This is a genomic window from Nocardiopsis moroccensis (assembly GCF_055763695.1).
This window is the reverse complement of the sequence record NZ_CP199747.1, coordinates 1,986,517-2,042,791: the sequence shown is the minus strand read 5'-3', so window position 1 is coordinate 2,042,791 and position 56,275 is coordinate 1,986,517. Positions and strand designations below refer to the sequence as shown.

The following is a 56,275-nucleotide window of genomic DNA, read 5'->3' as shown; positions in this document are numbered from 1 at the left end:
CCCCGGCGCAGCTCGTCCAGGGAGTCCGGATCGGGCGCCCGATCCGGTTCGGCGACGGCCAGGGCCATCCGGTCGGCGAACTCCGCAGCCTCTTCGGGCAGCGCCGTGGGCCGGGCCATGCACACCTGGGTCGCGGCCAGGTGGATGTCGGAGACCCAGCGCAGCAGGGCGCGCAGCCGGGCCGCCTCGGCGGTGGTGCGGTAACCGCGGGTCTGTCCCAGCAGCACGATCCGCCACGCCTCGGCGACGGCCACCGACGCCCTGTGCTGGGCGTGGTCGAGTTCGGGGCTGCCCACGGCCCGGAGCAGTGTGGCCAGGGCACGGTAGGCCCCGGCCACCGCCCGGTACTCGGGATGCCGGGCGCGCACCGGGGCGCCCGACATCGACACCGCCCACCCCACCGCCGCGCCCGTGGCGGCGACCAGCGCGTGCAGGGGCACGTCGGCCAGGCCTCCGGGGGCGATCGTGGAGATACTGGCGACCAGGACGAAGAACATCGTCCCGGGCTTGTCCACCCGCCAGGCCGCACAGACCCATGTGGCCAGCCCGGCGGTCAGACCGATGGAGACCACCGCTGCCCACGGGGAGAACGACGCGGCCAGGGAGTTGACGGCCACCGCGGCGACGAAGCCCGACCCCACCAGGGCCAGGGCCGCCGCACGGTAGGAGTAGGGGGTCTTCTTCTCGTACAGGACGGTCATGGACCCCAACGCGGCGAGAGTGCCGACCTGGGGGCCGAAGGCCAGCGCCGCCAGGGCGAAGGAGACCGTCATCGCGACGGTCGCCTGCACGGCGGTCGTCCAGGCCCAGGCGCCCGCCTCCAGACCGAACACGGCCCTGAGGTCGACGCGCGGCCGTGGCCGCTCACCCACGGTGACGCGTTCCGGGCCCTTGGCGGAGTCGTCCTCGCCCAGGTTCATCGGGCCGGTCTCACCAGTGGTTCCCAGATCTCGCACGGGCCCCATCCTAAGCCGAACGGGACGAACAGGACGTCGGCCCCCGTGCGGGTGCGGCAGTCTCCGGTCAGGACTCCCCGGTGGCCGCCCGTGCGGATGTCTCCTCCAGTGCTGCCTCCGCCCGTGCGGCCCGCTCCAGAGCCCGGTCCCGGGTCTCCTCGGCCACCGACAGGCGTGCGGCCGCGGCTTCGCGGGCCTCCGCCAGGGTGAGTTCCGCGTTGCGGCGCTGGGTGTCGAGTTCGGCGGTCAGGCGTTCGCGGTCCGCCGTCAGACGCTCCAGTTCCGCGGTGAGGCGGGCGCGTTCGGACTCGGCGGCCGCCCGGTCGGACTCCAGGCGCTGGTGGGCGCGCTCCAGTTCGGTACCCAGACGGGAGCGCTCGGACTCCAGGGCCGCGGCGTCGCGGCGGCTCTGCTCCTCGGCGCGCTCGGCTCGGGCCAGAGCGTCGCGTTCGGCCAGCTCCGCCTCGTCCCGCCGGCGGGACTGCTCGGCCAGTTCCGTGCGCAGGCGCTCGGTCTGCGTCCGGGCCAGCTCCAGACGCCGCTCGGCCTCGGCCCGCTCGCGTTCCAGCTCCGCGCGGGCGCGGTCAGCGGTCTCGGTGATCCTGCGTTCGGCCGCGGCCAGTCCGGCGTTGGCCTCGGCGGTGGCCGCGTCGCGCTCCTCGGCCGCGATCCGGGCCAGTTCCGCCTGCCGGTCGCGTTCGGCCTCGGCCGCCTCGCGGCGGTGCAGGGCCTCCTCGGCCATGCGCTCGGCGTCCTGGGTCGCGGTCACGGCGGCGGCGGTGGTCTCCTCCGCCGCACGGCGGGCCGCCTCGGCCTCTCGGCGGCGGTTCTCCGCCTCCAAACGGGCGGAGTCGGCCTCCGAGACCTGGCGGGAGGCGGCGAGCCGGGCCGCCTCGACCTGGGACTCGGCGGCTGCCGGGTCGGTCATGGTGGTGAAGGCCTCGGTGGCCGAGTTCAGGGTCGCGCTGAGTTGTTCCGCCTGGACGGCGAACCGGGTGAGCAGGTCGTCCGCGCGCAGCCGGGCGGTGGTGACGGGTTCGGCCTCCCGGCCGGTCGTCGCGGAGGGCGTGTTCTCGTTCCTGTCGGCGCGGACCGCCTCCTCGGCGTGCTCCGCCTCCTGGGCCAGCCGCTGGCGTTCCTTCCATGCCCGCCACCGTGTGTGCTCGGGCAGGTCGCAGTACTGGGGAGGCCGCCCGGGGGAGGAGCCGCGGGGCACGGGTCGGGTACAGCCGGGGAAGATGCAGGTGCTGGAGTCGGAGGAGGCCACGGGCCGAGCGTAGCGTCTCGGGCCCGTCGCCGCCGGGGTGTGTCGCCCGGGGGGCGGGCAGCGGGAAGCCCCCGTGCGGGACGTGGGTATGACCGCACGGGGGCTGGTTCCTGGTCGAGCTCCAGCCGGTTTCCGGCCGGGGGCAGCCGTCAGTCGTGGGCGCCGAAGCCGTCGACGCGGCAGACCATGGTGGTGACGAAGGGGCGGAAGCCCTCCTGCTCCAGGAAGCTGATGTCCTCGGAGGCGGTGGCCAGCGCGGAGAACTCGATGTCCCGGATGCCCATGGCGGCGAGCTGGCGGCGCACCTCCTCCAGGAGCTTGGAGCCGACACCGGAGCCGGTGTACTCCGGGTCGATGGCGAAGGTCTGCACGACGGCGACCCGTTCGCCGCGGTCCCAGCTGCCCTGGGCGTTCTTGCGGATGGTGACCATCGCGTACCCGGCCAGGTCGCCCTCGTGCTCGGCGAGGATGGCCATGGTGTCGGGGTCGGCGAGCCACTCCAGGTACTGGGCGCGGCGTCGGCGCCAGGACTCGTCCAGGCTCACCGCGCTGATGATCTCCTCAAGGTGCGGGGCGGTCACCGTGTGCTGCTGGTGCAGCGCGCCCCACAGGTCGGCGAGCTCCTCCACCTCGTGTGCTCCGAGGTAGCGGAAGCCAAGGACGCCGACGTTCGTTGAACGAGGTTTGGTCATCAGCGAAGTTTGCATTTTCTTCTCACCCGTTCCACCAGCATTGGGTGCTGATCCCCTGCGGTCCGCACTCTGCGGGCCCGTGGTTGAGCTGTGGGTCTGACTGTACGTGCCGGTATCGGCGGGAACAGGCCCGACACGAGGAAAAACCACACACGACATCTCTTGGTGGAAAAAACTTCGAATGTTTCTCCCGCGGGTTCTCCCGAGGGGGTGGTAGGGGACTGGACGGTGTGCACGGAATCACGCACAAAGAGTGGGTGATCCGACCGAAACCATCTAGAAACCTGGGCGTTCTGCCATAAATTGGGATCCATGATCGACGTTCGGCGGTTGCAGCTCCTTCAGGCCCTTGACCACCACCGCACGGTGGCAGCCACCGCGGAGGCGCTCAACGTCACCCCGTCGGCGGTCTCCCAACAGCTCGCCGCCCTGGCCAGGGAAGCCGGGGTCCCCCTCGTCGAACGCCAGGGCCGCCGATTCCTGCTGACCGGCGCCGCCCGGGTCCTGCTCAAGCGCGCGCACGTCATCTTCGCGGAGATGGAACGCGCCACCGCGGACCTGGCCGAGTACGTGGACGGCGACCGGGGGGTGGTCCGGGTCGGTTCCTTCTCCACCGGCATCAGCGACCTCCTCGCCCCGGCCCTGGCCCGCCTGCGCACCAGCCACCCCGGCTGGACCTTCGAGGTCGTGCAGGCCGAGCCCGAGGAGAGCGCCGAGATGGTGCGCTCGGGCCACCTGGACGTGGCCCTGACCATGTCCACCGCGCACATGCCCGCCACCGGGGACCCCGACTTCCGCACGGACCCGGTCATGGTCGAGCTGTTCGACGCGATCCTGCCCTACCAGCACCCCCTGGCCACCCGTACGAGCCTGCACCTGGCCGACGACCTGGCCGCGCAGGACTGGATCATGTCCGCCCCGGGCACGGCCTGGCACTCCTGTGTGACCGCCGCCGCCAGCCAGGCGGGGTTCCAGCCCCGGGTGGTGCACACCGTCGACGACTTCAGCGCCGTCTTCGCCATGGTCCAGGCGGGGCTGGGGGTCGCCCTGATGCCGAGGCTGGCCTGGACCGGGCTGAACAAGCCCCAGATCGTGGTCCGCGGGGTACGGGAGACCGCCCGGCGCCACATCATCACCCTGTCCCGGGCAGGTTCGACACCCGAGCCCCTGCTCACCGCCGTTCGCGAGGCCGCCAGCAAGGTCCCGGTCCCCTCCGTCGGCCCCTTCGCGGTCGCGGGCTGACCCCGGCACCGAGCCGGGGGCGGCCCCGGTCGAGGACGGCCCCTCCCGCCACCGTCGCGGTCGCCGTTCAGAACGGGGACGGCGGGACGTCGTCGAGTACCTCCGAAGCGGCCTGGTGCAGGTAGGCGGCGGCCAGCCGGATCGGCCGCCAGGCCCAGCCACCGGTGCGTCCGGCCAGGTAGACCCGGCGGACCCCGCCCAGTTCGCCCAGCGGGGCGTGGGCGACCCCGCGCCGTGTGGTGGTCGACAGGCGCGGCACCACGCCCACCCCGACCCCGGTGGCCACCAGTTCCTCGAACAGGTCCAGCGTGTCGATGCGGTGCGTGATCCGGGGGGTGAATCCGGCGTCGGCGCACATCCGTTGCAGCAGGGCCTCCTCGTCGCCCCGGTAGGGGCTGGCGATCCAGGAGGCTTCGGACAGTTCGCGCAGGCGGCGCCGGGTCAGCGTCCTGCTGTCCGCGCCCTCGGAGGGCTGGGAGAGCAGCAGTGCCTCGCTTCCCACCGGGTGGACCGTGAGCGTCCCCGGGAATTTCCGGGGGAGAAGGCTGTACTGGTAGACCACCCCCAGATCCGCGCCCCCGTCCTGGAGGAGATCCAGCGCCTGGTCCGACTCGTACTCGGTCAGGCGGATGTCCATCCCTGGGTGGTCGCGCCTCAGGCGGCGCACCGCAGGGAGCACGATCGGCGCCGCTGACGTGTACATCACCAGGTCGACACGGCCCGCGGGGGCCGTCTCGCCGTCGAACTCCGCCTGGGCCGCCTCCACCCGGGCGAGGATGTCCACGGCGTGTTCGGCGAGCCGCCGTCCTGCCGGGGTGAGCCGTACCCGTCGCCCGTCCGGGACGATCAGTGGAACACCCGCCTCCTTCTCCAGGACGGCGAAGTGTTTGGACACCGCGGAGGTACTCATGCCTGTGACCTCGGACACAGCGGACATCGTGCCGAGTCGCTCCAGTTCCACGAGTAGGCGGAGCCGAGTGAAATCCATCCACCAAAACTACATGGTCCATCAACCATGAGTCCGTGGACAGAAACGAACCATGTAGATCCAATGGTCGGGTGATCCGCTCTTTCTTTCCCTCGCTCCGCCGTGCCCAGACCCCGATTCCGGCTCCGTTGATGCTGCTCGTCGGCATGTTCACGCTGCACACGGGCAGCGCTCTGGCCGTGACCGCCTTCGAACAGGCCAGCCCGGCCACGGTTACCTGGCTCCGGCTGAGCTGGGCCGCGCTGCTCCTCCTGGCGCTCGGCGGTCGCTCCCTGTGGCGGGCCGTGCGTGCGGCGAAACCGCGTGAGCTGGGAGCCGTGGTGATCCTGGGCACAGCGAGTGCGGGGATGATGCTGTTCTACTCCGAGGCGACGGCTCGAATCGAACTCGGTACCGCCACCTCCATCGAGTTCCTCGGCACCCTGGTGGTCGCCGTCGCCGCCATGCGCCGCCGCCGCGAACTGGTGTGGATCGTCGCGGCCGTGGTCGGCGTGGTCTGCCTGACCCGTCCCTGGCAGGGCGAGCTCGACCTGGTGGGGATCGGCTTCGCCCTGGCCGGGGCGGTCTGCGTGGTCGGCTACATCGTGCTGACCCAGCGGGTCGGCGCCGGGTTCAACGCCGTGCACGGCCTCGCCCTGGCGATGACCGTCGCGGCCCTGGTCACCGCGCCGCTGGGCGCCCCGGCCGCGATCGCCGACCCCGACCCCGGGCTCATCATGTTCACGCTGCTCATCGCGCTGCTCTTCCCGATGGTGCCGTTCCTGCTGGAGATGATCGCCCTGCAGCGGATGAGCCGGACCGCCTACAGCACCTTCTCCAGTCTGGAACCCGCCGTCGCCCTGGTGATGGGGCTGGTCGTCATCGGCCAGGCCCCGGCCGCCGTACAGCTGGTCGGAATGGGGCTGGTGGTGATCGCCGGGATCGGCGCCGCCCGAGGGGACCGGGGCGCCGGGCCCGCGGTCCCCAGGGCCGTGCGCAGGCAGCGCGGCCGTCTCGCGCCGGCGCAGGCCGCCTGAACCGGCCCTTCGGTGCGGCCCCCGGGGGGCGGACGCACGCGCCGAAGGGTCCTCGGGCCCGTTCCGTCGCCCTTCGGGGCGGCGGAACGGGACCCAGGCCGCGTACGCGAGTGCGCGGCCGTACTCGTTCCCTGCCGCCGATGGTTCGTCGGCCGAGACCGTCCCGGACCTCCTCCTGGACGTGTCGCAGCCGCGTGCGGGAGGAGCCCGGAGCGATCGGTGACCGCAGGAGGGTCAGTCGGGGTCGGACGGGTGCGGGCCGACGCCGGAGGCGATGTCGCGCAGGGCTCGTACGTGCTGCTCGAAGGCCCTGCGTCCCTCCGGGCTGAGCAGGAGGGAGGTGCGGGTGCGCCGCCCCACGCGGAACTTGTTCACGACCACGTATCCGGCCTCCTCCAGGGTCGCGATCTGCTTGGACAGCGCGGAGTCGCTGACCTCCACGGTGTCCCGCAGGACCCGGAACTCGATCTGGTCGGCCGAGGCCAGCGCCGCGACGATGGAGAACCGGACCGGGGAATGGATGACCTCGTCCAGGCGGCTGCGGGGGTGGCTCACTGCTCACCCCGGCTGCGGCGCAGGACGACGATGCCCGCCACGGACGTGGGGACCGCGCTCAGCACCGCCATCGTTACCCACCAGGCCGGCTCTCCCCGGAAGAAGACGCTTCCGACCCCGACGGCCGTGACGTAGACGGCGGCCCACACGCCCATGCCCCAGTGGTGCAGCTTGGTGTAGCCGAGGGGCTGCACCGGCTGGCGGCGGCTGTAGACGATGAGCGCGGTGAGCATGACCAGATAGAACGCCAGGCCCACGAACACGCCCGTGACGGTGCCGGTGATCCCGATGGTCAGCAGGAGCACCGTGCTGACCAGGCCGAACCCGAAACCGTAGACCGCGTACCAGCGCCCCCTCGGGCCTACCTTCGCCTGCATCACCCGGGCCCGCTCCAGGGCGTCCCGGGCCTCTTCCTTGTGCATACGAGACTTCCTCTCTGTCAATGTTTTTCCATGATTGCACTCACTTTCCATTTTGGCAAGTAATTGCGATCCGAGGTTCCCGGGCCGGGCGGCGACCGGCATGACAGGGCCCACTCCGACCGCGGCCCCTTCCAGGCACGGCACCGTCCCCGCATGCACTAACTTGGTCCGAATCATGGCGGCCAAATCTGACCTCGAACTCCTGCGCGCCCACGAACCGGTGCTCATGTGCACCAAGGGGGAACTCTTCTTCCCCGCCGACGTGGACGCCTACGTACGCAACTGCAGCCTCTGGATCGAGGAGCCCGGCGGACGCGAGAGCGTCATCGTTCCCGTCGGCGAGCTCACCCTCGACAGGCTCGCCCGGGCCGAGGAGGAGTGGCCCGGGAGGCACAAGCACCTGCGCTTCGTGCAGGAGGAGACGCTGCGCGAGGAGGCCCGCCGGTTCAAGGGCATCGCCCGCTCGGTGATCCCCAAGAGCGGCCGCCTGGCCGCCGTGGGCGTGCTCGGCCGCGTCCTCGACATCCTGATGAAGCTCTCACTGCTCATCCGCGGAGCGGTCCCCGGAGGTGTCACCTTCGCCGCGGTGACCCGCTACCGGGAGCGCGTCGACAACGGCGGCGCCACCTACTACGGGCGCGTCACCCGCGAGGGCGGCTACATCATCCTCCAGTACTGGTTCTTCTACGCGATGAACGACTGGCGCACCATCTACGGCGGGGTCAACGACCACGAGGCCGACTGGGAGCGCGTCACCGTCTACGCGGTGGAGAACCCCGACGGCAGCACCCGCCCGGTATGGGTCGGCGCCTCCTCGCACGAGTACCAGGGCGACGACCTGCGCCGATCCTGGGCCGACCCCGAGCTGCGCCGGGACGGACCCCACCCGGTGGTCTACGTCGGTGCGGGATCGCACTCGCACCAGATGCTCGCCGGCGACTACCTCATCCAGGTCGACCCCGCGGTACTGCGCGGACTCGTCCGCTTCTGGCGACGGATCACCCAGCGCCTCTTCCGGGCCGACAGTGCCATCAACCGGCACGGCATCGGCGTCCCCTTCGTCGACTACGCGCGCGGCGACGGCGAACGGCTCGGCCCCGGCGGCGACCGGGAGTGGAACGCCGTCCTCATCGACGACGACACCCCCTGGGTGCACGGCTTCCGCGGACTGTGGGGGCGCGACACCCGCGACTTCTTCGACGGCGAGCGTGCTCCCAGTGGCCCCCGCTACGAACGCGACGGCACCATCCGCCGCTCCTGGGCGGATCCGCTGACCTGGGCCGGACTGCAGAAGGTGGCGCCCAGCGAGCGCGCGGCCCGCGCCGAACTGGGCTCCCACCTGCGCGGCCTGGACACGCGGGTGCGCGACATGGACGCGGAGATCGTCAGACGCCGCGACCGGCTCCGCCAACTCGACTCGGCCCGTATCGTCCTCGAACGCGAGGCCCAGTCACGGCCCCGCGCCCGCGAGTACTCCCAGCAGGTCGAGGAACTGGAGAAGGAACTCGCCGAGGTGTACGAGAAGCGGGTCCTGATCGCCGACGAGCGCGAGACGCTCCAACGCTCCCTGGACAGCGACACCCCGCTGGTGCCCTCGCCCACGGGCCACCTCAAGGCACCGCACCTGCCCTACGCCTCCGGCGAGCAGCGCACCAATCGCTTCCTGCACCTGTGGGTCGCGTTGAGCACGCCCCTGCTGCTCATCTCCCTGGCGCTCCCCCTGTTCCTGCTGGACGGGCACATGACCCTGTGGGCCATGCTCGGGGTCGTCCTGGGCTTCGCGGCGATCGACGCCGTCGCCCGCCGCAAGTTCGTCCAGTACCTCACCGGACTGGCGATCGCCGCCGTCGTCACAGGCCTGATCGTGGGGGTGGTGGCGGCCTTCATCGCCGACTGGCGGATCGCCGTCACCGTCCCCATCGTGCTCATCGTGGTCGTGCTCCTGGTGGTCAACGTCCGCGACCTCATGCGCCGCTGATCCGGGTCCCCTGCCCGCCCGCGCCCCGCGCGGTTCTGTCACCCGCGCGGGGCACCATGGGGGCATGGACGAAGCACTGTTCGGCTCACCACCGGTCACCGTCGCTCCGGGCGCCGTCCACCTGCCCGGCTGGCTGTCCCCGCAGACCCGGGCCGAGCTGGTCCGGCGCTGCCGGGAGTGGGCGCGCGGGCCTGCGGGGATGCGTCGGCACCCGATGCCGCGCGGTGGGCGGATGAGCGTCTCGATGGTCTCGCTCGGCTGGCACTGGCAGCCCTACTCCTACGCCCGCGAGCTGCCCGACGGCACCCCGGTCCAGCCCTTCCCCGACCTGCTGGGCGACCTGGCGGACCGCGCCGTCGAGGCCGCCTACGGGGCCCCGCACCGGGGGGACCCCTACGACGTGGCCCTGGTCAACTTCTACGACGCCGACGCCCGGATGGGTATGCACCAGGACCGGGACGAGCGCTCCCGTGCCCCGGTGGTCTCGTTCAGCCTCGGCGACACCTGCGTCTTCCGGTTCGGCAACACCGAGACCCGGAACCGGCCCTACACCGACGTCGAGCTGCGCGGCGGTGACCTGTTCGTCTTCGGTGGCCCCTCCCGGATGGCCTACCACGGGGTACCGCGCACCCGCCCGGGCAGCGCGGACCCCGGCCTGGGCCTGACCGGAAGGCTCAACATCACGGTCCGCGCCTGCGGCCTGCAGGACTGAACCGCCCGCCGACCACGCCCCGCCCCTGCGGGCGTGCTGGACGGGAATCGCCGCCGCGGCCCGGGCCCCGTGGCGTGTCGGCGCGCGCCCGTGCCCGCACCGGGTCAGGATCGGGCAGGGCAGGCCGCACACGGGAGGGCAGACCATGACCGAATCCGCGCCCGAGCGCACCATGGCCCTGGGCGGTGGGGGAGGCGTCCCGCCCGCCGACACCCCACCCGGCGAGGTCCGGATCGGCCTCTACCGGGACGGGCGCCGCCAGCGCGAGACCCGCTCGCTCGCCGAGGCGGGCGAGGCCGTCCACACCGGTTCGGGGCTGATGGCGTGGGTCAGCATGAGCGCCCCCAACCGGGAACAACTGCTGGACGCCGCCCACCACTTCGACCTGCCCCGGCTGGCCCTGGAGGACGCGATCGTCGCCCATCAGCGGCCCAAGGTCGAGACCTACGGCGACGTGCTGTTCGTGGTGCTGCGACCGGCCCGCTACGACCAGGAGAGGGAGCTCGTGGAGGTCGGGGAGGTCCACGTCTTCGGTGCCCACGACTTCGTGATCACCATCCGGCACACCGAGCAGGTCGACTTCGAGGCGGTCCGCTCCCGCCTGGAAGCCGAACCGGGGATGCTCGCCCACGGCACGCCGGCCGTGGTCTACGGGGTCCTGGACCAGGTCGTGGATGCCTACGCCCCGGCCATCGCCGGGCTTCAGGACGACATCGACGAGGTGGAGAACCAGGTCTTCGCCGGTGACCGGGACGCCTCCCGGCGCACCTACCGTCTGGCGCGCCAGGCGATCCGCCTCCAACGAGCCATCGATCCCCTGGACGAACTCCTCGACCACCTCATGGCCCCGTTGGAGCGTCCCGAGCGGGCCGGTTCCCATCCGCTGCCCCGCCCGGGCCCGGAACACCGCACCGAGCTGTACCACTACCTGCGCGACGTCGCCGACCACGTCCGCGCGACCCGTGAACACGCCGACAGTTTCCGCCAGCTGCTGGAGAACATCACCGAGGTCCACAGCGCCCTCATCAGCCAGGCACAGAACGAGGCGATGAAGAAGATCTCCTCCTGGGGCGGCATTCTGGTCGTCCCGACACTGATCTCCTCGGTCTTCGGGATGAACATCTCCCCCCAGCCCGGATTCCACTGGGTCTTCAGCTGGCCGCTCGTGCTCTCCCTCATGTTCCTGTCCGCGCTGCTGCTCTACGTGCTCTTCAGACGCAACGGCTGGTTGTAGCGGCTGGGGTCGGCGGGTCCGCGCGGGGTGTCCTCCGTGCCGGGCCCCGCCGTGCGGCTCAGGGGTCGAGCAGGCTCCGGATGCGGTCCAGGTCGCTCCTGGCCGCGGAGGCGAGCTCCTCGCTCTCCGTCCTGGCGCGGCGCAGCTTCTCCACGGCCCGGGCGACCTGCTGTTCCAATCCACGCGTCTGCGAGCTGAGGACGGCGTCGCCGTCCTCCCTGGCCCGCTCGGAGGAGGTGTAGGCGATCCCGGTGGTGACCGCGGCCCCCAGGGTCAGGATCCACAGGAAGGCGTTCGCCGTCAGCAGGGACAGGACGAGCAGGACCACCGCCGTGGCCAGGCTCATCCAGAGGAAACCGTGGCGGCCGCGGTCGGCGCTGTGGCGTTCCCGCAGCCCGCGGCGGGCGCGCTCGACCTGTCGTTGGTCGGCGCCGGACTCGGTGACGGTGATGGACAGGCCCTGGAAGGTCGTGTCCGCGGTCTCGGGGACCCGGGTGGTGGCCCGTGCCGCCAGCTCCTCCGCCGTGTCCAGGACGGCGGCGCGCTGGAGGACGAGTGCGAAGGTGCGGCGCTGCGGTGGTACGTCCTCGCGGGTCAGGTCCTGTCGGAGGAGGGCCTCGACACTGTCGACGGTGTCGCCCCAGGCGGGCAGGGCCCCCTCCCGGCCGCCGTTCTCGATCACCGCTCGGAGCCGGTTGGACTCGGCCAGCAGGGGCGCCTCCTCGGGGCTGCCCTCCTCCACGAGCAGGTGCAGCGTCTCCCGGAGGAAGCCGGAGCTGGCCTCGTCGGGCGCCATGGCCTCCGAAGAGGTGTCCTCCACGCCCAGCGCGGTGACCTCGGTGACCCGTTCGCGCAGGCGGACCAGGGCCCGGGCGGCCTGGAGCTGGGAGGCGGCGGAGGCTGTGGCGCCCCGTCCCCGGCCGGACACCGCCGGAACGGCGACCCAGTCGTGGACCCGGGAGAGCCGGACGTCCTCGGCGGTCCACCGGCGCAGCGTGGACAGCAACAGGTGTTCCCGGGCGTCGTCGCCGAAGGAGCCGTCGGCGGTCAGCAGCCACAGGGCGCGCCGGCCGCGGGTCAGCTGGACGCGCGGTCCGGGCAGGTGGGGCAGAAGGTCGTCGTCGAGCAGCGCGTGCAGCCCCCGGGCGGCGGGGGCCAGCCAGTACCCGGGCACGTCCTCGATTCCGGGGGCGGCCGGGGCGGTGCCGGCCAGCATCTGGAGGGTGCGGTGGCGCGTGATCGCGGCGTCGTCGAACATCGCCAGGGTGGCGCGGACGTCGCTGAGTTCGATGAAGGCGTCCAGGGTCGCGGAGACCCGGTCGAGTCTCTGTTCCAGGGTTTCCCGGATCCGGCCCACTTCGGAGCGCATGCGCCTGCGTTCCCGCGCCATCTGCGAGTACGTGTCGCTCAGGTCCTCCTGGAGTTCCCTGATCCGCGCGTTCTGCGAGTAGTCGATCCAACTCAAGCTTGTCTTCCTTTCCCGCGCCTGTGGGGCGGTGGCGCACCGGAGGTTGTGACGGCGGTGGAGCAGCTCCGGTTCGGGGGTTGCGCGGGCGGTGTTTCCTGAACCAGACTGGGAGCGCTCCCAGAGGAAGGCTCCCCATGAACGAACCGAAGCTCCCGCCGGGCCTGCTGTTCGGTACCGCCACCGCCGCCTACCAGGTGGAGGGCGCTGCCGGTGAGGACGGGCGGGGCCCCTCGATCTGGGACACCTACTGCCGCACCCCCGGGCGCGTGGCCCGCGGTGAGAGCGGGGACGTGGCCTGCGACCACTACCACCGCTACGCCGAGGACGTCGCCCTGCTCGCCGAGCTCGGAGTGGACCTGTACCGCTTCTCCGTCTCCTGGCCCCGGATCCAGCCCACCGGCCGGGGGCGGCCCAACCCCGCCGGGCTGGCCTTCTACGACCGCCTGGTCGACACGGTCCTCGCGGCCGGAGTCGAGCCGGTCCTCACCCTCTACCACTGGGACCTGCCCCAGGCCCTGGAGGACGAGGGTGGCTGGCGCGTCCGCGACACCGCCCGCCGTTTCGGCGATTACGCACGGATCGTGGCCGAGCACCTCGGCGACCGGGTGAACCACTGGATCACCCTCAACGAACCCTTCTGCTCCGCCTTCGTCGGACACGCCGTCGGCCGCCACGCCCCCGGGACCCGGGAGGGGACCCCCGCCCTGGCCGCGGCGCACCACCTGCTCCTCGCCCACGGCGCCGCGGTCGGCGAGCTCCGTGCCTGCGACGCGGGACGGGTCGGCATCACGCTCAACCCCGACCACCTGCTGCCCGCCACCGAATCCGAGGCGGACCGGGCCGCAGTGGAGCGCGCCCGCACCCTGCACAACCGCACCTGGTTCGACCCCCTCTTCGCCGGCGCCTACCCCGACAACGAGCAGGAGGTCTGGGGCGAGCTGGCCGACGGTTCCTACCGGCGGGAGGGCGACCTGGAAACCATCGGCCAACCACTGGACTTCCTCGGGGTCAACTTCTACCGGCCCATCATGCTCCGCGCCGTCCCGCACGAGCAGGCGGATCCGCGGCTGCGCACGGCCGTCGACATCGGGGCCGAACGTGCCCCCTACCCGGGGGTCCGGCACACCACCATGGACTGGCCCGTGGTCCCCGAGAGCTTCGCGGACCTGCTCGTGGACCTGGACCTCCGGTACCCCGGACTGCCACCGATCCTCATCACGGAGAACGGCTCCGCCGAGGCGGACGAACCCGACGAGGACGGCCGGGTCCACGACGAGGACCGCATCGCCTACCTGCGCGACCACCTGTCCGCGCTGGCGCGCGCGATCGACGCCGGGGTGGACGTGCGCGGGTACTTCGTGTGGTCGCTGCTGGACAACTTCGAGTGGGCCTACGGCTACGACCGCAGGTTCGGCCTGGTGCGGGTGGACTACGAGACCCTGGAGCGCCACCCCAAGGACAGCTACCACTGGTACCGGGACTACCTGACCTCGCACAGGCTCCGTCGGGCGCCGGGCGCGCCCTCCTGACCCACAGGGGTCCCTGGACGCCCAACGTCGTGTTGGCATCCGCTCCGATCTGGGGCAGGGTGGAGGACGACAGGCACACGAGGGCCGTGAGGGCTCATGACGGATGGATCGGGTATGACAGCGCCGCCGGATTCGGGTTCGGGTACCAGCGGAAGCCTCCGGGCCGCGCAGCGGATGCTCCAGCTGCAGAACAGCCTGGTGGAGCTGTTGCGGACCAAGCCCTTCAGCCAGATCACCTACAAGGAGATCACCGAGGGCGTCGACATCGACCGGTCCACCGTCTACCGCTACTACAACCACAAGAACCAGGTGCTCCAGGCCGCCGTCGACGTCCGGCTCACCGCCTTCGCCTCCCGGGTGGACCTGACGTTCGGCCGGATGGAGACGATCGACGGGTACATGGGCCGTCTGGTGGACGCCTGGATGGGGCTGTGGCTGGAGTCGGGCGGGCTGCTCGCAGCGGCCTCGGGGCTGGGGACGGAACCGGGCCCGCAACGCGACTGGTGGCGCGAGCGCACCGGACCGTGGACCGAGGCGGTCCGCGAGGCGATCGAGGTGGCCCGCTTCGTGGAGGAGCTGCCCGGGGACGGGCGCCCCGCGCTGCCGCTGGCGGAGATGACGGTGGGGCTGTGCCAGTCGACCTTCAACAACGAGTTGACGGTCGGGCACAGTGAGGAGCACCGCACAATGGTCCGTGACCTGCTGCTCGACGCGATCCTGCGCATGATGGGGCGGAGGTAGCCGACCGGCCCCCGAACGCCGGGGACGCGGGTCAGACCCTCTGCCGGGCCACGCTGCCGAAGGCTCCGACGACCGCCCCGAGAGCGAACATGGCGGCCTCGTCCTCGTCCATGTGGACGATCCCGGCGGGGACGCGCACACGGTAGGGCTTGTTCTCGGCCGGCAGGATCTCCAGGCCGTCAATGATCCGTTGGCCCTCCAACATCAGGAGGGCCTCCCCGACCCTTCCGGTGCGGTCGGCCCGCGCCCATATCGACATGCGTTTACCCTAACTACGGCCCAGGGCCGTCAGCGGAGCCGACCCGCAACCGGGGGGAGCGGCCCGGCGGGAACCCGGGAGGTTCCGTGACGGGCGCACCCGGCCCGGAACCTCCGCCTCGCCAGTTCCCCTGTTCCCCGGACGGGGTGAGGGACTGCGTACCCAGTGATATCACCGACGGTGCACCTGCACGTGCACTCACCTCGGCGCCTGGCCGGATCCGGCCAGGGGAGCGGTCGCGGCCTCAGCGCCCGAGGACGGTCATCTCCTCGCCCCGCACGTCGACGGCGGTCAGGGTGACCTCCTCCGAGGGACGGTCCTGCGAACGCGGACCGGCCACTGCCAGAACACCCTCGCCGCCCTCGTCGGCCCCCTCGACCACGCCCTCCACGGTGATCGAGGCGACCTCGCGGGAAGCGGCCGCCAGATAGTGCCAGCGGTTCCCGGAATCCTGCCACCAGGTGCCCGCGGCCACGTGACGGTTGAGGTTGCTGCAGTCCCAACCGTTCTCGCTCTCCCCGGCCAGGACGGTCTCGGTGCCGTCGTCGGTCTCCGTGACCAACACGGCTCGGGCCAGCCCGCCGCCGTCGTGCCCGCCGAACCGCACGCACGTCCACCGGCCGTCTCCGCCACCGGGCAGTTCCTGGACGGCGAACTCCCAGGCCGTGGCGGTGCGCACGGGACCTTCGGGCAGGTCCCCGGCGCAGGCCAGCTCGCCCCACAGGTCGAAGCCCTGTTCGGGACCGAGCACCTCGTGCGGCCCCAACCTGCGGATCTCGGCGGGAGGCGGAGGCATGTACCCCAGGTGGGCGGTGTCCGGGCCGCCCAGGTCGATCGCCGTGTACGGCTGACCGTGCGCCACCTCGGGGGCGCGCAGCCGCAGGACGGGGCCCGCCCCACAGTGGTCCCCGGCGGGTACGGCCCCGGTCACCCCGTCCCGGTGTTCGACGTCGGACCAGTCGGCGCCGCCTCGGCCGAGCGGGGCGCCGGCTGCCTCGGTCACCCAGGGCGGCAGCAGGTAGTGGATGCCGTCGTCGGTGTCGGCCAGGCGGAGGGCGGGCCAGTTGGCCACACCGTTGCCGGGTTCGGCGAACACCTCGACCAGTTCCTCGGAGCCCGCACGCGTGTAGCGGGCGAGCCGGGGCCCGTCGTGCAGGAGCACGACCTCGCGGTCGGCCACCTCGCCGGCGAACAGGAGGGAGGGCGAGACGGGGGCGCCGTCACCGTTCTCCTGTTCGGCCCAGACGGCCACGGCCCGTCGGGTGAGCGCCCGGTCGTCGACCGCGTCACCCCTGGGGTGCCAGGCCGTCAGGTCCAGCCGGAAGCTCGTCCGCCAGGCGTCCGGTGCGGTCGCCCCGGCCAGTGGAGGCGGTGCCGCGGTGGGCGCGGTGGCACCCGCCCCGGTGTCGGGCCCGGCCGCGGTCAGTCCCAGCACCGTCACCGCCAGGGCGAGCAGGCCCGCGGAGGCGACCAGGCCACGCCGGTGCACCAGGGGCCCCTTGCCGCTGACCCGGACGAGTGTGGGGTCGGGCAGGGGCAACGCGGCCGGTACCCCGGTGGCGCGTTCCACGGCGGCCGTGGCGTCGCGGACCCCGACCGAGGAGAGGAGTTCGGTCGCGGCGCGGGCGTCCAGGCCCTCCCTCCGGAGGAGGACGTAGGCCGCACGGGCCGGCGCGTCCAGGCCGTCCAGCGCTTCCAGGCCGCGGGTCTCGCCGCCGAGGCCGTCGACGGGCGAGACCCGCAGACCGGACTGGCCGTGCGGGTGCCACCGCCGGGGGAAGAGCGACCTGCGCAGGACCTTGTGACGTATTCGCGCGTACTCGTGGGTACGGGGGTGGCGCCGCCCGCGCGGAAGCGCTCCGGTCACCAGCCGGTGGGCGTGTTCGAGCAGGCCGTGCGGCTCCCGGTGCCCGGAGAGGGTGACCAGGCAGAGCAGGGCCAGGTTCCGGTAGGGGGAGCGGGGAAGGGGCTGCTCCGGGGTTTTGGGCATCGAAGGCTCCTCGGAGATCTCTTCGAGTGACCCTAGGGAAGGCGTACCGCCCGCACCTGGCGAACGCCGAAAGCCGCGGCCTATGCCGGAAATATCCTGCTGGGGTTCCGTCGGACCACCGACCGGGGGGAGCCCCACCGGGCCACCCGGCCGGCTCCGGGTACATCCTGCCGGCCGTCATCGCGGGTGCGGTTGACCAGGGCTCCGAGGTCCCCCGAGGAACCTCCCGGGCCGGGACGTCCGGCGCCGGGAGGTTCCGGGCCCTAGCGGGTCTTGATGACGGCCGCGAGAAGACCGGAGATGATCATCATCGACAGGCTGATGATCATGAGCACGAACGCGACGGTTCCGACCATGGTGTTTCCTTCACTGTGTCGTCCCCCGGGCGCCGCGGACCGTGCCCCCGGCACCCGGCACACCGGGACACCCGGAGTTTCGGGCGCGGCATGTACCTCTTCGATGGATCACCCTATCTCGCCGTCGCGGCGGTGCCGCGTCGGGTTCCCGCTCTGACCAGCGTGGTTCAACGATCGTTCCAGACCCGTGGGTAGACCTCGCACAGCCAGCGGTCGGCCCAGGCGGCGTCGGCCGTCGCGGGCAGGTCGCTGCTCCCGCACAACCCGGCGAGCCGGGCCTCCAGTTCCGCGGCGCGCTCCAGGGCCTCCTCGCGGCTGTGCTCCCCGCGGCGCAGGGCGAGCAGCCAGGCGCGGTCGGGTTCGGGCACCGGCAGGGTGAGGCCGCCGGTTTCCAGCAGTTCCACGCCCTGGAGACCCAGCCGGACCATGTGGTAGGCGTACTTGGTGTCGAAGCCGTACCGTTCCACCAGTTCGGGGCGGTTGGTGTGTCGGCCGCCGCGGGTGCCCGCCAGCCGTTCGCGCTGGGCGCGCAGGTAGCCCAGGAAGCGTTCTCCGGCCCGTCGGGACGGGAAGCGGTGGGCGTTGGCGCGCAGTTCCCGGCCGACCGGGGTGAGGGTGCGGACATCCTCGTCGGGCACGAAGAGGGGCAGCAGGACGGTGGGATTGCCGTCCAGGGCCAGCCGGGTCCACTTTCGCAGCGAGTACACGGTCAGGTCCAGGTCGCCGGGGCCGGACCGGGCGTGTGCGGGCCGGGTGCGGTGGATGTACTGCTCGAAGACGCGCAGACCGATGACGTACTCGGGCGGCTCGACGCAGATCCCCATCTCGTCGCGGTCGTTCTGGCCGTCGAGGTCGAGGCCGTGGACGCCGGAGCCCACCTGGCAGCGCAGCACGGTGCCCTGCTCGGCGATGCGGGCGAACTCCTCGGTCGAGTGCTTCACCGTTTCTCCAACGCGGTCGGGGTGCGGTCGCCGAAAGCTACCGTGACCCCCTCCCGGCCCACGAGTCGTTTTCGCCGAGGCGCCAGAGCGCCGGACCGCCGGCCGACCCCCGCCCCGACCCCCGACACGGTCAGATCGCCCCAAAGCGCCTAACGGTAAGGGAACCATCCCTTCCGGCACTTGCCGGTATGTTCCCGGGGCCGTTTTACTGGTCGGACCGTCCGGCGCCCGGCCGGACCCCGCAGTGGAAAGCAGGACCGTGCCCTCCGAGATCCCCGACGCCAAGATCGACACCTCCGTTCCGCACAACGCCCGTATCTGGAACTACTGGTTGGGCGGCAAGGACAACTATCCGGTCGACAGGGAGATGGGCGACCAGATCCGCTCGTTCTTCCCCGAGATCGTCGACAACGCGGTGGCCGACCGCGGGTTCCTGGTCCGTACCGTCACCTACCTGGCCGAGGAACAGGGGATCCGGCAGTTCCTGGACATCGGCACCGGCCTTCCCAGCCACAACAACACCCACGAGGTGGCCCAGACCGCGGCCCCGGAGGCCCGGGTGGTGTACGTGGACAACGACCCGCTGGTGCTCACGCACGCCCGTGCCCTGCTGACCGGCACCGACCAGGGGGCCACCGACTACGTCGACGCCGACCTGCGCGACCCGGAGAGCATCCTGGCCGCCGCCGGGAAGACCCTGGACTTCTCCAAGCCGGTGGCCCTGATGCTGCTGGGTGTGGTGAACTTCGTGGCCGACGACGCCGAGGTGCGCTCGATCCTGGACCGGTTGCTGGACGCGCTCGCCCCCGGGAGCTATCTGGTGGTCTCCCACCCGACCGACGACATCGACCACGAACGCGCCCACCAGGTGGCCGAGGCGTGGAACGAGCGGGGCACCCCCAAGCTCACGATCCGCAGTGCCGCGGGGATCCGGGCGCTCTTCGACGGCCTCGAACTCCTGGAACCGGGCGTGGTCTCCTGCTCGCTGTGGCGCTCGGCGCCGACCGAGGTCGGCGAGATCCGCCCGGTCGCCGAGTACGGCGGCGTCGCCCGGAAGCCGTAGCCATCCCCCCGGAGGAGTACACCGTGGAGCAGGTGACACGTGCCGACGGCCCGATGTCGGACCGGGCGCCTTCGCCCGTGATCGACGAGGGGCACTGGCGGGGACGGCTCGCCGAACTGGCAGAGCGGCACGGGGTCCCCGGTGCGCAGCTCGGGATCCTGCGGACCGGCCCCGCTCCGGGCGGGGCCGGGGAGCTGGTCCAGGTCGAGCACGGCGTCCTCAACGCCGGGACCGGGCACCCGGTCACCGCAGGGTCGGTCTTCCAGATCGGTTCGATCACCAAGGTGCTGACCGCGACCCTGGTCATGGGTCTGGTCGACGAGGGGGCCCTGACCGTGGACACCCGGATCGCCGAGGTGCTTCCCGGGCTGCGGCTGGCCGAACCGGAACTGGCCGCCGGGCTGACCGTCCGGCACCTGCTCAACCACACGAGCGGGATCGACGGGGACGTCTTCACCGACACCGGCCGCGGCGACGACGTCCTGGAACGCTACGTCGCCGAGCTGGCCGGGGCCGCCGTGATCCATCCGCTGGGCGCGACCTTCTCCTACTGCAACTCGGGTTTTCCGCTGTTGGGCCGGGTCGTCGAGAAGGTCACCGGACTGACCTGGGACGAGGCGATGCGCGAGCGGTTGTTCACCCCGTTGGGGACGACCCGCACGGGCACGCTCCCGGAGGAGGCACTGCTGCACGGGGCGGCCCTCGGCCACGTGGTGGGCCTGCCCGATCCGGTGCCGGCCCCGGTGTGGGGCCTGCCCCGGTCCCTGGGGCCGGCGGGTCTGGTCACCGCCAACGCGGAGGACGTGCTGCGCTTCGCCGGGATGCACCTGCGCGGTGGTCGCACGGCCGAGGGCGAGCGGGTGCTGTCGCAGGGGTCGGTCGAGGCGATGGCCCGGCACGAGGTGGACCTGCCCGACCAGTACACCCTGGGGGACTCCTGGGGCCTGGGCTGGATCCGCTACGGCTGGGACGGTCACCGGCTGCTGGGCCACGACGGCAACACCATCGGCCAGTCCGCGTTCCTGCGCCTGCTGCCGCGGGCCGGGCTGGCGGTGGTCCTGCTGACCAACGGCGGTCAGACCCGTGACCTGTACCAGGACTTGTACGGGGAGGTCTTCGACGCGGTCGCCGGGGTGCGGATCCAGGAGCCGCTGACGCCCCCGCGGGAGCCGACGGCGGCGACCGGCCCGCTTCCCCGGAGTGTGTACGAGAACGCTTCGCAGCGTCTGGAGGTGCTGGAGGACGCGCGGGGGCGGGTGCTGCGCATGACCGCTCTGGGTCCGTTGGCCGAACTCGAACCCGAACCCGTCCGGGAGTGCCCGATGGTTCCGGTCGGGCCGGGCCGATACGCGGTCCGGCCCGGGGAACAGCGCACGTGGGCCGCGCTCACCTTCTACACCCCGGGGACGGGGGAGGAGTACGCGCACTTCGGCGGACGGGCCCTGCCACTGGTGGGCGGCCCCGGCTCCGGCACGCCGTGACCGGTGCGCACCGGAACCGGGACCGCCCGGTCCTCAGTCCCGGGGACGCTGGTCGATGATGCGGCGGAACTTGCCGACCGAGCGTTCGATCTGCTCGGGGTCGACGACGTCGACGGTCACGCTCACCCCGACCCTGTCCTTGACCGTCGCGGTGATCTCCCTGCTCAGGGCCGTGCGACGGTCGGCGGTGCAGTCCGGGGCCGCCTCGACGCGCACGGTCATGCCGTCCAGGCGCCCCTCCTTGGTGAGCACCAGTTGGAAGTGCGGGGCGAGTCCGTCCAGGCCGAGCACGATCTCCTCGATCTGGGTGGGGAAGACGTTGACCCCGCGCAGGATGATCATGTCGTCGCTGCGGCCGGTGACCTTGTCCATGCGCCGCATCGGGCGGGCCGTGCCCGGGCGCAGGGTGGTCAGGTCGCGGGTGCGGTAGCGGATGACCGGCATGGCCTGCTTGGTCAGCGAGGTGAAGACCAGCTCGCCGTTCTCGCCGTCGGGCAGGACGGCCTGGGTGAGCGGATCGAGGACCTCGGGGTAGAAGTGGTCCTCCCAGACGTGCAGTCCGTCCTTGGTCTCCACGCACTCGTTGGCCACGCCCGGGCCCATGACCTCGGAGAGGCCGTAGATGTCGACGGCGTTGATGTCGAAGCGCTCCTCGATCTCCAGGCGCATCTTCTCGGTCCAGGGCTCGGCGCCGAAGATCCCGACCTCGAGGGAGGTCGTTCGGGGGTCGATGCCCTGGCGTTCGAACTCGTCCATCAGGGTCAGCATGTAGCTGGGGGTGACCATGATGATCTCGGGCCGGAAGTCCTGGATGAGCTGGACCTGTTTGGCGGTCTGGCCGCCGGAGGCGGGGATGACCGTGCAGCCGAGCTTCTCGGCGCCGTAGTGGGCGCCGAGGCCGCCGGTGAACAGGCCGTAACCGTAGGAGACGTGGACCTTGTGGCCGGGGCGGCCGCCCGCGGCACGGATCGAACGGGCCACCACGGTGGCCCAGGTGTCGATGTCCTCGCGGGTGTAGCCGACCACGGTGGGTTTGCCGGTGGTCCCGCTGGAGGCGTGGATGCGGCTGACCTGCTCCTGGGGGACGGCGAACATTCCGAAGGGGTAGTTCTCGCGCAGGTCGGCCTTGGTGGTGTGTGGGAAGAGGGCGAGGTCCTCCAGGCTTCCCAGGTCCTCGGGGCGTACTCCGGCCTCGTCGAACTTGCGCCGGTACAGGGGCACGTTCGTGTAGGCGTGCTCCAGGGTCCAACGCAGCCGTTCGAACTGGAGGGCGCGCAGTTCGTCGGTGCTCATGCGCTCGGCCGGGTCCAGGGCCCCGGGGGCGGGGGCCCGGCCGAGGCGCTGCCGCGGGGCGGTGCCGGCCGACTGCTTGGTGCTGTCCTGGATTGCCATGGGTCTCTCCGGGTACTGTGCGCGGTGTCCCGCCGGGGAGTACGCCGCGGATGCTCTCGGTGCTTCGGCGCCGCGTGGGACCGTGCGGCGGCCCCGGGCCGAAGCGGTCCGGTGAGCACGGCCCGCGGCGGGCGCTCGGGCGGGTCGGCGGGGTCCGTCGCGCTGAGGTGGGTCCGTTGCCGGTCCGGGTGCGGGGGCCGACTTGCTTACTGACCGAACGTTCGGTTACTAATGCATTTACTCAGTCTCTGACCTGCTGTGTCAAGGAGACGTGTCGATGGGTTCACACAGGACGGTGGCACAGGCCACCGCAGTCAACATGGGAGGCCGTTCGTGAGCGACGTCTACGTGGTCGACGGGGTGCGCACCCCTCAGGGCCGTTACGGGGGCGCCCTCGCGGCCGTCCGCCCGGACGACCTGGCGGCCCTGGCCGTGTCCGAGGTGGTCCGCCGCGCCGGCCTCCCCGACGGGGTCGTGGACGAGGTCATCCTCGGCGCCGCCAACCAGGCGGGCGAGGACAACCGCAACGTGGCCCGGATGGCCGCCCTGCTGGCGGGTCTGGGCTCCGGGGTCCCCGGTTACACCGTCAACCGGCTGTGTGCCAGCGGCCTGACCGCCGTCGCCTCGGCCGCCCAGGCCGTCCGTGCCGGGGAGGCCGACGTGGTCGTCGCGGGCGGGGTGGAGTCGATGACCCGCGCCCCCTGGGTGATGGCCAAGCCCGGGACCCCCTGGGCCAAACCGGGGGAGGTCGCCGACACCTCCCTGGGCTGGCGGTTCACCAACCCGCGCTTCGCCGCGGCCGACGCCCAGGCTCCCGTCGACGCCGCACCCGACGAGCTGCGTTACACCCTGTCGATGGGCGAGACCGCCGAGGAGGTCGCGACCCTGGAGGGCCTCACCCGCCAGGAGTGCGACGCCTTCGCGCTGCGCAGCCACGAACGCGCCGTCGCCGCCGCGGAGGCGGGCCGCTTCGCGCGCGAGATCGTCCCCGTCACCGTCCACGGACGCAAGGGCCGGACCCACGAGGTCACCGAGGACGAGGGGCCGCGCCCCGATTCCACCGAGGAGAGCCTGGGCAGGCTGCGCCCGGTCTTCCGCGAGGGCGGCATCGTCACCGCGGGCAACTCCTCCTCCCTCTCCGACGGTGCCTCCGCTCTGGTCCTGGCCAGCGCCGAGGCCGTACGCAGGTACGGGCTCACCCCGCGCGCCCGGGTGGTCGCCTCCGCCTCGGCCGGGGTCGACCCGCAGGTCATGGGGCTGGGCCCGGTCCCGGCCACCCGCAAGGTCCTGGACCGCGCGGGGTGGAAGCTCGACGAGGTCGGCGCGGTCGAGCTCAACGAGGCCTTCGCCGCCCAGTCCCTGGCCGTGATGCGCCGGCTCGGCCTGGACGAGTCCCGGGTCAACGCCGACGGTGGCGCGATCGCCCTGGGCCATCCGCTCGGCTCCTCCGGCTCCCGTCTGGTGGTCACGCTGGTGAACCGGATGGAGCGCGAGGACGCCCGGCGCGGCCTGGCCACCCTGTGCGTGGGCGTCGGCCAGGGCACCGCCCTGCTGGTGGAGCGCGTATGAGCCACGACCAGTACGGCGGGGACCACGGCCCCCGGGCCGCGGAGTTCGAGACCCTCGCCGTCGAGTGGCGCGAGGACCGTGTGGTGGTCGAGCTGCACCGTCCCGAGGCCCGCAACGCCATCAACGGTCGGATGATCTCCGAGCTGCACCGGGTGTGCGCCGAGCTCGAGACCGAGCCCAGACCCCTGCTGCTGACCGGGCACGGCACCGTGTTCGCGGGCGGAGCCGACATCGCCGAACTGCGCGAACGCGGCCGTGAGGAGGCCCTGGCCGGGATCAACAGCCGTCTGTTCGAGCGGCTGCACCGGCTCCGGGCGCCCACCGTGGCGGCGGTCGACGGGTTCGCGCTGGGTGGCGGCGCCGAACTGTCCTACGCCTGTGACATCCGGATCGCCACCCCCACCGCCGTGTTCGCCCAGCCCGAGCCGGGCCTGGGCATCATCGCCGGCGCGGGTGCCTGCTGGCGCCTGAAGGAACTGGTCGGCGCCTCGGTGGCCAAACAGGTGCTGCTCGGCGGGTTCAGGCTGGACGCGGAGGCCGCGCTGCGCCACGGCCTGGTGGCCGAGATCGTTCCCTCCGAGGAGCTGCGCGAGCGCGCGCACGGTCTGCTGGACCGGATGGCCGCCTCCTCGGCGGCGGCCCTGCGGTTGACCAAGATGGTGCTGGACGCCGACGGTGTGCACCCGCTGGCCGACGACCTCACGCAGGCGGTGCTGTTCGAGAGCGCTGACAAACACGACCGGATGACCCGTTTCCTGGAGAGGAAGAAGCGTTGACCTCCGACAACCCCGTACAGGGCGTGCCCGCCTCCGTCGCCGTCATCGGCGGCGGCACCATGGGTGCCGGTATCGTCCAGCAGTTCCTGACCTCAGGGGCGCGCGTGGTGCTGGTGGAAGCCACCGTGGAGGCCGCCGAGGCCGGCCGCGACCGGGTCGCGGCCGGACTGGACAAGGCGCACGGGCGCGGCAAGATCGACGCCGAACCCGCCTCCTACCTTGCCCGGTTCGACACCGTCACCGACGCCGCGCAGATCCCGTCCGGGACGGGTCTGGTCGTGGAGGCCGTCCCGGAGCGGCCGGACCTGAAGATCGCGGTGCTGACCGCGGCCGAGGCCGCGGTCGGCGAGGACACCGTCCTGGCCTCCAACACCAGTTCGCTGTCGGTCACCGAGCTGGCCGCCGCGCTCCGGCGTCCCGGGCGCTTCCTGGGAACCCACTTCTTCAACCCGGTCCCGGCCTCCAGGCTCGTGGAGCTCGTGACCGCTCCCGAGACCGAGCCGGCCGTCCTGGAGGCGGTGCGCGGCTGGGTCGGGGCCCTGGGCAAGACCGAGATCGTGGTCCGGGACGCGCCGGGCTTCGCCACCAGCCGGCTCGGCGTCATGCTGGGCCTGGAGGCCATCCGCATGGTCGAGGAGGGCGTGGCCTCGCCCGCCGACATCGACACTGCCATGGAGCTCGGCTACCGCCACCCGATGGGTCCGCTCAGGCTCACCGACCTGGTCGGCCTGGACGTGCGCCTGGCCATCGCCGAGCACCTGGCCGCCGAACTGGGGGACCGGTTCACCCCGCCGGAGCTCCTGCGCCGTAAGGTCGCCGAAGGCAGGCTCGGCCGCAAGAGCGGCGAGGGCTTTCACATCTGGGACGAGGGAGACAAGGCGTGAGTGAAGACAGGGCTGCGGAGTTCGGTGAGACCGACGGCCTCGCCGTCGTCCGGCTGAACCGGCCGGCGCTGACCCGGCAGGTCAAGGAGGAGCTGCTGGCGGCGGTCCGCCGGGCCAGTGAGTCCACCACCGCCCGCGCGGTGCTGTTCCTGGGGACGGACAAGGCCTTCTGCGTGGGTCAGGACCTGGCCGAACACGCCCGGATCCAGCAGGAGGAGCCCGATCAGGCGTTGAGCACGGTGCGTGAGCACTACAACCGGATCGTGCTGGCCCTGGAGGGGATCCAGGTCCCCCTCGTGGTCGGGATCGGCGGTGCCTGCGTGGGGGCCGGTCTGGGTTTCGCCCTCGCCGGTGACGTGCGCGTGGCCGCCCGCAGGGCGAAGTTCGGTACGGCTTTCACCGGGATCGGCCTGGCCTCGGACTCGGCTCTGGCCTACCGGCTGGTGCGTTCGCTGGGTCAGGCCCGTGCGATGGAGCTGATGCTTATGGCCACGGTGTTCGGTGCCGACCGTGCGCAGGAGCTGGGTCTGGTCACCGAGGTCGTGGACGACGGGGACTGGGAGGCGCGCGCCCGGGAGGTCGCCGTCCAGCTGGCCTCGGGGCCCACGTCCGCGTTCGTGGCGGCCAAGCGCGAGGTGCGCTCCGCCGCCTCGGGTGAGGCGGACCTGCCGGAGCTGCTGGAGGAGGAGGCCGAGCTGCAGAACCAGCTGGGCGCCACCGCCGATCACGTCGGCGCGGTCAAGGCCTTCCTCAACAAGGAGAGGCCCGCCTTCACCGGCCGTTAGCACGCGCCGAAGCGGAGCGCGGGCCCCGCGGAGTGGGGTGACCTGCTCGGATTCGGGTGTCCGAGGACTTGCGTTGGACACCCGGCTCCGGGGATACTAATTACTGACCGAACGTTCGGTTATGAATGGGGAAAGATCAATGCCGACCACGGCCCAGGAAGCGCCCCCCGGCGCCGACGAGGCGCTCCGGGCGGAGTTCGACGCCCGGATCGCCGACAACCAGCGCATCGAACCGCGCGACTGGATGCCCGAGGCCTACCGCCGGACCCTCATCCGCCAGGTCTCCCAGCACGCGCACTCGGAGATCATCGGCATGCAGCCCGAGGGCGACTGGATCACAACCGCGCCCAGCCTGCGCCGCAAGGCCATCCTCCTGGCCAAGGTCCAGGACGAGGCCGGACACGGCCTGTACCTGTACGCGGCCGCCGAAACCCTCGGCGTGGACCGCGCCGACCTCACCGAACGCCTGATCGAGGGCCGCCAGAAGTACTCCTCGATCTTCAACTACCCCTCCCTGAACTACGCCGACGTCGGCGTCATCGGCTGGCTGGTCGACGGCGCCGCGATCTGCAACCAGGTCCCGCTGTGCCGCACCTCCTTCGGCCCCTACGCCCGGGCGATGGTGCGCATCTGCAAGGAGGAGTCCTTCCACCAGCGCCAGGGCTACGAACTGCTCATGCGCATGATGGAGGGGACCGAGGGCCAGCGTGCGATGGTCCAGGACGCCGTCGACCGCTGGTGGTGGCCGTCCCTGATGATGTTCGGCCCGCCCGACGCGGACTCGCCCAACACCCAGCAGTCCATGACCTGGGGCATCAAGATCGACACCAACGACGACCTGCGCCAGAAGTTCGTCGACATGACCGTCCCGCAGGCGGAGAAGCTGGGCGTCACCCTGCCCGACCCCGAACTGGCCTGGAACGCCGAGCGCGAGCACTACGACTTCGGTGAGCCCGACTGGAACGAGTTCAAACAGGTCATCTCCGGAAGCGGTCCCAAGAACGCCGAGCGCGTCGCCCGCCGGCGCACCGCCCACGAGAAGGGCGCGTGGGTCCGCGAGGCCGCCACCGCCTACGCCAGGAAGCAGCAGAGCGCCCGGGAGGCCGCGGCATGAGCAGGAACGACAACGCGACACCGGCCCGCCCCGAATGGCCCCTCTACGAGGTCTTCGTCCGAGGCAAGCGCGGCCTGAACCACGTGCACGTGGGTTCGCTGCACGCCCCCGACGAGACCATGGCGCTGCACAACGCCCGCAACCTCTACACCCGCCGCAACGAGGGTGTGAGTATCTGGGTCGTGCTCGCCGAGGACATCACCGCCTCCAGCCCGGACGAGAAGGACCCCTACTTCGAGCCCAGCGGTGACAAGGTCTACCGCCACCCGACCTTCTACCCCATCCCCGAGGACGTCCCCCACATCTAGGTCCGGGGGACCCCGGGGCCGGGCCAGCACGAGTCTTCAAGGAACGACATGAGCGGCGAGAACATTTTCACCGGACTGACCGAGGAGCACGACGGCGACGCCCGTTGGGCCTTCGGCACCGGCTTCACCGAGGCGCTCGCGGGCGTGGACACCACCCTGCCCGAGGGGGTGGACGGCGCGGACCTGGCGGCGTACTGCCAGATGCTCGGCGACGACGCCCTCATCCAGTCCCAGCGTCTCATCCACTGGGTGACCGACGCCCCGGAACTGGAGGAGGAGGTGGCCCTGGCCAACATCGCACTGGACCTGCTCGGCCAGGCCCGCCTGTTGCTGGCCCGCGCCGGACAGGCCGACGGCACCGGACGCGACGAGGACGCCTTCGCCTACCGGCGACCGGCCGCGGAGTTCCGCAACGTGTGTCTGGCCGAGATCCCGCGCGGTGACTTCGCCCGCTGCGTCACCACGCTGCTCGTGCTCTCCACCTGGCGCCTGGCCCTGTTCACCCGTCTGGCCGACAGCAGGGACCCGGTGCTGGCCGCCATCGCGGCCAAGGGCGTCAACGAACTGGCCTACCACCGTGAGTACGCCGTGTCCTGGGCCCTGCGCCTGGGCGACGGCACCCCCTACTCCAACGAGCGCATGCGCGAGGCCGTCGCCCACGTGTGGCCCCGCACCGGCGAACTCTTCGCCACCCACCCCGTGGAGGCCGCTCTGGCGGACCGGGGCGCGGGTGTGGACCCGGCCTCGGTGCGCGAGGAGGTCCACGGGGTCCTCACCCAGGTGCTGACCACCGCCACTCTGCCCGCCCCCGGGGACTTCCCCGAGGCCGGTGTCGCCGGGCGCGACGGCAGGCACAGCAGTGAACTCGCCCCGCTGCTGGAGGAGCTCCAGCGCGTGGCCCGCGAGCACCCGGAGGCGACATGGTAACCACGACCGGTACCGGGCGCGACGCCGACACCCGTCGGCGCCTCTGGGCGGCGGCCGCCGCGGTCACCGACCCCGAACTGCCCATGCTCACCCTCGCCGACCTGGGCATCCTGCGCGAGGTCGAGGTCGAACAGGACGGCACCGCGGCGGTGTGGATCACCCCCACCTACTCCGGTTGCCCGGCCCTGGCGGAGATGCGCGTGGACGTGGACCGCGCCGTGCGCGCCGCCGGCTTCGGGAAGGTGGAGGTGCGCACCGCCCTCTCGCCCGCCTGGACCACCGACTGGATCACCGACGAGGGCAGGCGCAAGCTCGCCGAGCACGGTATCTCCCCGCCCGGAGGGGCGCCCCGGCGCCCGGCGGGTCCCGTCCCGCTCACCCTGATGCCCACCCGTACCGCCCCGCGCTGCCCCCTGTGCGGGGCGGCCGACACCGAGGAACTGTCCCGGTTCGGCGCGACCTCCTGTAAGTCGCTGCACCGCTGCCGGACCTGCCTCGAACCGTTCGAGCACGTCAAGGAGATCTGACCGTGACCACACCCGTCACCGAGACCGCCCCCGCCGCCCCGCGCGGCCGGGCCGCGTTCCACCGGCTGCGCGTGGCCGCCGTCGAGCGCCTGTGCGACGACGCCGTCGCCGTCACCTTCGACGTCCCCGACCACCTGGCCGAGGCGTTCGCCTTCGCCCCGGGGCAGTCGCTGACCCTGCGCCGGGTGGTTGACGGCGTGGAGGAACGGCGCAGCTACTCCGTCTGCGCGGCCGTGGGCGAGGCCCCCCGGGTGGGGGTGCGCCTGGTCCCCGGCGGACTGTTCTCGCACTGGCTGGTCCGCGAGGTCGAACCGGGCGACGAGATCGAGGTGGGCCCGCCCACCGGCCGGTTCAGCCCCGACCTGGACGAGGCCGCCCGCCACGTGCTCGTCGCCGCCGGCTCGGGCATCACCCCGGTGCTGTCGATGGCGTCCTCACTGCTGCGCCGGACCGACTCCCGTGTCACGCTGCTCTACGGCAACCGGCGCAGCGACACCGTGATGTTCGCCGACGAGCTGGCCGACCTCAAGGACTCCTTCGGTCCCCGGCTCGAACTCGTCCACGTGCTCTCCCGCGAGCCCCGCGAGTCCGAGCTGTTCACCGGACGACTGGACGGCGCGAAGCTGGACGCGCTGCTGTCCACCGTGGTCGCCGCCGACGCGGTCGACCACTGGTGGCTGTGCGGCCCCTACGGGATGGTCACCGACGCCCGGGAGGTCCTCGCCGAGCACGGTGTGCGGGGCGACCGGATCCACCAGGAGTTGTTCTTCGTCGAGGGCGCCGAGCCGCCGCCCCAGACTCGGCACGAGGATCCGGGGGTCGAGGGTCCGGCCAGTGAGGTCACCGTCGTCCTGGACGGCCGTACCACCACACTGACCCTGCCGCAGGGGGTGCCGGTCCTGGACTCCGCCCAGCGCTACCGCCCCGACCTGCCCTTCGCCTGCAAGGGCGGTGTCTGCGGCACCTGCCGGGTCAAGGTGTGCGACGGCGAGGTCGAGATGCGCCGCAACTACGCGCTCACCCCCGCCGAGGTCGAGGCCGGGTACGCCCTGGCCTGCCAGTCGCTGCCTCGGACCGACACCGTGACCGTGGACTTCGACTCATGAGCGGCCCGGCGCCGGAGGGGCGCAACGAGACCGCCTGGCGCATGTTCGAGGCCGACCGTGCCTCCAAGAACCTGGGGATGCGCCTGGTCGAGGCCCGGGACGGTTTCGCGGTGGTGGAGATGACGGTGGGGCCGCTGATGGTCAACGGCCACAACATCGCCCACGGCGGGTTCGTGTTCACGCTCGCCGACACCGCCTTCGCCTGTGCCTGCAACCGGGACGGCGGCGGGGTCACGGTGGCCTCGGGCGCCGACGTCACGTTCGTGGCCCCGGCGAAGGAGGGCGAGGTGCTGGTGGCGACCGCCGTCGAGCGCGTGGTCCACGGCCGCAGCGGCGTCTACGACGTCACGGTCCGCCGGGACGGGGACGTCGTCGCCGAGTTCCGGGGGCGCAGCCGCACCCTGCCCGACCGGACCTGACCCGGGGGCGGAGGTGCCCGCCCCCGGGGTCCGTCCCGGTCAGCCGCTGACGGGCTCGCGCACGGTCTCCGGGACGGGCTCCGAGGCCGCGGAGCCGACCGCGGGCCCCCTGCGGTCGAGCACACCCGCCGACATGGCGATGCCGAGCCCGACCAGGGCCAGGACCGAGCCGATCACCGCGGGGGAGACGTAGCCCAGGCCCATCCCGATCCCGAGGCCGCCGAGCCAGGCGCCGCCGGCGTTGGCCAGGTTGAACGCCGAGTGGTTGGAGGCCGAGGCGATGGTGGGGGCCGCGCCCGCCTTGTTCATCACCAGGACCTGGAGCGGGGCGGTCACCCCGAAACCGACCGCGCCCAGGACCACCACCGTGACCGCGGCCGTCCAGGGGTTGTGCACGGTGACGGTGAACAGTGCCAGGACCAGGGCCAGGGAGGCCAGGGAACCGTAGATGGTGGGGCGCAGCCACCGGTCGGCCAGCGGCCCGACCACCAGGGAGCCCAGCGTCATACCGACGCCGAACAGAGCCAGCACGATCGGGACCCCGGTGCTGGGCATCCCCGCCAGCTCGGTCATCATCGGCGAGATGTAGCTGTAGACGGCGAACACCCCGGCGAAGCCGAAGACCGCGGTGGTCAGCCCCAGGACGACCTGCGGGTGGCGCAGCGCCGAGAGCTCCCCGCGCAGACCGCCGGCCCGGGACGCGGGCGTGTGCGGCACGAACAGGGCCACACCCGCGATGGTCAGGGCGGTGAGGGCCACGACCACCAGGAAGGCGGCCCGCCAGCCGACCAGCTGTCCGAGCAGGGTTCCGGCGGGCACCCCGACGATGTTGGCCACGGTCAGGCCGAGCATCACCCGGGCCACGGCGGTCGCCCGGCGGGCCGGACCCGCCATGTGCGCGGCGACCAGGGCGGCCATGCCCAGGTAGGCGCCGTGCGGGAGCCCCGCCAGCACCCGGGAGGCGAAGACCGCACCGTAGGAGCTGGTCACCACGGTGGCCAGGTTGCCGACCAGGAAGACACCCATGAACACCATCAGCAGGGTCTTGCGTGGCAGGCGGTTGCCCAGGGCGGTGAGCAGGGGAGCGCCGACCACCACCCCCAGGGCGTAGGCGGAGATGAGGTAACCGGCGGTGGAGATGGGCACGCCGAGGTCGGTGGCGACCTCGGGCAGCAGGCCCATGATCACGAACTCGGTGGTGCCGATGGCGAAGGCCCCGAGGGCCAGGGCGAGCAGGGCCAGAGGCATGGCTGTGCCCCCTTCCGGGCGGTGGGTCGTGTGTGCGAGCGGGCTTCGTGCCGCGGGCCTCGTGGGTGGGAGACGGTCGCGCGGAGGCGTCGGGGTTCCTGGAACCGGTGGCGTGGGCGACGGGCCGTTGGCCGAGGTGCGCCAGGCCCGCGGACGGGCTCCGGGGGTCCGCGCAAAGTGATTTAGCACGTGCTAAATCAAGGATGTCACCGATGACCGCCGATCGCCAACGGTGCGGCACGTGATCTGTCTCGCCCCGGGCATGCCGAGCGCTGCCCTCCGAAGTGCGCGGGCCCGGCCCGTAAGGCCCGGGAACGGAACTCAGGAGCGAGGGGGAGCGGTGCTGCCCCGCACCGTGAGGGTGGTCGGCAGGACCACGTGGGTGCTCTCGGTGCGGCCCTCCTCCAACCGTTCGACCGCCGCGCCGACCGTGAGCTCGGCGATCTGCGCCACGTCCTGGCGGACCGAGGTCAGGTTCAGGAACGACAGCCGCGCGGCCCGGCTGTCGTCGTACCCCACCACGGACACGTCCCCCGGCACGGAGCACCCCGCGTGCAGCAGGGTCTCCATCAGGCCGCGAGCGGACTGGTCGTTGCAGCAGACCACGGCCGTGGGCAGCGTGTCCCGGGCCAGGAGCGACGCCGCGGCTCGCGCCCCCGACTCCTCGGTGTAGGCGCCGGGGACCAGGTCGGTGTACGCACCCAGGCCGTGCTCCCGCATGCCCTCCAGGTAACCGGTCCGGCGTTCGGGGGCACTGGGCAGATCACCGCCGTACACGTGCGCGATGTGCCGGTGGCCCAGGCCGACCAGGTGTCCGACCGCCTGGCGCACCCCGGAGACGGCGTCGGTGCGGACGCTGTCGGTCCCCCTCGCGTTGGTACGCTGCCCGATCTCCACCACGGGGACCCGCTCGGCGACCCTGGCCAGGTCCTCCGGGGCCTGCGCGGACATCCCGATGAGCACCAGCGCCTCACAGCGCAACCCCACGAGTTCGTCGATCGCCTGGCGTTCGGTGCGGTTGGCCAGCATGGCGCTCAGGGCCACGCTGTAGCCGAACCGGGCCGCCACCGGGTACAGGGCCTCGACCAGGTCGGCGTCCATCGGGTGCTCCATGGTGAAGAGCACGCCGAGCTGACGGCTGCGCGCCCGGCGCAGCAGCTGGGCTGCGGTGTCGGCACGGTAACCGAGTTCCTCGGCGGCGCGCAGTACCCGCTCCCGGGTGGCCGCGCTGGGGCCCGGCCGGTCGCCCAGCACGAGCGAGACCAACTGCCGGGAGACACCCAGGTGCGCCGCGACGTCGGCCATCGTCGGCCGCCCGCCCGGCGTCCCGCCGCCCCTGACGCCGTTCGCCACTTCGACCCCCCTCCCACGCAGGCGCATCGTACCGCCGCACGGCCCGCCCCGTGATCGACCGGGCAACGGTCCCTGGAACCACCGACCCCGCGTAACCCGTACGAACCTTCGAAGAAGCAGCGGCGTCAGATCGTCCGGGCGGAGTCCCCCCCGCCCCGTTCGGCACACATTCTTCCGAAAGGCAACGATGTCCACTTCCCCTGACACTTCCCCGCCTCCCGGGCTCGCGCCACTGGAGACGGGCGACCCGGCCGGGATCGGGCCCTACCGGGTGGTGGGGCGGATCGGCTCGGGCGGTATGGGAGCCGTCTACGGAGCCCTCGACGGGCAGGGGGTGTGCGTGGCGGTCAAGACCGTCCACGCCGACTTCGCTCGCAGACCCCGCTTCCGGGACGCCTTCGCCCGCGAGGTCGAGATGCTGGGGCGAGCCGACGGGATCAGTACCGCCCGCCTGCACGCCGCCGACACCGGGGCGGCGGTTCCGTGGCTGGCCTTCGACTACGTCCCCGGCCGCGACCTGCGCGCCCACGTGCGCGTGTTCGGTCCGCTGGAGGGCGAGATGCTCCGCACCTTCGCCCTGGGAGCCGCCGAGGGCCTGGCCGCCCTGCACACGGCGGGCATCGCCCACCGCGACATCAAACCGGGCAACGTCATCCTGTCCCCGGACGGCCCGAAGATCGTGGACTTCGGCATCGCGGTCGAGATCGGCACCGAGCGCTCCGAGGACGGTTCGGCCTCCTACGGGACCCCCGGCTGGTCGGCCCCCGAACGCTACTCCGGGGCAGCCGCGGACCCGGCCGCCGACGTGTTCGCCTGGGGCGGGCTGGTGGCGCTGGCCGCCACCGGTCGCCAGCCCTTCGGCGCCGGTGACGCGGGGGAGAAGGCGCGCCGGGTGCGCGAGGGCGAGTACGACGTCGACGGTGTGCCCGAGGACCTGTTGGGCCTGGTGCGGGCCGCGCTGTCGGCGGATCCGGCCCGGCGTCCGAGCTCCGAGGTGTTGGTGCGTTCCCTGCTGCCCGAGCCGCAGGAGGAGGGACAGCGGGGCCCGGTCACCACGGCGAACGTTCTGCGCCGGATGCTCCGCGACTACTGGCGCGGCGTGGACGATGCCGGCCACGACCCTGCCCGCTGGGCGGCCGCGCTGGGTATCGCCTCCGCGGCCGGCCTGGGCGCGAGCGCCGTGGGCTCGGGCGCGCTGGGCTCCGGAGGCGCCACAGGAGCCGGAGCCGCCGGCGCAGGCACGGCGGGTGGAACCGGAGCGGCGGGTACCACCGCGTCCGGTTCGGCAATGGCGACCGCCGGAGGGGCCGGTGGCGCCGCGAGCGGCGGTGCAGCCGGGACGGGCATGACCACCGGCGGTGTGCTGAGCGGGGTCGCCACGTCCAAGATCGGCCTGGCGGGCGCGGGCCTGCTCGCGGTGGCCGGACTGGCGGCGGGCGGTTTCGTGGTCTACGAGCAGGTGAGCGAGAACCCGTCGGAGACGGTCGCCGCCGCCGCGGGCTTGCTGGAGGAGGGGCCGGGGTTCACCGCCCGGGTCGAGCGGGCCTTCTCCCGGGAGCACGCCGAACAGGTCTCCGAACGCACCGGGACCCCCGTGGACCAGGTGGTGGCGGACAGCCGGGTGGAGGAGGAGTACCTGTACTCGGCCGACGGCGAGAGCTTTCTCATCCGGGGGGCGGCCATGGGTCCGGGGACCACGGCCGTGGCCAACCATCAGGGGGACCTGTACGTGTACGCGCCGCGCGAGGAGGCCCCGGAGCTGTGGGAGGAGTCGCCCCACGAATTCTGGTTCGATTCCGCGCTCGTGGACGTTTACTACGGGCAGGAGGGAGACCACGGATTGTGGCGGACCTCTCCCGCACCCTTGGAGCGCGCCCCTGGCGTCGACGCCGACTCGATCGCTCCCAGCCTGGTCACCGCGCCGCTGCGGGCCCTGGCCGAGGAGGGGGGACCCGAGGCGGTCGACGGGCCGGGGCGGGCATACACGGGGTCCACCGTGTTGGGACTGCTGTCCCCAGAGGCCTTGATCGAAGAGGAGGTGGTCGGCCGTGTCGAACTCGACGACGAGGGCGCGCCGGTACGGGCCGAGTACACCTCGGACCGTTGGGAGGTGCGGGTCGACTTCGAGGAGGTGGACACTGCTGTTCCCCTGGAGGACCCGCAGGTATGGGCGGCCGACAACGACGGGTTCGGCTGGGTCGTGGTGCACGCCCCGGTCTGCGGGACCGTGCGCTTGCCGAGATGGGCGGAGGACAACGGCGGGCGCAAGGAGTGGGAGGTCCAGGCCAGTGGTTGGGACATGGACTGTGACCAGGCGATGGAGGTGGCGGAGCTGCGGGAGGATCCGTCGATCGACCCGGACAGGGCCGTGGTGTTGGACGCGAGAAGGGGCAGAATGAGCCGGATCACACAGTATGACGACATGATGGCCTGCGGCGTCTTCTGGCGTGAGGAACAGGGGTTCAGGCCGGATGGTTCCCCGCCGGAAAGCTATTATTTCGGGCCATGCCAGGAGTCCACCGTGCTGAGTGAGGATCGGTCCTCCGCGGAAGACGGATACTTCAGAGCGGAGGTCGAGTTCGGCCCCGTGACCCTGATCGACTTCCACCAACGGTCCTGAGCGGGGCGGTTCCGTGTTCGCGGTGTGGGGGTCCGTGCGGCGGCGGCTTCCCGCTGACCCGGACACGAAAAACGGGGGGCGCGCCGTCTGGCGCGCCCCCCGGAGTCCGGCCGGATTCCACGTCCCCCAACGTGGAACCGGCCACGCGGCCCGTGCACTGAGTGCGGGGGCCGCTGGGAGGCGAATACGGTGATGGTTTCGTGTCGGAAACCCCCATTTACGACACGAGCACTCGTATTCGCTAGGTCTGGCCGGGTCCCACGTCCCCCAACGTGGGACCCGACCGCGCGGCCTACGCACTAGGTGCGGTCTGGCCGCTGGGAAGGCGGTTGTAGCGATGGTTTCGTGTCAGAAACCCCCATTGCCGACACGAACGCGTACAACCGCGCATGGTCTTGAGGTGATGTCGAAGCTACGCACAGACGTTGGTGGGATTGTTGGGGTCGGGGTCGCTCTGGGGTGCTTCACCTGTGAGAACGCTTCGTCTGTGTCTGGTGTTCCCGCCCTGGCAGCCGATTTTCATCCGGTCCGGTAAAAAGCGGGTGCGGACTCGGGCACGGAATCCCTAAGCTCCCCTCCGACCCTGGCGCAGAAGGAGGCACGAATGTCCGAACTGATGCCCCTCTGGCGGCCGACCGGGTCCGCGGAACTCGCCCTGCTCAGGGATTCCGGTTGGCGGGAGTGGCCGCCCCGCCTGCCCGAACAGCCCATTTTCTACCCGGTTCTGAACGAGGACTACGCGAACCGGATCGCCCGGGAGTGGAACCTGCCACACGACGGCGAGGGCCACGTCGCCCGCTTCCGGGTGGAGGCGGAGTTCGCGTCCCGCTGTCCCGTCCGGCAGGCGGGCGGGCGCACGATCCTGGAGCTGTGGGTGCCCGCGGAGGAACTGGCCGAGTTCAAAGCGCACATCCGCGGGGAGATCGAACTGGTGCGTTCCTTCCTGCCCGGGTTCCCCGAGGGGATCGACCGCCCCGCGGGGAGCGTTCCCGGCTGAGGGCCCGGTGCCACCCGGGCGTCGGGCGTGGAAGCCCGGGCGTCCGTGCCCGGGATCCCTTTATCGGCCCGCCTCGTGCACGGTGACCAGGTCGGGGTCCAGTTCGGTGAGGGCGGCCATGACGTCGCCCAGGGCGTCGGCGAGCACGACCGGCTCACCGGTGCCCTGTTCGCTCTCGCGCTGGCGGGGGAGGGGGTGTGGGGTCCGTCGGGGGTCGAGGGTGGTGGCCATGGGGATGTCGGGCGCGGCCCGCGGGGCGCCCTCCTCCTTACTCGTTCCTCGCGTGCTCCGCCGGGGGTGACCCCCGGTGACGGTTTCGGTGCCTGCCCTCTCAGGAATAGCACGCGGCGGTGACATTCGGTGGGTACGGAGTGTGCCTGTGGATGAACAACGGGGTGCGCAGTCGGCCGTGTGGAGCGCCCTCGGGGGGCGTTGTCGACTGTCACCGGGGTGCTGTCCGGATCCGCCGCGACCGCCCCGGCGGTACCGGTCGACCTTCTCCCCGGCTCCGCGGCGCTCGCGGACCCAGAGCGCTGTGATCCCCCGGCGTTCTGTCTGACCAGCGCTTTTCCGACCACCCGGGCCCTCGGTCCGGGTGGCCGGCGCGTGTCGAGGGAATACCTGTTTGGGGCCGACTGTTCGGGCATGGTAGCTTCACAGGAAATTACTTCTTAGGAAACAAACTCGGGGAGCGTGCCATGCAGTTCGGAATCTTCTCGGTCAGCGACGTGACGCCGGACCCCACCACCGGGCGCACGCCGACCGAGGGCGAGCGGATCAGGGCGATGGTGCGGATCGCCCTCAAGGCCGAGGAGGTGGGCCTGGACGTCTTCGCCACCGGCGAGCACCACAACCCGCCGTTCGTGGCCTCCTCGCCCACGACCATGCTCGGCTACGTGGCGGCTCGGACCGAGAAGCTGATCCTGTCCACCTCCACCACGCTCATCACCACGAACGACCCGGTCAAGATCGCCGAGGACTTCGCGATGCTGCAGCACCTGGCCGAGGGGCGGGTGGACCTGATGATGGGGCGCGGCAACACCGGGCCGGTCTACCCCTGGTTCGGGCAGGACATCCGCCAGGGCATCCCGCTGGCGCTGGAGAACTACAACCTCCTGCACCGCCTGTGGCGCGAGGACGTCGTCGACTGGGAGGGCAAGTTCCGCACCCCGCTGCAGGGTTTCACCTCCACCCCGCGTCCGCTGGACGGCGTTCCGCCGTTCGTCTGGCACGGCTCCATCCGCAGCCCGGAGATCGCCGAGCAGGCCGCCTACTACGGTGACGGCTTCTTCCACAACAACATCTTCTGGCCCGCGACCCACACCAAGAAGCTCATCTCGCTGTACCGCCGCCGCTTCGAGCACTACGGCCACGGCAAGGCCGACCAGGCGATCGTCGGACTCGGCGGCCAGGTGTTCATGCGTAAGAACTCCCAGGACGCGGTCAGGGAGTTCCGGCCCTACTTCGACAACGCCCCGGTCTACGGCGGCGGGCCCTCCCTGGAGGAGTTCACCCGGGAGACCCCGCTGACGGTCGGCAGCCCGCAGGAGGTCATCGACCGCACCCTGGGCTTCCGTGAGTCCTTCGGCGACTACCAGCGCCAGCTCTTCCTGATGGACCACGCGGGCCTGCCGCTCAAGACCGTCCTGGAGCAGCTGGACCTCCTCGGCGAGGAGGTCGTCCCGGTGCTGCGCAGGGAGTTCGCCGCCAAGAAGCCCGCGCACGTACCCGACGCGCCCACGCACACCTCGCTCCTGGCCGAGAAGGAGCGCGCGACCACGAACACGGAGGCCCAGTGATGACTCGCAAGCTCGTCACCGTCACGGCGGGGCTCAGCAACCCCTCCTCGACCCGCCTGCTCGCCGACCGGCTGACCGCCGCCGCGGAGGAGGCGCTGGCCGACCGCGGGGAGAAGGCCGAGGTCCGGGTCGTGGAGTTGCGCGAGCTGGCCCACGACATCATGAACGCCATGACCACCCGGGTGCCCACCGGTGAGCTGCCCGGGGTCCTGGAGGACGTGGCCGGGGCGGACGGGATCATCGCGGTGACCCCGGTCTTCAACGCCTCCTACAGCGGCCTGTTCAAGTCGTTCTTCGACGTGGTCGAGTCGGGCGTCCTGGACGGCAAGCCGGTCCTGGTGGCCGCCACCGGGGGCAGCCCGCGCCACTCGCTGGTGCTGGAGCACGCCCTGCGTCCGATGTTCTCCTACACCCGCTCGGTGGTGGTGCCCACGGGCGTCTACGCCGCCTCCGAGGACTGGGGCGTGGGCGAGGGCGGCGGGCGCGAGCTGTCCGAGCGCATCGCACGGGCGGCCCGCCAGTTGGCCCTGCTCGCCACCGAGAGCGCGCCGGCCGCGGCCGACCCCTACGAGGAGCCGACGCCCTTCGCGGACCTGATGTCCGGCCTGGGAACCTGACCGTCCGCTCCCGCCGGTCACCACCGGCGGGAGCGGGCAACGGGCGGGGGCGGTGGGCGACACGTTCCAGCGCTCTGGTAAGGGTTTCGCAGAGGTTTCTTCTCATCACCCATTGCAGTCGGTTTTCAATGGTGTTAACTTTCCGGAAAGCGTTGCATGGGAGCGCTCCCGAAACGGGGTTCCCGGCCACGCAGTCCGGACCGCACCACGACCGACAGGTGTAGGACCCGGCTCGGGAGAACGCGTCACCCGGCCGAGGGGCCACACCCCCGTCGCCCTCCCGGCCTCTCCGGGACCCGTGCGACGTTCCCCGCAGGCTCACGATCCTGGCACTCCCCCTACGCGAGGAAACACAGATGAGCAGACCCCCCTCCGACAACCCCCGAACCCTGTCGCGCCGCGTGCTCGCCACGGCCTCCACGCTGCTTCTGGGCGCCACCGCCGCACTCACCGCCTCCGCCCCGGCCGCAGCGGCCACCGGCTGTTCGGTCGACTACCAACTCAATGACTGGGGCTCCGGCTTCACCGCCGACGTCGAGATCACCAACCTCGGAGACACAGTCGACGGCTGGTCCCTGGACTGGACCTTCGACGGCGACCAGCAGATCAGCAACGCCTGGGGAGGGTCCCACAGCCAGTCCGGCCAGAGCGTCTCGGTCACCGACGCCGGACACAACGGCACGATCCCCCAGGACGGGACCGCCTCCTTCGGCTTCCAGGCCTCCTACTCCGGGGACAACGCCGTCCCGACGGACTTCAGCCTCAACGGCGTGCTCTGCGAGGGCAGCGTGGACCCGGGGCCCGACCCCGACCCGGACCCGGACCCGGATCCCGACCCGGACCCCACCCCCGGTGAGCGCGTCGACAACCCCTACGTGGGGGCCGACGTCTACGTGAACCCGATCTGGTCCGCCAACGCCGCCGCCGAGCCGGGCGGCGAGGCCGTGGCCGACGAGCCCACCGGTGTGTGGATGGACCAGATCAGTGCCATCGAGGGCAACAACAGCCCCACCACCGGGTCCATGGGACTGCGTGACCACCTCGACGAGGCGGTGGAGCAGGCCGCGGGTGAACCGCTGGTCTTCCAGCTGGTCATCTACAACCTGCCCGGCCGCGACTGCGCGGCCCTGGCCTCCAACGGTGAACTCGGGCCCGAGGAGATCGACCGCTACGAGGCGGAGTACATCGACCCGATCGCCGACATCCTCGCCGACTACGAGGACACCTCCCTGCGGGTGGTCACCACGGTCGAGATCGACTCCCTGCCCAACCTGGTCACCAACGTCTCCCCGCGCGATACCGCCACGCCTGAGTGCGACGAGATGCTCGCCAACGGCAACTACGTCAACGGCGTCGGCTACGCCCTGGGCCAGCTCGGCGCGATCGACAACGTCTACAACTACGTGGACGCCGGCCACCACGGCTGGATCGGCTGGGAGGACAACTTCGCGCCCTCCGCGGCCCTGTTCCACGAGGCCGCCAACGCCAACGGGGCCACCCCCGACGACGTGCACGGCTTCATCGCCAACACCGCCAACTACTCCGCCCTGAAGGAGGAGCACTTCGCGATCGGTGAGACCATCAACGGCACGCCGGTGCGCCAGTCCGACTGGGTGGACTGGAACAACTACCTCGACGAGCTCTCCTTCGCCCAGGGACTGCGCGAGGAGCTGGTCTCCCAGGGGTTCGACTCCGGCATCGGGATGCTGATCGACACCTCCCGCAACGGCTGGGGCGGCCCCGACCGGCCCACCAGCGCGGGCCCGACCACCGACGTCAACGCCTACGTGGACGGCGGCCGCATCGACCGCCGTATCCAGGCCGGGAACTGGTGCAACCAGTCCGGCGCCGGACTGGGCGAGCGTCCCACCACCGCCCCCGAGCCCGGGATCGACGCCTACGTGTGGATGAAGCCCCCGGGTGAGTCGGACGGCTCCAGCGAGGAGATCCCCAACGACGAGGGCAAGGGTTTCGACCGGATGTGCGACCCCACCTATGAGGGCAACCCGCGCAACGGCAACAACATGAGCGGCGCCCTGCCCGACGCGCCGGTCGCCGGCCACTGGTTCTCCGAGCAGTTCCAGGAGCTGCTGGCCAACGCCTACCCGCCCGTGCAGTAACCGTTCCGCGACAGCAACCCCGACAACCGGGCGCCCGCCCCTCCCCATCCCGGGGCGGGCGCCCACCCCGGGGACACCGCGCACGTTCCCCGGCACACAACGTCTGGCCCGGTACGGCGGCATCGCCGCCCCGAGCCCCTCCACAGACCCCCGCCCCGTCTCGTGCGCCCGCACGGTGGCACCGCCACGCGCACCCCCGCGCCCCGGGCACCGGCAGCGCCGAGGAGGGTCCCCCCGCAGGAGGACAACGTGATCACCCCCCGCTCCGACCGGCGCACGGGCCGACGCCCGCGTCCCGGCCCCCTCTTCTTCACCGTCGCCCTGGTCGCGGCGCTGCTCCCGGCCGTCCCCGCCCAGGCCCAGAGCCCCTGTTCGGTCGACTACAACGTCACCAACGACTGGGGTTCGGGTTTCACCGCCGAGGTCACGCTCACCAACGAGGCGGCCGACCTGCCCCAGTGGTCCCTGGGCTGGGAGTTCGCCTCCGGCCAGCAGGTCACGAACGCCTGGAACGCCGAGGTCGTCCAGGACGCCGGTTCCGTCACCGCGAGCGGTCCCGACTGGTCTCCGGGACTGGCCGAGGGCGCGAGCGCCACCTTCGGTTTCCAGGCCGGCCACGACGGTGACAACCCCGTCCCCGACAGCTTCACCCTCAACGGTGTGAACTGCGACGACGAGGAGGACCCGCCCCCTCCGGAGCACGCACTGCTCGTCGAACCCGCCACGCTCACCCTGGACCCGGCGGGGGAGGCGAGCTTCGAGGTCGCCCTGTCCGCCGAACCGGACAGCGGGGTGCAGGTCGCCGTCGAACGCACCCAGGGCAGCGACAGCCTGTCCGTGGACTCCCCACAGCCCCTCTCCTTCGACGAGACCGACTGGGACACGGCCCAGGAGGTCACCATCGCCTCCTCGGGCGCCTCCTCCGACGAACCCGCCCGGGCCGAGTTCACCGTCTCGGCACAGGGCTACGAGCCGGTGGTCGTCACCGCCAGGGAACGCACCGAGGCGACCAGCGACTACGAGCAGCGTTTCCTCGACCAGTACGACAGGATCAAGGACCCCGACAGCGGCTACTTCCGTGACTTCGACGGACTCCTGGTGCCCTACCACGCCGTGGAGACCCTGATCGTCGAGGCCCCCGACCACGGCCACGCCACCACCTCCGAGGCCTACAGCTACTACCTGTGGCTGGAGGCCACCTACGGCCGGATCACCCAGGACTGGGCCCCCTTCAACGCGGCCTGGGAGTCCATGGAGGCCTTCGCCGTCCCGGGGACCGCCGACCAGCCCACGAACGCCTCCTACGACCCCGCCGCACCGGCCACCTACATCGCCGAGTCGCTGGAGCCCAGCGACTACCCGATGCCGCTGCGACCCGAGGTCCAGGCCGGCGAGGACCCCCTCGCCGACGAGCTCAGCGGTACCTACGGCACCGACGAGGTCTACGGCATGCACTGGCTGCTGGACGTGGACAACACCTACGGCTTCGGCTTCTGCGGTGACGGCACCGACGACGCCCCGTCCTACTTCAACACCTTCCAGCGCGGATCCAACGAGTCGGTCTGGGAGACCGTCCCGCACCCCTCCTGCGAGACCTTCGAGCACGGCGGGGACAACGGCTACCTCGACCTGTTCACCGACGACGAGACCTACTCCGAGCAGTGGCGCTACACCAACGCGCCCGACGCCGACGCCCGGGCGGTCCAGGTCGCCTACCTCGCCCACGAGTGGGCCTCGGAGCAGGGCAACGAGGCCGACATCGCCGACAGCGTCGCCAAGGCGTCCATGATGGGCGACTATCTGCGCTACGCCATGTTCGACAAGTACTTCAAGGAGGTCGGCGACTGCGTCGGGGCCCAGACCTGCCCGCCCGGAACGGGCAAGGACTCCGCCCACTACCTGCTCTCCTGGTACTACTCCTGGGGCGGCGCCCTGGAGAGCGCCGAGTACCCCTGGGCCTGGCGCATCGGCGGTTCCTCCGCGCACCAGGGCTACCAGAACGTGATGGCCGCCTACGCCCTCTCGGAGGTCGAGGCGCTGCGGCCGCAGTCAGCCACCGGAGCCGACGACTGGGGCGTGAGCCTGGACCGCCAGCTGGAGTTCCTCCAGTGGCTGCAGTCCTCCGACGGCGGCATCGCCGGAGGCGCGACCAACAGCTGGGAGGGCGTCTACGGCGAGCCGCCCGCGGACACCCCGACCTTCTACGGCATGTACTACGACGAGAAGCCGGTCTGGCACGACCCGCCGTCCAACCAGTGGTTCGGCTTCCAGGTCTGGGACATCGAGAGGGTCGCCGAGTACCACCGCCTCACCGGCGACGAACGGGCCGGGGACATCCTCGACTCCTGGGTGCCCTGGGCGATCGCCAACACCACGGTCGGTACCGGTGGGGACTTCGCCATCCCCGCTGACATGGAGTGGACCGGCGCGCCCGACACCTGGACCGGTACGTCCACGGGCAACCCGGGCCTGAGCGTCGAGGTGGTCTCGCACAACCAGGACGTCGGTATCGCGGCTGGCCTGGCCAAGACCCTGATGCACTACTCCGCAGCCACCGGGGACGAGGACGCCCTGGAGACCGCCGAGTCCCTGTTGGACGCGCTCCTGGAGCACGAGGGAGAACTCGGCGTGGCCGTCCCGGAGGTCAGGGCGGACTACGAGCGGTTCGACGACACCTACGACCCGGCCACCGGAGAGGGCACCTACGTGCCCCAGGACTGGACCGGCACGATGCCCAACGGCGACGTCATCGACTCCGACTCCACCTTCACCTCCGTCCGCTCCTTCTACCGGGACGACCCGAACTGGGGACAGGTGGAGGACTACCTGAACGGAGGGCCGGCCCCCGAGTTCACCTACCACCGCTTCTGGGCCCAGGTCGACGTGGCCACGGCCCTGGCCACGCACGGTGAGCTCTTCGGACCTTAGCGGGCAGTCGCCGTGCACGGGGCCGGGCGCACGCCACCGCCCGGCCCCGCACCACCAGCTCATCCGAGGAGGAGACCATGCCGAGAACCCCCGGACGGGTGCGGGCCGCACTCGCCTCACTGACCGCCGCCGTCCTCCTGACGGCCGGAACCGCCACCGCCGCGCAGGCACAGCAGGCCCCGCTCCGCGACCTGGCCGACCAACAGGGACTGCGGATGGGCGCCGCGGTCGCCGCCCACCGATTGGACGAGGCCGACTACCGCCGGACCGCGGCCGCGGAGTTCAACTCCGTGACCCACGAGAACGCCCTCAAATGGGAGAGCGTCCAGCCCCAACGGGGCCAGTACTCCTGGTCCGGCGCCGACCGGCTCGTGGAGTTCGCCCAACAGAACGACCAGCGGATCCACGGCCACACCCTGGTGTGGCACAGCCAGCTCCCCTCCTGGGTGGAGAACGGCGACTTCACCCCGGCCGAGCTGACCCGGGTCATGGAGGACCACATCGGCACCACCATGGGCCGCTACCGGGGGCAGATCGGGACCTGGGACGTGGTCAACGAGCCCATCGGCGACGACGCGCAGTTCAGGGACTCGGTGTTCCACCGCACCCTGGGCGAGGACTTCGTCGCCGAGTCCCTGCACATGGCCCGGGCGGCGGACCCCGACGCCACGCTGTTCATCAACGACTACAACATCGACGGGATCAACGCCAAGAGCGACGCCTACTACGAACTGGCCCAGGACCTGCTGGCACGGGGAGCGCCGCTCGACGGCATCGGCTTCCAGGGCCACCTGGTCTCCGGACAGGTCCCCTCGGACATCCAGCGCAACATCCAGCGCTTCGCCGACCTCGGCCTGGAGGTGATGATCACCGAACTCGACATCCGAATGCAGCTGCCCGTCACCCAGCAGAAGCTGGAACAGCAGGCCAGGGACTACACCCGGGTCGTGAACGCCTGCCTCGACGTCTCCGGCTGCTCCGGTGTGACGGTGTGGGGCGTCACCGACGCCTACTCCTGGGTTCCGGACCACTTCGACGGACAGGGCGCGGCACTGCCCATCGACGAGGACTACGCCCCCAAACCCGCCTACTGGTCGATCCACGAGGCCCTGGGCGGCGACGGCCAGGATCCGGGCGACCCCGGCGAGCCGGGAACCGGCACCTGTGAGGTCTCCTACGACATCAGTTCCCGGTGGGACCAGGGAGCGGTGGTGCAGGTGAGCGTGTACAACGGCTCGGACTCCGCGATCCGGGACTGGTCCCTGGCCTGGGAACAGCCCGCCGGTGAGCAGATCACCTCCTCCTGGAACGCCCTGGTCGAACAGACCGGTACCGCCGTCACGGCCGGTCCTGCCGGGTGGAACCGCACCCTCGCCCCCGGGGGCCAGGTCTCCTTCGGTTTCCAGACCACCCACACGGGAGGGCCGGCGGTCCCCGACGGTTTCTCCCTGAGCGGGCACAGCTGCACCACACGATGATCCGTCATGGCCCCGTGCCCTCGGGCACGGGGCGCCCCTCCGGAACGGAGCCCCCATGAGACAACGCCTGACGATCGCCTCGGCGGCCGTCCTCGCCCTGATCGCCGCTCTGCTCGTCCACGTCCTGCCCGCCCACGCCGACACCGGGTTCCGCGTCAGCGAGGGACGCCTCGTCGACGCCGCGGGCAACGATTTCGTGGTGCGCGGGGTCAGCCACCCCCACTCCTGGTACACCCAGGAGACCGATTCCTTCGCCGACATCAAGTCGCTGGGCGCCAACACGGTCCGCGTCGTTCTCAGCAGCGGTGACCGCTGGGAGGAGAACGGACCCTCGGACGTGGCCAACGTGGTCTCGCTGTGCAAGGCCAATCGTCTGATCTGCATGCTGGAGGTCCACGACACCACCGGCTACGGCGAGGAGTCCGAGGCCGCCACCCTGGACCAGGCCGTCGACTACTGGCTGCGGACCCAGAGCGTGCTCGAGGGCGAGGAGGACCACGTCCTCGTCAACATCGGTAACGAGCCCTACGGCAACGACGCCACCGCCAACCAGAACTGGGCCGACGACACCTCCGAGGCCATCCAGCGCCTCCGGTCGGCCGGATTCGACCACACCCTGGTCGTGGACGCCCCCAACTGGGGGCAGGACTGGGCGCACACCATGCGTGAGGGCGCCCAGGGCGTCTTCGACTCCGACCCGCACGCCAACACCGTCTTCTCCATCCACATGTACGGCGTCTACGAACAGGAGTCGGTGGTCGTCGACTACCTGGAGCACTTCACCGACAGCGGACTGCCCCTCCTGGTCGGGGAGTTCGGCTTCGACCACAGCGACGGCAACCCCGACGAGGACGCCATCATGCACCACACCGAACGGCTCGGCCTGGGCTACATAGGCTGGTCCTGGAGCGGTAACAGTGAGGGCGTCGACTACCTGGACATGGTCGAGGACTTCGACGTGGACTCCCTGACCCCCTGGGGCGAGCGGATCTTCCACGGGCCGGACGGGATCGCCGAGACCTCGGTCGAAGCGCCCGTCTACGGCGGCGGGGGGCCCACCGACCCGCCCACCCCGGACCCCACGGACGAGCCCACCGAGCCGCCCGCCGACTCCGACTGCGAGGCGGTCTACAGCGTCGTCGGCCAGTGGGAGGGCGGCTTCCAGGCCGAGGTCACCGTCACCGCGCTGACCGACCTCACCGGCTGGAACACCACCTGGACCCACACCGGCGGCGCGAGCGTGAGCAGTGCCTGGAACGCCTCGGTCACCCAGGACGGGCCCCTGGTCCAGGCCGCCAACGTCGCCTACAACGGCACACTCGCCGAGGGGGAGTCCACCTCCTTCGGTTTCACCGGTAACCGCACCGGCACCGTCACGGTGCCCGACGTACAGTGCGCCGCGGCGTCCTGACCGCGCGTACGCGACAGTCCCCGGCCACACATCCAGTGCGGCCGGGTCCCCCCGACAAGCAACGAAGGAGTGACCTATGCGGTCACGTCACACCATCGCCGTGCCTCTGGCGCTCGGCAGCCTGGCCATCGGCTACGCCGTCGTCGCCGCCCCCCAACCCGCCGAGGCCCACGGGGCCTTCACCTACCCCGCCTCACGCACCTACGCCTGCTTCCAGGACGCTACCGGGGGCAGCTCCGGCGGTGCCCTCCAACCGGTCAACGACGCCTGCGCGGACGCTCTCGAGGAGGGTGGGAACTACGCCTTCTGGAACTGGTTCGGCAACCTGATCAGCGACTCCGCGGGCCGGCACCGGGAGTTCGTCGCCGACGGTGAGCTGTGCGGGCCGACCGAGCAGTTCAGCGCCTTCAACGCGGCCCGTACCGACTGGCCGTCCACCCAGCTGCAGCCGAACACGACGGTGGAGTTCCACCACAACGCCTGGGCGCCCCACCCGGGGACCTTCTTCACCTACGTCACGGACGACGGCTGGGACCCGAACTCACCGTTGACCTGGGACGACCTGGAACTGATCGACGAGGCCGTCGACCCCCCGCTGCGCAGCGGGGGAGAGGCGGGCGCCGAGTACTACTGGGACGTGGACCTGCCCGACCGGGAGGGGCGCCACATCGTCTACTCGGTCTGGGAGCGCTCTGACAGCCCGGAGGCCTTCTACAACTGCTCCGACGTCGTCTTCGGCGACGACCCGGGGCCCGGGCCGGACCCGGACCCCACCGACCCGCCGGACCCGGACCCCACGGACCCGCCCGACCCCGACCCGACGGACCCGCCGGACCCCGACCCCACGGACCCGCCCGAGGGGGAGTACTGCACGGCCGAGTACGCGGTCACCAACGAGTGGGCCGACGGCTTCCAGGCCGAGGTCGAGGTCACCGCGGGCGAGGACGGGGTGTCCGGGTGGATGGTGGACTGGGTGTTCGCCAACAACCAGGAGATCACCAACATCTGGAACGCCTCGGCGGTGAACCACGGAGCGCACTTCGAGGTGTCCAACGCGGCCCACAACGGCACCCTCGAGGCCGGTGACTCCGCCTCCTTCGGGTTCACCGCCACCTTCGAGGGGGCCAACATCCCGCCCGAGGTGGAGTGCCAGGAGTCCTGATCCCGCTCCGGCCCCGTAGCGGCCGGTCCGGTCCCGGGCCCCTCCTCCCGGGGCCGGACCGGCCCTTTCCTAACGGTGTTAGTTACGATGGTCCGATGGACTCCGCGCGCATCTACGAGAACTGCCAGAGCCGCCTGCTGGACCTGGCCGCCACCCTGGACGGGACCCAGCTCGGCACCGTCGTCCCCGCCTGCCCGGACTGGACCGTCCAGCAGGTCTACGCCCACCTCGCCGGGCTCAGCGCCGACGTGGTCTCGGGGCAGGTCACACCCCCGGCCGGTGACGAGGTCACCGGGCGACAGGTCGCCGACCGCGCCCACCTGGGCATCGGGGAGATCTCCGCCCAATGGCGCGAGAGCGTCCCGGCCCTGCTGGAGATCATGGCCACCGAGAGCCGGCGGCGTTATTCTCTGCCCGCGCTGGACGTCTGGCACCACGAGAACGACATCCGCGGCGCCCTGGGTCTGGGCGCCCAGACCCAGGACGCGGACCAGCTCGCGGACTTCCCGCTGGGCGGCCTGGCCAAGGGCTGGCCCGCCGAACTGCCCTCCGTGCGCGTGGTGGCCACCGACACCGGCCAGGAGTGGAACCTCGGGGAGGGCGCCGCGCTCACCCTGAGCGGCACCGCCCACGAGTTGGCCAGAGCGGTGACGGGCCGGCGCAGCCTCGCCCAGATCCTGGCCCTGGACTGGACCGGCGGCGACCCCGCCCCGGTGGCCCCGTTCCTGCCCACCCTGCCCGCGGCCGGGTCCGACCTGGAGGTGTGACCTCCCCGGGGTGCCCCGCAGGGGCGATCAGGGTGTGTAGGGGAGGCGGTCGATCACCCGCACCTCTCCCAGGGTCGACCACTCGTTACGGCCCAGCCGGGCCAGCGGGCGCAGCAGGGTGACCTCCGGGTGGCCGTCCACCAGCACGCTCTCGTCCACGGCCACGTTCAGCACCCGCCCGAAGACCACGGTGGAGTCGCCCAGGCGCAGCGTCGAGTGCAGTGCGCACTCCACCGCCACCGGGGAGGCGGCCACCCGGGGAGGGCGCACGGCCGTGCTCGCCTCCCGCTCGATCCCGAGTGCGTCGAACTCGCTCACGTGCTCGGGATAGGGGGTTCCACTGGCGTTGACCTGGTCCTGGAGCGACTCGGGCGCCAGGTTGACCACGAACTCGCCGGTCGCCTCGGCGTTGCGCAGGGAGTCCTTGCGTCCCACCGAGGTGAACTGCACGATCGGCGGTTCGGTGCAGGAGACCGTGAAGAAGGAGTGCGGCGCCAGGTTGTCCACGCCGGTCTCGGAGGTGGTGGAGACCCACGCGATCGGGCGCGGGACCACCACCGACGTCATCAGCTTGTAGAAGGCCCGTCCGGGCAGGTCGGCGGGGCTCTGTTCGTTGCGCATCGGCACGATTATCCCGTGTTCCGGGGGCGGGCGCGGGCATACTCGACGGATGGAACTGGTCACAGCCGACGACGTCCGGGCCGCTGCCGCCCGGATCCGGGGCCACGTGCTGCGCACACCCCTGACGGCCGGCCCGGAGGGGGCGGGTTTCCTCCTCAAACCGGAGAGCCTCCAGCCCACCGGGGCCTTCAAACTGCGCGGCGCCACCAACGCCGTGTCCCTGCTCGACCCGGTTCGAAGCGGGTGCGGGGTGGTCACCCACTCCTCGGGCAACCACGGCCTCGCTCTGGCCTGCGCCGCGGCTCGGCAGGGGGTGGCCTGCACGGTCGTGGTGCCGGAGGGGGCTCCCCGGGTCAAGGTCGAGCGGATCCGGGGGTACGGCGCGCGGGTGGTGACCGTGCCGCCCGCCGAACGCCTCGCCGCCGTGGAGGAGTTCGTGGACCGTGAGCACCTGGCCCCGGTCCCGCCGTTCGACGATCCACGGGTGATCGCCGGCCAGGGCACCGTGGGGTCGGAGATCCTGGAACAGTCGCCCGAGGTCACCACCATCGTGGTCCCGGTCGGTGGGGGAGGGCTCGCCTCGGGGGTGGCCACCGCCGCCCGGGCGGCGCACCCCCGGCGGGTCCGGGTGGTAGGGGTGGAACCGGAGCTGGCGGCCGACGCCGCCGAGAGCCTCCAGGCGGGGCGGCTGGTCACCTGGGAGCCGGAGCGCACCTACCGGACCATGGCTGACGGGGTGCGCACCTGCCTGTCCGAACGCACCTTCGCGCACCTGGCGGAACGCCTGGACGGGATCGTCACTGTCACCGAGGACGAGATCGCCCGGGCGGTGGCCGCGCTCGCGCACGGCGCCCGGCTGGTCGCCGAACCCAGCGGGGCGGTGGCCGCGGCGGCGGTGCTGTCCGGCCGGGTGGACGTCGCCCCGGAACGCCCCGGGGCGACGGTCGCGGTGCTCTCCGGCGGCAACGTCGATCCGGACCTGTTCGCCCGGCTGGTCGCCACCGCCTGAACCCGGCCAGTGGCCGGGCGCGCCCGGGCCGGACCCCGCCCGGTCAGGCGGCGCGCCAGCGGAAGCGCGAATCCTCGGCGGTGGTCGTGCACTGCATGAGCGTCCCCTTGTTCGTGTGGCCGTACTGCCAGTGCTGGGAGCAGAAGGCCCCAGGGTGCACACCCTGCACGGGGCCGGGGTCCGGAGCCGGTTCGGGAGCGGGTTCCGGCTCGGGGGCGGGCTCCGGTACGGGCTCGGGTTCCGGCTCGGGCTCCGGTTCGGGCGCTGGCTCCGGTGCCGGACTGGGGTCGCCGATCTCCTCGGGGCAGTCCTGCTCTGCGGAGACCACGAACAGCTTCACCTTGAGGGTGTCGGAGAACGGTGCCGATTTCTCGCCCCTCTCCGGAGCCTGGCCGCACACGGAGTCCCCGGAGGCGTCCGCCGGCTTCGGGGCCTCCACGTCCCCGAAAGCGCTCTCGACCACGACGGTCAGGCCAGCGCCTTCGGCCCACTCGCGAGCGTCGCCGACGGACCCGTCGGTGAACTTCGGCAGCTCCGGCCACTCCTCGGTGGCGTCCTCGTCCTCGGGGCAGTCCACTCCCTCCGGCACCACGGTCAGGTCGGCCAGGTCCTCTGTCACGTCCTGGCCGCACACGACCATCGCTGAACGGGTCCACTCCGCTTCCGCGCCGGTCGCGGCGAGCACCAGCTCGCCGAGGTCCACACCCACCTCGTCCAGCCGGTCTTCGGCGTCCGGTAGGTCCAGCCCCACCAGTTCGAGCACCGGCTCTGCCGAGGGAGATTCGGCCACGGACACCGACACGGGTTCCTCTGACGGCGGGGGTGGCAGGACCATGCCGAGGATGATCAGCCCGACGAACCCGAGGAAGGACAGGGTCGCGCATCCACCGCAGCCCAGGCCGATTCTGGCCGGCGGGGACAGCTTCTTCCGTGCGGGGCTCGGGGCGGGTCCGGGCACGGGTGGGGGAAAGGTCATCGGACTCCGTCTCGATTGCTGGGGTGGGTGGAGCGGGCACCGGTCACCACGCCGCGCGGTGCGACTGCCCCGACCTTAGTGAAACCGGTCGATCGGAACAGTCCGGATCACTGGATTCGGTCAGCTCAAACACGCAGGGTGAGGTCTGGTCGCGCGGTCGACAACTCCCCGTGCGCGAGTGGGAGCGGGCCGACCCCGTGGGAGGACTTCCGCGTTCGGGAGAAGATCACCTACTCGATCACTTCACGCCCTACGAGGGCGAAGTCCGCGGTTCGTTCCTGGTCCCTTGTGGGCGGACGGCTTTCGCCATAAGTTAGTGAGTACACACTCACTAACGGAGGTTGTCATGCCCCTGGCGGACCGTCACCCCCGGGCCTTCGACGCCCTGGTCGCCACCGTGGTCCTGCTCGTCGAACTCTTCGCGACCTACGGCGCCCTGACCGGACCACCCCTCGACCCCGTCGACGGATGGGCCACCACCAGACAGATCGACCCGCTGTCCTTCGCCCTGGTGATCGTGGGCTGCGGGGCCCTGTACTGGCGGCGCCGGCTGCCGGCCACCACCCTGGCGGTGGCGACCCTCGCCTACGCCGCCTTCCTGCTGCGCGACCACGAACTCGGCATGTTCCTGGCACCCATGGTCGCCCTGTACACCGCCTCCGCCCTCGCCCTGCCCAGAATGATCCCCACCCTGGCCACCGCGGTCGGGCTGGGTGCTTCCCTGTGGTGGGTGCACACCCGCACCGCGAGCCTCACCGACCCCGGCGTCGCTATGCTGGCCTGGATCGCCTTCGGTGCCGTCATCGCGCTCTTCCTCGTGGGCTCCTATGTCGCGGGAGAACTGGTGCGGTGCCACCGAGAGCTCAACGAACACGAGGAGCGCCATGGCAACCGAGCCCGGGAGACGACGCCGCTCCACACCTGAGCGAACCCGCGAACACCTCCTGGACAGCGCTGCCGAGGTTCTGCGCGAGCTCGGGATGGCCAGGGCCACCACCAAGGAGATCGCCCGCGCCGCCGGTTACTCCGAGGCGACCCTCTACAAGCACTTCACCGACAAGTCGGACCTGCTCCTGGCGGTGATGCGGCACCGTTTCCCTCCGTTCGTCGAGGTACTCGCGGAACTCCCCGGCCGGGTCGGTCGGGAGGACGTACGCGGCACCCTGCTCGACCTCGTGCCCCGGGCCGTGGCCTTCTACCGCCACGGGGCGCCCATGCTCGGTTCGCTGTTCGCCGACCCCGGGCTGCTCGCACGCCACCGCGAGGGAATGGCCGGACACGGAGCCGGTCCCCTCAACGTCAACCGCGCTCTCGCCGACTACCTGGACGGCGAACGCGCCCTGGGACGCCTCCCCGCGGGCATGGACCCCGGGGCCGCCGCCTCCCTGCTGGTCGGCGCCTGCTTCCAGCGTGGTTTCCTCGAGGCCTTTCTCGGTCACGACGACGACTTCCCGCCCATCGAGCTGCACGCCGCGGAACTGGTCGACACTCTTCTCGGGGCCTGACCGGTCCCGGGGCTGATCGACCGGGCACCGGGGACGCCGGGGGTCCGCGGGCCGCGGAAACCGTGCGAAGGTCAGCCCCGGTCCTGCTCGTCCGCTGTCTGCTCGGGGTCGGAGATGTCCGCTTCGGGCGGTGCCCCGACGATCAGGCCGAAGACCGCGTGGTCCACCAGCAGGGCCAGCCTCTCCTGCGGCCGCGGCCTGTTCGCGTGGGCCAGGTCGAGGGCCGGGGCCAGGGCCAGTTCGAACAGGCCCCAGGAGAGCACCCCGTACACGGGTCCCGTCAGCCTCGACCTGCGGATGCGCGCCGGTACCAGGCCGAACGCCGCACCCGCGGCCGCACCGTAACCCCAGTGCGCCAGTTCGACGAAGGCGGTGCGGCGGTGGGCGGGCACCTCGCGGAGCAGGGCGGGGACCCCCTCGCTCAGGATGGCGTCGGGCGGTGTGCGCTCGATCATCCCCAGGCCCACGGCGACCTGACGCATCCCGGTCATGGCCATCGCGGCCACGCCACCCCTGGCCGCCCCCCTCAACCAGGGTCGACGTCGCATCCGCTCCGTTGCGCTCCTCATCGTCCCCCGCAATCAGTGGTTGCCTCGTATCCATCCCCACCCCTAGCCGACGCGGTCGCCGTTTACACGTGCCCGGCCCGGCCGGTGTCCGGCCCGCGGATGTTTGTACGGGTGCCGGCCCGGTCAGGGCGAACCACGACGGCCCACCGATGTGGGAGCCACCCGACGGGAGGGTTTCGAGGATGAACGAGGAAACACCGGACGCCAAGAACCGGCAGCTGGAGAACGACCGCACCGACTCCGAGGGGCCCCTGACCACCGAGACCGGTGTCAGGGTCGAGGACACCGACAACTCCCTGAGCGTGGGCGAGCGCGGGCCGACCCTGCTGGAGGACTTCCACGTCCGGGAGAAGATCACCCACTTCGACCACGAGCGCATCCCCGAGCGGGTCGTGCACGCCCGGGGGGCGGGCGCCTACGGTCACTTCACGCCCTACGAGGGCCTGTCCGACCTGACCGCCGCGCACTTCCTCAGCAGCCCCGAGGTCACCACCCCGGTCTTCGTCCGGTTCTCCACCGTGGCCGGATCGCGCGGGTCGGCGGACACGGTGCGCGACGTGCGGGGTTTCGCGGTCAAGTTCTACACCGAACAGGGCAACTACGACCTGGTCGGCAACAACATGCCGGTCTTCTTCATCCAGGACGGCGTCAAGTTCCCGGACTTCGTGCACGCGGTCAAACCCGAACCGCACAACGAGATCCCGCAGGCCCAGTCGGCCCACGACACCCTCTGGGACTTCGTGGGCCTGCAGCCGGAGGCCACCCACATGATGATGTGGCTGATGTCGGACCGGGCGATCCCGCGCAGCTACCGCACCATGCAGGGCTTCGGGGTGCACACCTTCCGGTTCGTCAACGACCGGGGACACGGCACCTTCGTCAAGTTCCACTGGAAGCCGCTGCTGGGCACGCACTCGCTGGTGTGGGACGAGGCCCAACGCATCCAGGGCAAGGACCCCGACTACAACCGGCGGGACCTGTGGGAGGCCATCGAACGCGGCCAGTACCCCGAGTGGGAGCTGGGTGTGCAGCTGGTTCCGGAGGAGAACGAGCACGACTTCGACTTCGACCTGCTGGACCCCACCAAGATCATTCCCGAGGAGCAGGTCCCGGTCCGCCCCGTCGGCAGGATGGTCCTGGACCGCAACCCGGACAACTTCTTCGCCGAGACCGAGCAGGTCGCCTTCCACACGGCCAACGTGGTCCCGGGGATCGACTTCACCAACGACCCCCTGCTCCAGGCCCGCAACTTCTCCTACCTGGACACGCAGCTGTTGCGTCTGGGCGGTTCCAACTTCCAGCAGATCCCGGTCAACCGGCCGGTGGCCGAGGTGAGCAACAACCAGCGTGACGGCTTCTCCCAGCACCGTGTGCACCGGGGGCAGACCTCCTACTACCCCAACTCTCTGGGGGGAGGCTGCCCGGCCCTGGCCGACGAGGGGGTGTACCGGCACTACACGGAGAAGGTCGAGGGCGCCAAGGTCCGCAAACGGGCGGAGAGCTTCAGGGACCACTACTCCCAGGCGAGGCTGTTCTACAACAGCCTCGCCGACTGGGAGCGGGACCACCTGGTGGCCGCGTTCCGGTTCGAGCTGGGCAAGTGCGAGGAACTCGCGGTGCGCGAGCGCGAGGTGGCCAACCTGGTCAACGTCGACCACGGCCTCGCCGTCGCCGTCGCCGAGGGGGTGGGGGTGGAGCCCCCGGAGGACCCCGGCACGGCCGGCCACGGCGATTCCTCACCCGCGCTCAGCCAGGCCAACACGGCCTTCGGTGACCTGACCGGCCGCCAGGTCGCCGTGCTCGTCGACCACGGGGTGGACGGCACCGCCGCCGAGGCACTGCGCGACGCCCTCGTGGGTCGGGGCGCCGTGGTGGAGATGCTCGCCCCGCTGGACGGTTCGGTGCGCACCCGTGAGGGCGGGGACCTGCCCGTGGACCGCTCCTACACCACGGTCTCCTCGGTGCTCTACGACGCGGTCGCGGTTCCCGGCGGCCCCGATTCGGTCGCCTCGCTCGCCGGGGACGGGGAGGCGCGCCACTTCGTCCTGGAGGCCTACAAGCACCATAAGCCGATCGCCGCGGTCGGCCAGGGGACGTCCCTGCTCTCGGGCGGGGGGCTGCCCGAGAGGCTGTCCGAGTCACCGCTGGAGACGGAGAGCATCGAAGGGGTGGTGCGGTCCCCGGGCGCGGACTCGGACCTGACCGAGGAGTTCGCGCGGCTCATCGGACTGCACCGGCACTGGGAACGGCCCACCGACGCCGTCTCCGCCTGACCCGTCGCCGGGACCGGCGCTGAGCCGGCGCCGGGCGCGGACGCGGGTGGAAGGACGCCTTCCACCCGCGACCGTCACCAGGTCCCGTCCGGCACGGACGTTCCCCGGAACCGGACTCAGGTGTC

Annotated in this window: 51 protein-coding genes (2 of these 51 running past the window's edge); 33 read left to right on the top strand and 18 right to left on the bottom strand. The window is 71.6% G+C overall.

The genetic code is table 11. The features are described from left to right. From ACUKCB_RS09185 to ACUKCB_RS09175, 3 genes are all read right to left on the bottom strand, one after another. On the bottom strand, positions 1-920 hold the beginning of the coding sequence (locus ACUKCB_RS09185; RefSeq protein WP_473040958.1) for an FUSC family protein. The gene continues 1,168 nt to the left of window position 1, outside the view; the window shows 920 of its 2,088 coding nt (coding positions 1-920); the start codon lies at positions 918-920; its stop codon lies beyond the left edge, outside the window. 103 nt (positions 921-1,023) lie between these two features. Continuing rightward, entirely contained in the window at positions 1,024-2,223 is a 1,200-nt protein-coding gene (locus ACUKCB_RS09180) for a hypothetical protein (protein WP_473040097.1), read from the bottom strand. A 149-nt stretch (positions 2,224-2,372) separates the two neighbouring features. Next, complete coding sequence (locus tag ACUKCB_RS09175) at positions 2,373-2,915, bottom strand: GNAT family N-acetyltransferase (protein WP_473040096.1); 543 nt, start codon at positions 2,913-2,915, stop codon at positions 2,373-2,375. A gap of 312 nt (positions 2,916-3,227) precedes the next feature. On the opposite strand from ACUKCB_RS09175, the gene ACUKCB_RS09170 reads away from it, so the two are divergent. Further along, positions 3,228-4,157 (top strand): LysR family transcriptional regulator, encoded by a 930-nt coding sequence (locus tag ACUKCB_RS09170; RefSeq protein WP_473040095.1) that lies wholly within the window; start codon positions 3,228-3,230, stop codon positions 4,155-4,157. 67 nt (positions 4,158-4,224) lie between these two features. Here the strand turns inward: ACUKCB_RS09170 and ACUKCB_RS09165 are convergent, their stop codons facing one another. Continuing rightward, positions 4,225-5,145 carry a LysR family transcriptional regulator gene (locus tag ACUKCB_RS09165; RefSeq protein WP_473040094.1) on the bottom strand — a complete coding sequence of 307 codons (921 nt, stop codon included), beginning with the start codon at positions 5,143-5,145 and terminating at the stop codon, positions 4,225-4,227. Between the two features lie 71 nt (positions 5,146-5,216). On the opposite strand from ACUKCB_RS09165, the gene ACUKCB_RS09160 reads away from it, so the two are divergent. After that, positions 5,217-6,161: an EamA family transporter gene (locus ACUKCB_RS09160; protein ID WP_473040093.1), complete on the top strand. Its 945-nt coding sequence runs from the start codon at positions 5,217-5,219 to the stop codon at positions 6,159-6,161. 234 nt (positions 6,162-6,395) lie between these two features. On the opposite strand, the gene ACUKCB_RS09155 is transcribed toward ACUKCB_RS09160, so the two are convergent. After that, a complete protein-coding gene (locus tag ACUKCB_RS09155) occupies positions 6,396-6,716 on the bottom strand; it encodes a winged helix-turn-helix domain-containing protein (RefSeq protein WP_473040092.1) in 321 nt (106 codons plus the stop codon). Continuing rightward, positions 6,713-7,138 (bottom strand): hypothetical protein, encoded by a 426-nt coding sequence (locus ACUKCB_RS09150; RefSeq protein WP_473040091.1) that lies wholly within the window; start codon positions 7,136-7,138, stop codon positions 6,713-6,715. The genes ACUKCB_RS09155 and ACUKCB_RS09150 overlap by 4 nt, the downstream gene beginning before the upstream one ends. 175 nt (positions 7,139-7,313) lie before the next feature. On the opposite strand from ACUKCB_RS09150, the gene ACUKCB_RS09145 reads away from it, so the two are divergent. The 3 genes from ACUKCB_RS09145 (at position 7,314) to ACUKCB_RS09135 (ending at position 11,062) form a co-directional block, all read left to right on the top strand. Beyond that, positions 7,314-9,116 carry a hypothetical protein gene (locus ACUKCB_RS09145; protein WP_473040090.1) on the top strand — a complete coding sequence of 601 codons (1,803 nt, stop codon included), beginning with the start codon at positions 7,314-7,316 and terminating at the stop codon, positions 9,114-9,116. 64 nt (positions 9,117-9,180) lie between these two features. Beyond that, positions 9,181-9,828, top strand: coding sequence for an alpha-ketoglutarate-dependent dioxygenase AlkB family protein (locus ACUKCB_RS09140; protein WP_473040089.1), 648 nt, complete (start codon positions 9,181-9,183; stop codon positions 9,826-9,828). A 145-nt stretch (positions 9,829-9,973) separates the two neighbouring features. Continuing rightward, on the top strand, positions 9,974-11,062 hold the full coding sequence (locus tag ACUKCB_RS09135; RefSeq protein ID WP_473040088.1) for a CorA family divalent cation transporter: 1,089 nt from the start codon (positions 9,974-9,976) through the stop codon (positions 11,060-11,062). A gap of 58 nt (positions 11,063-11,120) precedes the next feature. On the opposite strand, the gene ACUKCB_RS09130 is transcribed toward ACUKCB_RS09135, so the two are convergent. Continuing rightward, a complete protein-coding gene (locus ACUKCB_RS09130; RefSeq protein WP_473040087.1) occupies positions 11,121-12,527 on the bottom strand; it encodes a hypothetical protein in 1,407 nt (468 codons plus the stop codon). A gap of 137 nt (positions 12,528-12,664) precedes the next feature. Here ACUKCB_RS09130 and ACUKCB_RS09125 point away from each other — a divergent pair, with 137 nt between their 5' ends. Then, positions 12,665-14,059, top strand: coding sequence for a GH1 family beta-glucosidase (locus ACUKCB_RS09125; RefSeq protein WP_473040086.1), 1,395 nt, complete (start codon positions 12,665-12,667; stop codon positions 14,057-14,059). A gap of 174 nt (positions 14,060-14,233) precedes the next feature. Continuing rightward, positions 14,234-14,800, top strand: coding sequence for a TetR/AcrR family transcriptional regulator (locus ACUKCB_RS09120; protein ID WP_473040957.1), 567 nt, complete (start codon positions 14,234-14,236; stop codon positions 14,798-14,800). 31 nt (positions 14,801-14,831) lie between these two features. Here ACUKCB_RS09120 and ACUKCB_RS09115 read toward each other — a convergent pair whose 3' ends face one another. The 3 genes from ACUKCB_RS09115 to ACUKCB_RS09105 all read right to left on the bottom strand — a co-directional run bounded on the left by ACUKCB_RS09115 (position 14,832) and on the right by ACUKCB_RS09105 (position 18,346). After that, complete coding sequence (locus ACUKCB_RS09115) at positions 14,832-15,059, bottom strand: hypothetical protein (RefSeq protein WP_473040085.1); 228 nt, start codon at positions 15,057-15,059, stop codon at positions 14,832-14,834. Between the two features lie 244 nt (positions 15,060-15,303). Beyond that, the gene (locus tag ACUKCB_RS09110) at positions 15,304-17,049 is read right to left on the bottom strand and encodes a hypothetical protein (RefSeq protein ID WP_473040084.1); all 1,746 of its coding nucleotides are present in this window, start codon (positions 17,047-17,049) and stop codon (positions 15,304-15,306) included. Positions 17,050-17,572: 523 nt separating this feature from the next. Beyond that, on the bottom strand, positions 17,573-18,346 hold the full coding sequence (locus tag ACUKCB_RS09105; protein WP_473040083.1) for a nucleotidyltransferase domain-containing protein: 774 nt from the start codon (positions 18,344-18,346) through the stop codon (positions 17,573-17,575). A gap of 259 nt (positions 18,347-18,605) precedes the next feature. Here ACUKCB_RS09105 and ACUKCB_RS09100 point away from each other — a divergent pair, with 259 nt between their 5' ends. Both ACUKCB_RS09100 and ACUKCB_RS09095 read left to right on the top strand, forming a co-directional pair. Beyond that, on the top strand, positions 18,606-19,409 hold the full coding sequence (locus ACUKCB_RS09100; protein WP_473040082.1) for an SAM-dependent methyltransferase: 804 nt from the start codon (positions 18,606-18,608) through the stop codon (positions 19,407-19,409). Between the two features lie 23 nt (positions 19,410-19,432). Next, entirely contained in the window at positions 19,433-20,890 is a 1,458-nt protein-coding gene (locus tag ACUKCB_RS09095) for a serine hydrolase domain-containing protein (protein WP_473040081.1), read from the top strand. Positions 20,891-20,923: 33 nt separating this feature from the next. On the opposite strand, the gene paaK is transcribed toward ACUKCB_RS09095, so the two are convergent. After that, positions 20,924-22,282, bottom strand: a complete 1,359-nt coding sequence (gene paaK / locus ACUKCB_RS09090; protein ID WP_473040080.1) for a phenylacetate--CoA ligase PaaK — start codon at positions 22,280-22,282, stop codon at positions 20,924-20,926. Positions 22,283-22,615: 333 nt separating this feature from the next. On the opposite strand from paaK, the gene ACUKCB_RS09085 reads away from it, so the two are divergent. The 10 genes from ACUKCB_RS09085 (at position 22,616) to paaI (ending at position 30,697) form a co-directional block, all read left to right on the top strand. After that, positions 22,616-23,851 carry a thiolase family protein gene (locus ACUKCB_RS09085; protein WP_473040079.1) on the top strand — a complete coding sequence of 412 codons (1,236 nt, stop codon included), beginning with the start codon at positions 22,616-22,618 and terminating at the stop codon, positions 23,849-23,851. Further along, entirely contained in the window at positions 23,848-24,627 is a 780-nt protein-coding gene (locus ACUKCB_RS09080; RefSeq protein WP_473040078.1) for an enoyl-CoA hydratase/isomerase family protein, read from the top strand. Before ACUKCB_RS09085 ends, ACUKCB_RS09080 begins: the two co-directional genes overlap by 4 nt. Then, positions 24,624-25,511: a 3-hydroxyacyl-CoA dehydrogenase family protein gene (locus ACUKCB_RS09075; RefSeq protein WP_473040077.1), complete on the top strand. Its 888-nt coding sequence runs from the start codon at positions 24,624-24,626 to the stop codon at positions 25,509-25,511. Before ACUKCB_RS09080 ends, ACUKCB_RS09075 begins: the two co-directional genes overlap by 4 nt. Beyond that, positions 25,508-26,296 carry an enoyl-CoA hydratase/isomerase family protein gene (locus tag ACUKCB_RS09070; protein ID WP_473040076.1) on the top strand — a complete coding sequence of 263 codons (789 nt, stop codon included), beginning with the start codon at positions 25,508-25,510 and terminating at the stop codon, positions 26,294-26,296. The genes ACUKCB_RS09075 and ACUKCB_RS09070 overlap by 4 nt, the downstream gene beginning before the upstream one ends. 139 nt (positions 26,297-26,435) lie before the next feature. After that, a complete protein-coding gene (paaA, locus tag ACUKCB_RS09065; RefSeq protein WP_473040075.1) occupies positions 26,436-27,410 on the top strand; it encodes a 1,2-phenylacetyl-CoA epoxidase subunit PaaA in 975 nt (324 codons plus the stop codon). Then, positions 27,407-27,718: a 1,2-phenylacetyl-CoA epoxidase subunit PaaB gene (paaB, locus tag ACUKCB_RS09060; protein ID WP_452548022.1), complete on the top strand. Its 312-nt coding sequence runs from the start codon at positions 27,407-27,409 to the stop codon at positions 27,716-27,718. Before paaA ends, paaB begins: the two co-directional genes overlap by 4 nt. A gap of 48 nt (positions 27,719-27,766) precedes the next feature. After that, on the top strand, positions 27,767-28,645 hold the full coding sequence (gene paaC, locus ACUKCB_RS09055; protein ID WP_473040074.1) for a 1,2-phenylacetyl-CoA epoxidase subunit PaaC: 879 nt from the start codon (positions 27,767-27,769) through the stop codon (positions 28,643-28,645). Continuing rightward, positions 28,639-29,172: a 1,2-phenylacetyl-CoA epoxidase subunit PaaD gene (paaD, locus tag ACUKCB_RS09050; RefSeq protein WP_473040073.1), complete on the top strand. Its 534-nt coding sequence runs from the start codon at positions 28,639-28,641 to the stop codon at positions 29,170-29,172. The genes paaC and paaD overlap by 7 nt, the downstream gene beginning before the upstream one ends. A gap of 2 nt (positions 29,173-29,174) precedes the next feature. Next, positions 29,175-30,278, top strand: coding sequence for a 1,2-phenylacetyl-CoA epoxidase subunit PaaE (gene paaE / locus ACUKCB_RS09045; RefSeq protein ID WP_473040072.1), 1,104 nt, complete (start codon positions 29,175-29,177; stop codon positions 30,276-30,278). Beyond that, positions 30,275-30,697 (top strand): hydroxyphenylacetyl-CoA thioesterase PaaI, encoded by a 423-nt coding sequence (gene paaI, locus ACUKCB_RS09040; protein WP_473040071.1) that lies wholly within the window; start codon positions 30,275-30,277, stop codon positions 30,695-30,697. Before paaE ends, paaI begins: the two co-directional genes overlap by 4 nt. A 39-nt stretch (positions 30,698-30,736) precedes the next feature. Here the strand turns inward: paaI and ACUKCB_RS09035 are convergent, their stop codons facing one another. After that, positions 30,737-31,945, bottom strand: coding sequence for an MFS transporter (locus ACUKCB_RS09035; protein WP_473040070.1), 1,209 nt, complete (start codon positions 31,943-31,945; stop codon positions 30,737-30,739). A 321-nt stretch (positions 31,946-32,266) separates the two neighbouring features. After that, the gene (locus ACUKCB_RS09030) at positions 32,267-33,250 is read right to left on the bottom strand and encodes a LacI family DNA-binding transcriptional regulator (protein ID WP_473040956.1); all 984 of its coding nucleotides are present in this window, start codon (positions 33,248-33,250) and stop codon (positions 32,267-32,269) included. A gap of 235 nt (positions 33,251-33,485) precedes the next feature. On the opposite strand from ACUKCB_RS09030, the gene ACUKCB_RS09025 reads away from it, so the two are divergent. Together ACUKCB_RS09025 and ACUKCB_RS09020 are read left to right on the top strand one after the other, a co-directional pair. After that, complete coding sequence (locus tag ACUKCB_RS09025; RefSeq protein WP_473040069.1) at positions 33,486-35,918, top strand: serine/threonine-protein kinase; 2,433 nt, start codon at positions 33,486-33,488, stop codon at positions 35,916-35,918. A 604-nt stretch (positions 35,919-36,522) separates the two neighbouring features. Next, a complete protein-coding gene (locus tag ACUKCB_RS09020; RefSeq protein WP_473040068.1) occupies positions 36,523-36,915 on the top strand; it encodes an ADP-ribosylation/crystallin J1 in 393 nt (130 codons plus the stop codon). Positions 36,916-36,975: 60 nt separating this feature from the next. Here the strand turns inward: ACUKCB_RS09020 and ACUKCB_RS09015 are convergent, their stop codons facing one another. Continuing rightward, positions 36,976-37,146, bottom strand: coding sequence for a hypothetical protein (locus tag ACUKCB_RS09015; protein ID WP_473040067.1), 171 nt, complete (start codon positions 37,144-37,146; stop codon positions 36,976-36,978). Between the two features lie 467 nt (positions 37,147-37,613). Here ACUKCB_RS09015 and ACUKCB_RS09010 point away from each other — a divergent pair, with 467 nt between their 5' ends. The 8 genes from ACUKCB_RS09010 to ACUKCB_RS08975 all read left to right on the top strand — a co-directional run bounded on the left by ACUKCB_RS09010 (position 37,614) and on the right by ACUKCB_RS08975 (position 49,197). Beyond that, positions 37,614-38,714 carry an LLM class flavin-dependent oxidoreductase gene (locus tag ACUKCB_RS09010; RefSeq protein WP_473040066.1) on the top strand — a complete coding sequence of 367 codons (1,101 nt, stop codon included), beginning with the start codon at positions 37,614-37,616 and terminating at the stop codon, positions 38,712-38,714. Further along, positions 38,714-39,331 carry an FMN reductase gene (locus tag ACUKCB_RS09005; RefSeq protein WP_191270588.1) on the top strand — a complete coding sequence of 206 codons (618 nt, stop codon included), beginning with the start codon at positions 38,714-38,716 and terminating at the stop codon, positions 39,329-39,331. Before ACUKCB_RS09010 ends, ACUKCB_RS09005 begins: the two co-directional genes overlap by 1 nt. Before the next feature lie 356 nt (positions 39,332-39,687). Beyond that, complete coding sequence (locus ACUKCB_RS09000) at positions 39,688-41,451, top strand: glycoside hydrolase family 6 protein (protein ID WP_473040065.1); 1,764 nt, start codon at positions 39,688-39,690, stop codon at positions 41,449-41,451. A 249-nt stretch (positions 41,452-41,700) separates the two neighbouring features. Beyond that, on the top strand, positions 41,701-44,379 hold the full coding sequence (locus ACUKCB_RS08995) for a glycoside hydrolase family 48 protein (RefSeq protein WP_473040064.1): 2,679 nt from the start codon (positions 41,701-41,703) through the stop codon (positions 44,377-44,379). 77 nt (positions 44,380-44,456) lie between these two features. Beyond that, on the top strand, positions 44,457-45,857 hold the full coding sequence (locus ACUKCB_RS08990) for an endo-1,4-beta-xylanase (protein WP_473040063.1): 1,401 nt from the start codon (positions 44,457-44,459) through the stop codon (positions 45,855-45,857). A gap of 55 nt (positions 45,858-45,912) precedes the next feature. Continuing rightward, positions 45,913-47,268, top strand: coding sequence for a cellulase family glycosylhydrolase (locus ACUKCB_RS08985; protein WP_473040062.1), 1,356 nt, complete (start codon positions 45,913-45,915; stop codon positions 47,266-47,268). 76 nt (positions 47,269-47,344) lie between these two features. Continuing rightward, positions 47,345-48,430 carry a lytic polysaccharide monooxygenase gene (locus tag ACUKCB_RS08980; RefSeq protein ID WP_473040061.1) on the top strand — a complete coding sequence of 362 codons (1,086 nt, stop codon included), beginning with the start codon at positions 47,345-47,347 and terminating at the stop codon, positions 48,428-48,430. Between the two features lie 95 nt (positions 48,431-48,525). Then, on the top strand, positions 48,526-49,197 hold the full coding sequence (locus ACUKCB_RS08975) for a maleylpyruvate isomerase family mycothiol-dependent enzyme (RefSeq protein ID WP_473040060.1): 672 nt from the start codon (positions 48,526-48,528) through the stop codon (positions 49,195-49,197). 27 nt (positions 49,198-49,224) lie between these two features. Here ACUKCB_RS08975 and ACUKCB_RS08970 read toward each other — a convergent pair whose 3' ends face one another. Next, positions 49,225-49,818: a flavin reductase family protein gene (locus ACUKCB_RS08970; protein WP_473040059.1), complete on the bottom strand. Its 594-nt coding sequence runs from the start codon at positions 49,816-49,818 to the stop codon at positions 49,225-49,227. 49 nt (positions 49,819-49,867) lie between these two features. On the opposite strand from ACUKCB_RS08970, the gene ACUKCB_RS08965 reads away from it, so the two are divergent. Next, complete coding sequence (locus tag ACUKCB_RS08965) at positions 49,868-50,827, top strand: threonine ammonia-lyase (RefSeq protein WP_473040058.1); 960 nt, start codon at positions 49,868-49,870, stop codon at positions 50,825-50,827. 43 nt (positions 50,828-50,870) lie between these two features. Here ACUKCB_RS08965 and ACUKCB_RS08960 read toward each other — a convergent pair whose 3' ends face one another. Continuing rightward, on the bottom strand, positions 50,871-51,803 hold the full coding sequence (locus ACUKCB_RS08960; protein WP_473040057.1) for a PASTA domain-containing protein: 933 nt from the start codon (positions 51,801-51,803) through the stop codon (positions 50,871-50,873). 346 nt (positions 51,804-52,149) lie between these two features. On the opposite strand from ACUKCB_RS08960, the gene ACUKCB_RS08955 reads away from it, so the two are divergent. Further along, positions 52,150-52,728 carry a DUF7134 domain-containing protein gene (locus ACUKCB_RS08955; RefSeq protein ID WP_473040056.1) on the top strand — a complete coding sequence of 193 codons (579 nt, stop codon included), beginning with the start codon at positions 52,150-52,152 and terminating at the stop codon, positions 52,726-52,728. Further along, positions 52,688-53,308 (top strand): TetR/AcrR family transcriptional regulator, encoded by a 621-nt coding sequence (locus ACUKCB_RS08950; protein WP_473040055.1) that lies wholly within the window; start codon positions 52,688-52,690, stop codon positions 53,306-53,308. Before ACUKCB_RS08955 ends, ACUKCB_RS08950 begins: the two co-directional genes overlap by 41 nt. Before the next feature lie 71 nt (positions 53,309-53,379). On the opposite strand, the gene ACUKCB_RS08945 is transcribed toward ACUKCB_RS08950, so the two are convergent. Next, positions 53,380-53,805: a hypothetical protein gene (locus ACUKCB_RS08945; protein WP_473040955.1), complete on the bottom strand. Its 426-nt coding sequence runs from the start codon at positions 53,803-53,805 to the stop codon at positions 53,380-53,382. A 254-nt stretch (positions 53,806-54,059) separates the two neighbouring features. Between ACUKCB_RS08945 and ACUKCB_RS08940 the strand changes: the two genes are divergently transcribed. Next, the gene (locus ACUKCB_RS08940; RefSeq protein ID WP_473040054.1) at positions 54,060-56,150 is read left to right on the top strand and encodes a catalase; all 2,091 of its coding nucleotides are present in this window, start codon (positions 54,060-54,062) and stop codon (positions 56,148-56,150) included. A 116-nt stretch (positions 56,151-56,266) separates the two neighbouring features. On the opposite strand, the gene ACUKCB_RS08935 is transcribed toward ACUKCB_RS08940, so the two are convergent. Further along, on the bottom strand, positions 56,267-56,275 hold the end of the coding sequence (locus ACUKCB_RS08935; protein ID WP_473040053.1) for a DUF3140 domain-containing protein. The gene runs 336 nt beyond the window's last position; only the last 9 of its 345 coding nucleotides appear in the window; its start codon lies off the right edge, out of view — the gene reads right to left on this strand; it ends in the stop codon at positions 56,267-56,269.

Bases quoted from the DNA above. Each gene is read 5' to 3' on its own strand.
- ACUKCB_RS08990 (WP_473040063.1), top strand. From the start codon at position 44,457: ATGCCGAGAACCCCCGGACGGGTGCGGGCCGCACTCGCCTCACTGACC.
- ACUKCB_RS09020 (WP_473040068.1), top strand. From the start codon at position 36,523: ATGTCCGAACTGATGCCCCTCTGGCGGCCGACCGGGTCCGCGGAACTC.
- ACUKCB_RS09135 (WP_473040088.1), top strand. From the start codon at position 9,974: ATGACCGAATCCGCGCCCGAGCGCACCATGGCCCTGGGCGGTGGGGGA.
- paaI (WP_473040071.1), top strand. From the start codon at position 30,275: ATGAGCGGCCCGGCGCCGGAGGGGCGCAACGAGACCGCCTGGCGCATG.
- ACUKCB_RS09080 (WP_473040078.1), top strand. From the start codon at position 23,848: ATGAGCCACGACCAGTACGGCGGGGACCACGGCCCCCGGGCCGCGGAG.
- ACUKCB_RS09035 (WP_473040070.1), bottom strand. From the start codon at position 31,945: ATGCCTCTGGCCCTGCTCGCCCTGGCCCTCGGGGCCTTCGCCATCGGC.
- ACUKCB_RS08980 (WP_473040061.1), top strand. From the start codon at position 47,345: ATGCGGTCACGTCACACCATCGCCGTGCCTCTGGCGCTCGGCAGCCTG.
- ACUKCB_RS08945 (WP_473040955.1), bottom strand. From the start codon at position 53,805: ATGGCCATGACCGGGATGCGTCAGGTCGCCGTGGGCCTGGGGATGATC.
- paaC (WP_473040074.1), top strand. From the start codon at position 27,767: ATGAGCGGCGAGAACATTTTCACCGGACTGACCGAGGAGCACGACGGC.
- ACUKCB_RS09110 (WP_473040084.1), bottom strand. From the start codon at position 17,049: ATGCCCAAAACCCCGGAGCAGCCCCTTCCCCGCTCCCCCTACCGGAAC.
- paaA (WP_473040075.1), top strand. From the start codon at position 26,436: ATGCCGACCACGGCCCAGGAAGCGCCCCCCGGCGCCGACGAGGCGCTC.
- ACUKCB_RS08960 (WP_473040057.1), bottom strand. From the start codon at position 51,803: ATGACCTTTCCCCCACCCGTGCCCGGACCCGCCCCGAGCCCCGCACGG.
- ACUKCB_RS09030 (WP_473040956.1), bottom strand. From the start codon at position 33,250: ATGGCCGACGTCGCGGCGCACCTGGGTGTCTCCCGGCAGTTGGTCTCG.
- ACUKCB_RS09170 (WP_473040095.1), top strand. From the start codon at position 3,228: ATGATCGACGTTCGGCGGTTGCAGCTCCTTCAGGCCCTTGACCACCAC.
- ACUKCB_RS08955 (WP_473040056.1), top strand. From the start codon at position 52,150: ATGCCCCTGGCGGACCGTCACCCCCGGGCCTTCGACGCCCTGGTCGCC.
- paaB (WP_452548022.1), top strand. From the start codon at position 27,407: ATGAGCAGGAACGACAACGCGACACCGGCCCGCCCCGAATGGCCCCTC.
- ACUKCB_RS09150 (WP_473040091.1), bottom strand. From the start codon at position 7,138: ATGCACAAGGAAGAGGCCCGGGACGCCCTGGAGCGGGCCCGGGTGATG.
- ACUKCB_RS09000 (WP_473040065.1), top strand. From the start codon at position 39,688: ATGAGCAGACCCCCCTCCGACAACCCCCGAACCCTGTCGCGCCGCGTG.
- paaD (WP_473040073.1), top strand. From the start codon at position 28,639: ATGGTAACCACGACCGGTACCGGGCGCGACGCCGACACCCGTCGGCGC.
- ACUKCB_RS09005 (WP_191270588.1), top strand. From the start codon at position 38,714: ATGACTCGCAAGCTCGTCACCGTCACGGCGGGGCTCAGCAACCCCTCC.
- ACUKCB_RS09010 (WP_473040066.1), top strand. From the start codon at position 37,614: ATGCAGTTCGGAATCTTCTCGGTCAGCGACGTGACGCCGGACCCCACC.
- ACUKCB_RS08950 (WP_473040055.1), top strand. From the start codon at position 52,688: ATGGCAACCGAGCCCGGGAGACGACGCCGCTCCACACCTGAGCGAACC.
- ACUKCB_RS09025 (WP_473040069.1), top strand. From the start codon at position 33,486: ATGTCCACTTCCCCTGACACTTCCCCGCCTCCCGGGCTCGCGCCACTG.
- ACUKCB_RS09165 (WP_473040094.1), bottom strand. From the start codon at position 5,145: ATGGATTTCACTCGGCTCCGCCTACTCGTGGAACTGGAGCGACTCGGC.
- ACUKCB_RS08985 (WP_473040062.1), top strand. From the start codon at position 45,913: ATGAGACAACGCCTGACGATCGCCTCGGCGGCCGTCCTCGCCCTGATC.
- ACUKCB_RS09120 (WP_473040957.1), top strand. From the start codon at position 14,234: ATGCTCCAGCTGCAGAACAGCCTGGTGGAGCTGTTGCGGACCAAGCCC.
- ACUKCB_RS09140 (WP_473040089.1), top strand. From the start codon at position 9,181: ATGGACGAAGCACTGTTCGGCTCACCACCGGTCACCGTCGCTCCGGGC.
- ACUKCB_RS08970 (WP_473040059.1), bottom strand. From the start codon at position 49,818: ATGCGCAACGAACAGAGCCCCGCCGACCTGCCCGGACGGGCCTTCTAC.
- ACUKCB_RS09115 (WP_473040085.1), bottom strand. From the start codon at position 15,059: ATGTCGATATGGGCGCGGGCCGACCGCACCGGAAGGGTCGGGGAGGCC.
- paaK (WP_473040080.1), bottom strand. From the start codon at position 22,282: ATGGCAATCCAGGACAGCACCAAGCAGTCGGCCGGCACCGCCCCGCGG.
- ACUKCB_RS08975 (WP_473040060.1), top strand. From the start codon at position 48,526: ATGGACTCCGCGCGCATCTACGAGAACTGCCAGAGCCGCCTGCTGGAC.
- ACUKCB_RS09015 (WP_473040067.1), bottom strand. From the start codon at position 37,146: ATGGCCACCACCCTCGACCCCCGACGGACCCCACACCCCCTCCCCCGC.
- ACUKCB_RS09175 (WP_473040096.1), bottom strand. From the start codon at position 2,915: ATGACCAAACCTCGTTCAACGAACGTCGGCGTCCTTGGCTTCCGCTAC.
- ACUKCB_RS08965 (WP_473040058.1), top strand. From the start codon at position 49,868: ATGGAACTGGTCACAGCCGACGACGTCCGGGCCGCTGCCGCCCGGATC.
- ACUKCB_RS08940 (WP_473040054.1), top strand. From the start codon at position 54,060: ATGAACGAGGAAACACCGGACGCCAAGAACCGGCAGCTGGAGAACGAC.
- ACUKCB_RS09145 (WP_473040090.1), top strand. From the start codon at position 7,314: ATGGCGGCCAAATCTGACCTCGAACTCCTGCGCGCCCACGAACCGGTG.
- ACUKCB_RS09125 (WP_473040086.1), top strand. From the start codon at position 12,665: ATGAACGAACCGAAGCTCCCGCCGGGCCTGCTGTTCGGTACCGCCACC.